Annotated in this window: 53 protein-coding genes (1 of these 53 only partly in view); 47 read left to right on the top strand and 6 right to left on the bottom strand. The window is 42.3% G+C overall.

Annotation, left to right across the window (positions count from 1 at the left end):
• From QUF73_08070 to QUF73_07905, 34 genes are all read left to right on the top strand, one after another.
• On the top strand, positions 1-418 hold the 3' end of the coding sequence (locus tag QUF73_08070; protein ID MDM5226166.1) for a polysaccharide deacetylase family protein. It extends 599 nt beyond the left edge of the window; only the last 418 of its 1,017 coding nucleotides appear in the window; its start codon lies beyond the left edge, outside the window; it ends in the stop codon at positions 416-418.
• Positions 419-460: 42 nt separating this feature from the next.
• Positions 461-1,696: a pitrilysin family protein gene (locus QUF73_08065; GenBank protein MDM5226165.1), complete on the top strand. Its 1,236-nt coding sequence runs from the start codon at positions 461-463 to the stop codon at positions 1,694-1,696.
• Between the two features lie 153 nt (positions 1,697-1,849).
• Positions 1,850-2,104, top strand: a complete 255-nt coding sequence (locus QUF73_08060; GenBank protein MDM5226164.1) for a YlmC/YmxH family sporulation protein — start codon at positions 1,850-1,852, stop codon at positions 2,102-2,104.
• Positions 2,105-2,477: 373 nt separating this feature from the next.
• Positions 2,478-3,380: a dipicolinic acid synthetase subunit A gene (gene dpaA, locus QUF73_08055; GenBank protein MDM5226163.1), complete on the top strand. Its 903-nt coding sequence runs from the start codon at positions 2,478-2,480 to the stop codon at positions 3,378-3,380.
• Positions 3,377-3,976 carry a dipicolinate synthase subunit B gene (dpaB, locus tag QUF73_08050; GenBank protein MDM5226162.1) on the top strand — a complete coding sequence of 200 codons (600 nt, stop codon included), beginning with the start codon at positions 3,377-3,379 and terminating at the stop codon, positions 3,974-3,976. Before dpaA ends, dpaB begins: the two co-directional genes overlap by 4 nt.
• Positions 3,977-4,263: 287 nt before the next feature.
• Entirely contained in the window at positions 4,264-5,313 is a 1,050-nt protein-coding gene (gene asd / locus QUF73_08045; GenBank protein ID MDM5226161.1) for an aspartate-semialdehyde dehydrogenase, read from the top strand.
• Positions 5,314-5,354: 41 nt separating this feature from the next.
• Positions 5,355-6,599, top strand: coding sequence for an aspartate kinase (dapG, locus tag QUF73_08040; GenBank protein MDM5226160.1), 1,245 nt, complete (start codon positions 5,355-5,357; stop codon positions 6,597-6,599).
• Between the two features lie 126 nt (positions 6,600-6,725).
• Positions 6,726-7,592 (top strand): 4-hydroxy-tetrahydrodipicolinate synthase, encoded by an 867-nt coding sequence (gene dapA, locus QUF73_08035; GenBank protein MDM5226159.1) that lies wholly within the window; start codon positions 6,726-6,728, stop codon positions 7,590-7,592.
• A 427-nt stretch (positions 7,593-8,019) separates the two neighbouring features.
• A complete protein-coding gene (locus QUF73_08030) occupies positions 8,020-9,687 on the top strand; it encodes a ribonuclease J (GenBank protein ID MDM5226158.1) in 1,668 nt (555 codons plus the stop codon).
• 139 nt (positions 9,688-9,826) lie between these two features.
• Positions 9,827-10,567 (top strand): ClpP family protease, encoded by a 741-nt coding sequence (locus QUF73_08025; protein MDM5226157.1) that lies wholly within the window; start codon positions 9,827-9,829, stop codon positions 10,565-10,567.
• Complete coding sequence (locus QUF73_08020) at positions 10,564-10,785, top strand: YlzJ-like family protein (GenBank protein MDM5226156.1); 222 nt, start codon at positions 10,564-10,566, stop codon at positions 10,783-10,785. The genes QUF73_08025 and QUF73_08020 overlap by 4 nt, the downstream gene beginning before the upstream one ends.
• Before the next feature lie 164 nt (positions 10,786-10,949).
• Positions 10,950-13,289 (top strand): DNA translocase FtsK, encoded by a 2,340-nt coding sequence (locus QUF73_08015; GenBank protein ID MDM5226155.1) that lies wholly within the window; start codon positions 10,950-10,952, stop codon positions 13,287-13,289.
• A 429-nt stretch (positions 13,290-13,718) separates the two neighbouring features.
• Complete coding sequence (locus QUF73_08010) at positions 13,719-14,444, top strand: GntR family transcriptional regulator (protein MDM5226154.1); 726 nt, start codon at positions 13,719-13,721, stop codon at positions 14,442-14,444.
• Positions 14,445-14,517: 73 nt separating this feature from the next.
• Complete coding sequence (locus QUF73_08005; GenBank protein MDM5226153.1) at positions 14,518-15,624, top strand: BMP family protein; 1,107 nt, start codon at positions 14,518-14,520, stop codon at positions 15,622-15,624.
• Between the two features lie 228 nt (positions 15,625-15,852).
• Positions 15,853-17,388, top strand: a complete 1,536-nt coding sequence (locus tag QUF73_08000; protein ID MDM5226152.1) for an ABC transporter ATP-binding protein — start codon at positions 15,853-15,855, stop codon at positions 17,386-17,388.
• A complete protein-coding gene (locus QUF73_07995) occupies positions 17,381-18,427 on the top strand; it encodes an ABC transporter permease (GenBank protein ID MDM5226151.1) in 1,047 nt (348 codons plus the stop codon). Before QUF73_08000 ends, QUF73_07995 begins: the two co-directional genes overlap by 8 nt.
• Positions 18,428-19,387: an ABC transporter permease gene (locus tag QUF73_07990; GenBank protein ID MDM5226150.1), complete on the top strand. Its 960-nt coding sequence runs from the start codon at positions 18,428-18,430 to the stop codon at positions 19,385-19,387. It begins immediately after the preceding gene.
• A gap of 323 nt (positions 19,388-19,710) precedes the next feature.
• Positions 19,711-20,991, top strand: a complete 1,281-nt coding sequence (locus tag QUF73_07985) for a pitrilysin family protein (protein ID MDM5226149.1) — start codon at positions 19,711-19,713, stop codon at positions 20,989-20,991.
• Positions 20,991-22,280, top strand: a complete 1,290-nt coding sequence (locus QUF73_07980) for a pitrilysin family protein (protein MDM5226148.1) — start codon at positions 20,991-20,993, stop codon at positions 22,278-22,280. Before QUF73_07985 ends, QUF73_07980 begins: the two co-directional genes overlap by 1 nt.
• 58 nt (positions 22,281-22,338) lie before the next feature.
• Positions 22,339-23,061: an SDR family oxidoreductase gene (locus tag QUF73_07975; GenBank protein MDM5226147.1), complete on the top strand. Its 723-nt coding sequence runs from the start codon at positions 22,339-22,341 to the stop codon at positions 23,059-23,061.
• 116 nt (positions 23,062-23,177) lie between these two features.
• Positions 23,178-23,435, top strand: coding sequence for a DUF3243 domain-containing protein (locus tag QUF73_07970; GenBank protein ID MDM5226146.1), 258 nt, complete (start codon positions 23,178-23,180; stop codon positions 23,433-23,435).
• A gap of 232 nt (positions 23,436-23,667) precedes the next feature.
• A complete protein-coding gene (locus QUF73_07965) occupies positions 23,668-24,459 on the top strand; it encodes a YmfK family protein (protein MDM5226145.1) in 792 nt (263 codons plus the stop codon).
• Between the two features lie 21 nt (positions 24,460-24,480).
• Complete coding sequence (locus tag QUF73_07960; GenBank protein ID MDM5226144.1) at positions 24,481-25,401, top strand: DUF4115 domain-containing protein; 921 nt, start codon at positions 24,481-24,483, stop codon at positions 25,399-25,401.
• A 120-nt stretch (positions 25,402-25,521) separates the two neighbouring features.
• Positions 25,522-26,100, top strand: coding sequence for a CDP-diacylglycerol--glycerol-3-phosphate 3-phosphatidyltransferase (pgsA, locus tag QUF73_07955; GenBank protein MDM5226143.1), 579 nt, complete (start codon positions 25,522-25,524; stop codon positions 26,098-26,100).
• 27 nt (positions 26,101-26,127) lie between these two features.
• Positions 26,128-27,378, top strand: coding sequence for a competence/damage-inducible protein A (locus tag QUF73_07950; protein MDM5226142.1), 1,251 nt, complete (start codon positions 26,128-26,130; stop codon positions 27,376-27,378).
• 268 nt (positions 27,379-27,646) lie between these two features.
• Positions 27,647-28,687: a recombinase RecA gene (gene recA, locus QUF73_07945; GenBank protein MDM5226141.1), complete on the top strand. Its 1,041-nt coding sequence runs from the start codon at positions 27,647-27,649 to the stop codon at positions 28,685-28,687.
• Between the two features lie 411 nt (positions 28,688-29,098).
• A complete protein-coding gene (gene rny / locus QUF73_07940) occupies positions 29,099-30,661 on the top strand; it encodes a ribonuclease Y (protein ID MDM5226140.1) in 1,563 nt (520 codons plus the stop codon).
• A gap of 129 nt (positions 30,662-30,790) precedes the next feature.
• Complete coding sequence (locus QUF73_07935) at positions 30,791-31,588, top strand: TIGR00282 family metallophosphoesterase (GenBank protein MDM5226139.1); 798 nt, start codon at positions 30,791-30,793, stop codon at positions 31,586-31,588.
• Between the two features lie 280 nt (positions 31,589-31,868).
• Positions 31,869-32,129 carry a stage V sporulation protein SpoVS gene (spoVS, locus tag QUF73_07930; GenBank protein MDM5226138.1) on the top strand — a complete coding sequence of 87 codons (261 nt, stop codon included), beginning with the start codon at positions 31,869-31,871 and terminating at the stop codon, positions 32,127-32,129.
• A gap of 154 nt (positions 32,130-32,283) precedes the next feature.
• Positions 32,284-33,207, top strand: a complete 924-nt coding sequence (locus QUF73_07925; protein ID MDM5226137.1) for a dipeptidase — start codon at positions 32,284-32,286, stop codon at positions 33,205-33,207.
• A gap of 300 nt (positions 33,208-33,507) precedes the next feature.
• Complete coding sequence (locus QUF73_07920; protein ID MDM5226136.1) at positions 33,508-35,244, top strand: 2-oxoacid:acceptor oxidoreductase subunit alpha; 1,737 nt, start codon at positions 33,508-33,510, stop codon at positions 35,242-35,244.
• Positions 35,245-36,111 (top strand): 2-oxoacid:ferredoxin oxidoreductase subunit beta, encoded by an 867-nt coding sequence (locus tag QUF73_07915; GenBank protein ID MDM5226135.1) that lies wholly within the window; start codon positions 35,245-35,247, stop codon positions 36,109-36,111. It begins immediately after the preceding gene.
• A 306-nt stretch (positions 36,112-36,417) separates the two neighbouring features.
• Positions 36,418-37,968 (top strand): tRNA (N6-isopentenyl adenosine(37)-C2)-methylthiotransferase MiaB, encoded by a 1,551-nt coding sequence (gene miaB / locus QUF73_07910; protein ID MDM5226134.1) that lies wholly within the window; start codon positions 36,418-36,420, stop codon positions 37,966-37,968.
• Positions 37,968-38,393, top strand: a complete 426-nt coding sequence (locus tag QUF73_07905; GenBank protein ID MDM5226133.1) for a RicAFT regulatory complex protein RicA family protein — start codon at positions 37,968-37,970, stop codon at positions 38,391-38,393. Before miaB ends, QUF73_07905 begins: the two co-directional genes overlap by 1 nt.
• A gap of 103 nt (positions 38,394-38,496) precedes the next feature.
• Here QUF73_07905 and QUF73_07900 read toward each other — a convergent pair whose 3' ends face one another.
• The 3 genes from QUF73_07900 to QUF73_07890 form a co-directional block, all read right to left on the bottom strand.
• Positions 38,497-38,847, bottom strand: a complete 351-nt coding sequence (locus QUF73_07900; GenBank protein ID MDM5226132.1) for a hypothetical protein — start codon at positions 38,845-38,847, stop codon at positions 38,497-38,499.
• A gap of 65 nt (positions 38,848-38,912) precedes the next feature.
• On the bottom strand, positions 38,913-39,209 hold the full coding sequence (locus QUF73_07895) for a hypothetical protein (GenBank protein ID MDM5226131.1): 297 nt from the start codon (positions 39,207-39,209) through the stop codon (positions 38,913-38,915).
• Positions 39,210-39,253: 44 nt separating this feature from the next.
• A complete protein-coding gene (locus QUF73_07890) occupies positions 39,254-39,628 on the bottom strand; it encodes a hypothetical protein (protein MDM5226130.1) in 375 nt (124 codons plus the stop codon).
• 316 nt (positions 39,629-39,944) lie between these two features.
• Here QUF73_07890 and QUF73_07885 point away from each other — a divergent pair, with 316 nt between their 5' ends.
• From QUF73_07885 to mutL, 5 genes are all read left to right on the top strand, one after another.
• A complete protein-coding gene (locus tag QUF73_07885; protein ID MDM5226129.1) occupies positions 39,945-40,490 on the top strand; it encodes an outer spore coat protein CotE in 546 nt (181 codons plus the stop codon).
• A gap of 810 nt (positions 40,491-41,300) precedes the next feature.
• Positions 41,301-41,690 (top strand): VOC family protein, encoded by a 390-nt coding sequence (locus tag QUF73_07880; protein MDM5226128.1) that lies wholly within the window; start codon positions 41,301-41,303, stop codon positions 41,688-41,690.
• Positions 41,691-41,807: 117 nt separating this feature from the next.
• Positions 41,808-42,425, top strand: coding sequence for a PH domain-containing protein (locus QUF73_07875; protein ID MDM5226127.1), 618 nt, complete (start codon positions 41,808-41,810; stop codon positions 42,423-42,425).
• Positions 42,426-42,587: 162 nt separating this feature from the next.
• Complete coding sequence (mutS, locus tag QUF73_07870) at positions 42,588-45,188, top strand: DNA mismatch repair protein MutS (protein MDM5226126.1); 2,601 nt, start codon at positions 42,588-42,590, stop codon at positions 45,186-45,188.
• 18 nt (positions 45,189-45,206) lie between these two features.
• Entirely contained in the window at positions 45,207-47,129 is a 1,923-nt protein-coding gene (gene mutL / locus QUF73_07865) for a DNA mismatch repair endonuclease MutL (GenBank protein ID MDM5226125.1), read from the top strand.
• A gap of 259 nt (positions 47,130-47,388) precedes the next feature.
• Here mutL and mreBH read toward each other — a convergent pair whose 3' ends face one another.
• A complete protein-coding gene (gene mreBH, locus QUF73_07860) occupies positions 47,389-48,396 on the bottom strand; it encodes a rod-share determining protein MreBH (GenBank protein ID MDM5226124.1) in 1,008 nt (335 codons plus the stop codon).
• Between the two features lie 275 nt (positions 48,397-48,671).
• Here mreBH and miaA point away from each other — a divergent pair, with 275 nt between their 5' ends.
• The 8 genes from miaA to QUF73_07820 all read left to right on the top strand — a co-directional run bounded on the left by miaA (position 48,672) and on the right by QUF73_07820 (position 55,649).
• A complete protein-coding gene (miaA, locus tag QUF73_07855) occupies positions 48,672-49,634 on the top strand; it encodes a tRNA (adenosine(37)-N6)-dimethylallyltransferase MiaA (protein ID MDM5226123.1) in 963 nt (320 codons plus the stop codon).
• A 27-nt stretch (positions 49,635-49,661) separates the two neighbouring features.
• The gene (gene hfq, locus QUF73_07850; GenBank protein ID MDM5226122.1) at positions 49,662-49,895 is read left to right on the top strand and encodes an RNA chaperone Hfq; all 234 of its coding nucleotides are present in this window, start codon (positions 49,662-49,664) and stop codon (positions 49,893-49,895) included.
• Positions 49,896-50,315: 420 nt separating this feature from the next.
• The gene (spoVK, locus tag QUF73_07845) at positions 50,316-51,266 is read left to right on the top strand and encodes a stage V sporulation protein K (GenBank protein MDM5226121.1); all 951 of its coding nucleotides are present in this window, start codon (positions 50,316-50,318) and stop codon (positions 51,264-51,266) included.
• A 70-nt stretch (positions 51,267-51,336) separates the two neighbouring features.
• Positions 51,337-51,570 carry a glutaredoxin family protein gene (locus QUF73_07840; GenBank protein MDM5226120.1) on the top strand — a complete coding sequence of 78 codons (234 nt, stop codon included), beginning with the start codon at positions 51,337-51,339 and terminating at the stop codon, positions 51,568-51,570.
• Positions 51,571-51,922: 352 nt separating this feature from the next.
• Positions 51,923-52,873: a hydroxyacid dehydrogenase gene (locus QUF73_07835; protein MDM5226119.1), complete on the top strand. Its 951-nt coding sequence runs from the start codon at positions 51,923-51,925 to the stop codon at positions 52,871-52,873.
• 111 nt (positions 52,874-52,984) lie between these two features.
• A complete protein-coding gene (locus QUF73_07830) occupies positions 52,985-53,329 on the top strand; it encodes a UxaA family hydrolase (protein MDM5226118.1) in 345 nt (114 codons plus the stop codon).
• Between the two features lie 2 nt (positions 53,330-53,331).
• Positions 53,332-54,489, top strand: coding sequence for a UxaA family hydrolase (locus QUF73_07825; protein ID MDM5226117.1), 1,158 nt, complete (start codon positions 53,332-53,334; stop codon positions 54,487-54,489).
• 74 nt (positions 54,490-54,563) lie between these two features.
• Positions 54,564-55,649 (top strand): Ldh family oxidoreductase, encoded by a 1,086-nt coding sequence (locus QUF73_07820; protein MDM5226116.1) that lies wholly within the window; start codon positions 54,564-54,566, stop codon positions 55,647-55,649.
• Positions 55,650-55,715: 66 nt separating this feature from the next.
• Here QUF73_07820 and QUF73_07815 read toward each other — a convergent pair whose 3' ends face one another.
• Positions 55,716-56,411: a FadR/GntR family transcriptional regulator gene (locus QUF73_07815; GenBank protein MDM5226115.1), complete on the bottom strand. Its 696-nt coding sequence runs from the start codon at positions 56,409-56,411 to the stop codon at positions 55,716-55,718.
• Positions 56,412-56,570: 159 nt separating this feature from the next.
• A complete protein-coding gene (locus QUF73_07810) occupies positions 56,571-57,635 on the bottom strand; it encodes a YeiH family protein (protein MDM5226114.1) in 1,065 nt (354 codons plus the stop codon).
• Between the last annotated feature and the right edge of the window lie 36 nt (positions 57,636-57,671).

Genomic DNA, 57,671 nt, shown 5'->3' with positions numbered 1-57,671 from the left:
AACAAGGGAAGAAATCCAAAAGACAAATGATGTGATTGAAGCCACGATGGATGAAAAGCTGAATAAGCCAATTACATGGTTTGCCCCTCCAAGCGGCAGCTATAGGGATGAAACAGTGAAGATTGCTGCTGAGAAGAATCTCGGCACCGTTATGTGGACTGTTGATACAGTGGATTGGAAAAAGCCACCCCCTGATGTGCTGATTAATAGGGTGTTATCAAAGGTCCATAATGGAGCACTGATTCTGATGCACCCTACTGACTCCACCGAAAAATCACTCGATAGACTTATTACGGGGCTTAAGCAGAAGAACCTGCAGATTGGAACAGTATCTGAAATGTTAAGCGAGAAGAGAATCCAGAATCGGGAAAATAATAATCAGGATTTTGGAAAAAATAACAATAATAATATAAACTAATGGAAGCGTATGTCTTTGGGTTTCAGAACAGGAGGAATTTATTTGATCAAGAAATATACATGCCAAAACGGAGTAAGAGTCGTACTGGAAAACATTCCAACCGTCCGTTCTGTTGCGATCGGAGTATGGATCGGAACAGGTTCACGAAACGAAATTCCCGAAAATAATGGAATCTCTCATTTCCTCGAGCACATGTTTTTTAAGGGAACGAAAACAAGATCAGCCCGGGAAATTGCCGAGAGCTTTGATAGCATTGGCGGCCAGGTGAACGCCTTCACTTCAAAAGAATATACATGTTACTACGCAAAAGTGCTGGATACCCATTCTGACTTTGCTCTTGAAGTGCTTTCTGATATGTTTTTTAACTCCACATTTGTGGATGAGGAACTGAATAAAGAAAAGAATGTTGTTTACGAAGAAATCAAAATGTATGAAGACACGCCTGATGATATCGTACATGACCTTTTGAGCAAAGCAATCTATGAGAACCACTCTCTTGGCTATCCGATCCTTGGCACAGAAGGAACGCTGGCCACGTTCAATGGTGAAACATTAAAACAGTATATGCATGAAACATACACACCTGAAAATGTCGTAATCTCCATTGCCGGAAATATCGAGGAGTCTTTCATAAAGGAAGTAGAAAAATACTTTGGATCCTATAAAGGCGGAAAGAGAGAACGCTCTGAGCAGAAGCCTGAATTTCATTCAAACCATCTTGCCCGTAAAAAGGATACCGAGCAGGCACATCTTTGCTTAGGATTCGAGGGGCTGCAGGTAGGGCATGAGGATATATACAATCTGATTGTTTTAAATAATATATTGGGTGGAAGCATGAGCAGCCGATTATTCCAGGATGTCAGGGAACAAAAAGGATTGGCATATTCTGTTTTCTCTTATCATTCTGCCTTCCAGGATAGCGGAATAGTGACGCTTTACGGCGGAACAGGCGCTAAACAGCTGGACGTACTGTTTGAAACGATTCAGGAAACCCTTGCCACTCTTAAAAAAGAAGGCATTACAGATAAAGAGCTGAATAACAGTAAGGAACAGCTCAAAGGAAGCTTGATGCTTAGCCTTGAAAGCACAAACAGCAGGATGAGCCGCAATGGCAAAAACGAACTGCTTCTGGGCCGCCATCGTTCTATGGATGAAATTGTAGAGGAAATCGATGCAGTTTCCATGCAGGGCGTGAATGACATGGCGAATTCCATTTTTACAGATCAATACTCTGTGGCTTTAATCAGCCCGGATGGAGAACTTCCAAAAAACCTTTAATATGTTTGCTGTGGCCCTATTGCAAAAGCAGTGAACAGCATACTAGAAACAAACAGCCTGTATTCCTGCAGGCTGTTTTCTTTTGTCTTGGACTTCTAAAACTTCTGGCTGAACGATAAAAATATAGAGAAAGAGAAAAGAGGAGGGCAGATGATGAGATTAAGTGAGCTGAGCGGAAAGGAAATCGTGGATGTGAAGCGTGCGGAACGGCTGGGGGTACTTGGGCAGACAGATCTTGAAATAAATGAAAAAAATGGACAGATCCAGGCATTGCTCATCCCTTCATTAAAGTGGTTCGGCTTCAAGCGCCAAGGAGACGAAATCCGGGTTTCATGGCAGCATATAAGGAAAATTGGCAATGACATGATCATTATTGATATTCCGGAAAATGCTGAGCAGCAGGAATAGTCCTGAAAGAAGGGCCGATTAGGCCCTTTTTTTTTGGCTGTTTTTAGGCAATCTCCTTAATATCTTCAAAAATCCCCTTCCATTGCTGCCCATTTTCTTTTTAGTGGAAAACTCACCTATTGCCCCGTTCGCACATAAGATGTTGAAGTAGTTCAATACAACAATTCCCATATGGTTATTAGATGAATTGCCGGCCAAAAATAACGCCACATTTCGTTTAAGATAGATCTGCTTGTGCAATGGCTGTCTCGTGCCGCAGCTATTGTATAGTGGCGTTGCCGGTGCGAGGATACTTTTTACCAGGAGTCATGCGGTCATTGGCTTCAAAAATAAATGCTTTCTAAAAAGAAAGAAAAAAGAAGGTGAGTGTTGCATGCTGACAGGAACCCAAATAGCAGTCATCGGCGGTGATGCACGGCAGCTCGAAATCATCCGAAAACTGACTGAGCTTGATGCAAAGCTCTCATTAATTGGATTTGAGCAGCTGGATCATGCGTTCTCTGGTGCGGTAAAAGAAAAAATAGATGAAGTGGATTTTTCCAATATAGACGGGATTATCCTGCCTGTTCCCGGCACGGGTCTGGAGGGTCAGATCGAAACGATTTTCTCCAATGAAAAAGTGACTTTTGAAGAGGAAATTCTTTCGCAGACTCCAGCACACTGTACAGTTTATTCCGGCATAACCAATTCGTATTTAACAGGAGTTACTAAATCGGCAGACCGCCGTCTTGTTCAATTATTTGAACGGGATGATGTTGCTATTTACAATTCAATTCCAACAGTAGAAGGAACCATCATGATGGCGATCCAGCATACTGATTTCACCATTCATGGATCTAATATAGCTGTAATCGGCCTTGGCAGAGTCGGAATGAGTGTAGCAAGAACTTTTCATGCACTGGGTGCAAAAGTGAAAGTAGGGGCGAGAAAAAGTGAACATATTGCCCGGATAACGGAAATGGGTCTTACCCCATTCAACCTGAAAGAGATTGAGGATGCGGTAAAAGATGTTGATATTTGCATAAATACAGCTCCCCATTTAGTTGTAACAGCGTCCGTCATTTCGAAAATGCCTACACATACGCTTATCATTGACCTGGCTTCAAAGCCCGGAGGAACTGACTTCCGCTACGCGGAAAAACGGGGAGTGAAAGCGCTGCTCGCACCAGGCCTGCCTGGTATCGTTGCTCCGAAAACAGCCGGGCAAATATTGGCGAATGTTCTTTCTCAATTGATTATGGAAGATTTGCAAAAGAGAAAGGGGAATACAATATGAGTTTGAAAGGAAAAAAAATCGGATTTGGTTTAACAGGATCACATTGCACGTACGATGCAGTGTTTCCGGAAATAGAAAGGCTTGTTCTTGCAGGGGCTGAAGTGCTTCCGGTCGTTACCTTTACGGTAAAGAGCACTGAGACTAGATTCGGGAAAGGGGAAGACTGGGTTCAAAGAATTGAAGATCTGACTGGCAATAAAGTGATCGATTCAATTGTGAAAGCGGAGCCGCTTGGACCTAAGATTCCTCTGGATTGTATGGTGATTGCCCCGCTTACTGGAAATTCCATGAGCAAATTTGCCAATGCCATGACCGATTCGCCCGTGCTGATGGCAGCAAAGGCAACCCTAAGAAACGGCAAACCAGTTGTTCTGGGTATCTCCACAAATGATGCACTGGGTTTAAATGGGGTAAACTTAATGAGACTAATGGCTACGAAAAATATTTATTTTATCCCTTATGGCCAGGATGATCCTGTGAAGAAGCCAAATTCAATGGTGGCAAGAATGACAGCATTATCTGACACAGTGCTTCAAGCCATGGAAGGCAAGCAGCTGCAGCCTGTTTTAGTGGAAAGATATAAAGACGAAAATTAGCCCCCTATTTTTTCTAGCAAAAATTTTAGTCCTTTAGTGAGCGAATATGTTAGAATAAAGATTATTACGATAACCAACCTCCAAGCTATGTTTAAAATAATATTAACCTCTTGGAGTAATGACAATATGCTGATAATATAAATGGAAGCCTGCCATCTTTAAAATCAGGCAGGAAAACGGCTGCCAATTGACTTTGGCTGCCGTTCTATTGAATTTTGGGCATATTGTTTGTCACTAAAACTAATTTTGCTAGAAAAATATAATGGTACTGGAAGGGGAAAAGAAATTTGGAACAGAAAAAAGGATTTCATGTCGCGGTAGTTGGAGCAACTGGTGCAGTTGGCCAGCAAATGATCCAAACACTTGAAAATAGAGATTTTCCAATCTCTGAATTAACACTTTTATCATCAGCCCGTTCTGCAGGCTCGAAGGTAGCGTTCAAGGGCCAGGAGTATACGGTTCAGGAAGCAAAGCCAGAGAGCTTTAAAGGCGTGGACATCGCATTATTCAGTGCCGGAGGAAGCGTATCCCAGGAACTTGCTCCTCATGCGGTTGAACATGGTGCCATTGTGGTAGACAACACAAGTGCATTCCGTATGGATCCAAATGTGCCTCTTGTCGTACCTGAAGTAAATGAAGACGACCTTCATACTCATAATGGCATTATCGCCAATCCAAACTGTTCTACGATTCAAATGGTTGTTTCCCTAAAGCCGGTTAAAGAAAAATACGGTTTGAAAAAAGTGATTGTTTCTACTTACCAGGCTGTTTCAGGTTCAGGAGCAGCTGCTGTTCAAGAGCTGAATGAGCAGACAAAAGCCATTATAAATAATGAAGAGTATGAGCCTGCAATTCTTCCTGTTAAGAGCGATAAAAAACACTATCAGATTGCTTTCAATGCGATTCCGCAAATTGATAAGTTCCAGGATAATGGCTACACTTATGAAGAAATGAAAATGATCAATGAGACAAAGAAAATCATGCATATGCCCGAGTTGCAAGTGGCTGCTACATGCGTGCGTCTCCCAGTGGCAACCGGACACTCAGAGTCCCTTTATTTTGAAGTGGAAACAGACCGCGTGACTGCAAACGAAGTAAAGAGCCTTCTTGAAAATGCACCGGGTGTTGTCCTGCAGGATGATCCGGATAACCAGATTTACCCGATGCCTGCTGATTGTGTCGGTAAAAATGATGTGTTTGTCGGCCGTATCCGTAAAGATTTGGATGAGGATAAAGGCTTCCATATGTGGGTGGTTTCTGATAATCTTCTTAAAGGGGCAGCATGGAATTCCGTGCAGATCGCCGAAAGCTTAATTAAACTTGGCATAGTGAAATAGTTAACGTATTCTCTTCATGTTGAGAGGTTAGAGGTGTTTTAATGAATATCATCGTTCAAAAATATGGAGGCACATCAGTACGCGATGAAAATAGCCGCGAACATGCGCTTAGGCACATAAAAAAAGCGCTGGCTGATGGATATAAGGTTGTTGTCGTTGTTTCGGCGATGGGCCGAAAAGGCGATCCTTATGCAACAGATACACTGCTTTCGCTTGTAGAAGGCAATAACAGCAAGATCAGCAGACGCGAAACGGATCTGCTTTTATCCTGCGGTGAAGTCATCTCAAGTATCGTTTTTTCAAACATGCTAAATGAACATGGCATCACAGCAGCAGCTCTAACAGGGGCACAGGCAGGATTTAGAACAAATAATGATCATACAAATGCAAAAATTATCGATATGAAATGCGACAGACTTTTGAAAGAGCTTGAGAATCAAGATGTTATCGTCGTCGCAGGATTTCAGGGTTCTTCTAAAACCGGTGATGTCACCACGATTGGAAGGGGCGGCAGTGATACCTCCGCAGCGGCTCTTGGCGCAGCCCTAAATGCCGAGTGGATTGATATCTTTACAGATGTGGAAGGCATCATGACTGCTGATCCGCGCATAGCTGAAAATGCACGCCCATTATCAGTTGTCACTTATACGGAAGTCTGCAATATGGCGTATCAGGGTGCTAAGGTGATTCACCCTCGTGCTGTCGAAATTGCCATGCAGGCCAAGATTCCGATCAGAATCCGCTCAACATACTCCGATAGTCTCGGAACGCTTGTCACAACTTTGAATAAGAACAGGCGCGGAACAGATATTAAAGAGCGCTCGGTAACAGGAATTGCCCACGTATCCAATGTCACACAAATAAAGGTTCTTGCGAAGAAAGATCAATATGATCTTCAGTCTGAGGTCTTTAAAGCCATGGCAAACCAGGGGATCAGCGTTGACTTTATCAATATATATCCAAATGGCGTCAACTACACGGTTACGGAAGAAATGACGGATAAAGCGATTAGTATTCTAAAGGGCCTGGGTCACGATCCGCTGGTTGAAAGAGAGTGCGCAAAGGTTTCGGTTGTCGGTGCTGGAATGCAGGGTGTACCCGGCGTGGCTTCACGAATCGTGACGGCATTGTCCGAGCAGGGAATCCGCATCTTGCAATCTGCAGACAGCCATACAACAATATGGGTTCTCGTGAAGCAGGCCGATTTGATAAAGTCTGTTAATGCATTGCACGATGCTTTTCGCCTGGAAGAGGATTTGGCAGAATATGAGAGAACAGACATTTAATCTTAAAAATATCATGTTTAAAAAAGGGGAAGAAAGCCCTTCAGCGGTTAACGACGGATTTGCATCCTATTCGGCAGGTCCGCCCGTTTCTTCCCGGTCTTTTAAACATCAGCAAGGAGTGTAAACATGGTTCTATTTGGCCGAGTATCAACAGCAATGGTAACGCCATTCGATCATAAGGGACATATTGATTTCCCTAAAACGACACAGCTTATCAATCATCTTATTGAAAACGGTACAGATTCATTGGTCATTGCCGGAACTACCGGCGAGTCGCCAACACTGACAAAAGAGGAAAAGCTGGCATTATTCAAACATGCAGTGAAAGTGGCTGACAAACGCGTGCCTGTTATTGCCGGCACTGGAAGCAATAATACGTATGAATCCATTGAATTAACGAAAAAAGCAGAGCAAATTGGTGTAGATGCCATCATGATCGTGGCACCTTATTACAATAAGCCAAATCAGGAAGGGCTTTATCAGCATTTCAAGGCAATTGCGGAAAGCACGAGCCTCCCAGTAATGGTTTATAATATTCCAGGACGCTCTTCAGTCAATATTCTGCCTGAAACGATCATCCGCCTTTCGGAAATCTCTAACATCGCGGCAGTTAAAGAAGCAAGCGGAGATCTGAATGCAATGGCAAAAATCATTGCCAATACGGATAATGACTTCATGCTTTATAGCGGTGATGACGGGCTTACTCTTCCATGCATGGCAATTGGCGGAACTGGAATCGTATCTGTGGCTTCCCATGTGATTGGCAATGAAATGCAGGAAATGATCACAGCTTATCTGAATGGTGAAAATGAAAAAGCTGCAAAAATCCATCAAAAAATTCTTCCGATCATGGAAGGCCTTTTTGCTGCCCCAAGCCCAGTGCCTGTAAAAACAGCACTGCAGCTTAAAGGGCTCGATGTCGGATCCGTCCGTCTTCCAATGGTTCCGTTGACAGAACAGGAACGCAGCGCAGTTGCTTCCCTATTTAAATAATTCCGAGCTTGCCAACCAGTGTTTCGCTGGTTGGTTTTTATTTTTGTTAACAAGTCGTCATGGAGCCCAATGAAACCAGAAATCAAAAGCCTTAAGAAGAAAAGGGTGTCATAGAGCTCGCATGAAGCCCAAAACCAATAGCCTTGAGTGAAAACAGTCGTCATAGAGCTCGCATGAAGCCGCATGAAGCCCAAAACCAAAGCCGCCGTAAGTGGAAATGGTCGTCATGGTGCTTCAAAGTAGACTAAACCAGAGCCATGTATTTTCTTCAATGAAATGAAACCCTGTAAGCATACGAGAAGCCAAAAGTATCTGGCCGACTCCTATACGCCCCATGTATAAATTTGGTTGTCATGGTTTTATCACTTCAAGTATAATATGGATAACTGATCTTGATCGGCTGAACATGCATGGGAGGATACGTACATTGAAAAAGAGACAGAATGAAAGCATCAAGCTAGCAGCACTCGGAGGAGTCGGAGAACTTGGGAAGAATATGTATTTGGCAGAGGTGGACGAAGACATATATGTTATCGATGCCGGATTAATGTTCCCTGAAAATGAAATGCTCGGAATTGACATCGTGATACCGGATATTACATATTTAGTTCAAAACAAGGAAAGAGTCAAAGGGATTTTTCTGACACATGGACATGAGGATCACATTGGCGGCCTGTCTTATGTGCTGACAAAGGTCAATGTTCCTGTTTATGGAACAAAGCTGACTCTGGCGCTGGCAAAAGCCAAAATGAAGGAACAGGAATACAAAGGCAAAGCGCAGTTTATAGAAATTAATTCAGATACCAAAGTTGAATTTGATTCGGCAGATGTAACTTTTTTCAAGACTGGCCATAGCATACCGGATAGTGTCGGGGTGTCTATCCATACATCCGAGGGTGCGATTGTGTATACAGGAGACTTTAAATTCGATCAGGCAGCGACTGCTTTATACAAACCTGAAATAGGCAAAATGGCGCGCTTAGGGGAAGAGGGGGTTCTTTGCCTTCTGTCTGACAGTACAGAAGCAGAAAAGCCAGGGTACACCAACTCAGAATCGAAAGTGGCCAGAGAGATGACAGCTGCATTCTATGCAGCTAAGGGAAGAGTCATTGCAGCTTCATTTGCGTCTGACTTAATCCGTATACAGCATATTTTTGATGCTGCTATGGAAACGGGCAGGAAAGTGGCAGTGGTCGGGAGAAGTCTGCAAAAGATCTATGATATTGCCATGCAGCTTGGATATTTGCAGGTAGGAGAAGATGTGATTATACCTGTGGCTGAAATCGGCAAATACAGTGATGACCAAATCGTTGTTCTTACCACAGGTACTCAGGGGGAGCCGATTGAGGCCCTTCAAAAAATGGCAAAGCAGTCTCACAGACAGGTGAATATAAAGAAAGGTGATACCGTTTTACTGGCGGCATCCCCTTTAAGAGGAACAGAGGTATTAATTTTTAAAACGATCGATATGCTGTTAAGAGCGGGTGCTGAAGTCATCCCTGGGAAGGGAACTTTTAATACCTCCAGCCATGGCAGCCAGGAAGAACTTAAATTTATGATTAATCTGATGAGCCCAAAATTCTTCATCCCGGTTCATGGGGAATACCGTATGCTGAAAGCGCATGCTAAAATTGCCAAGGACTGCGGATTAGCAGGCGGACAAATTTTCATCCCGGATAAAGGCGATGTAGCAGAAATTAAGGATGGTGCAATCGTTCCCGGAGGAAAAATCCCTTCAGGAAATGTTTTGATTGATGGGATCGGTGTTGGCGACGTTGGAAATATCGTATTAAGGGACAGAAAGCTGCTTTCGCAGGATGGAATCTTATTAGTGGTGGTCACTCTCAATAAAAAGGAAAAGAAAATTTCCGCTGGTCCTGAAATCATTACAAGAGGTTTTGTATATGTCAGGGAATCAGAAAAGCTTCTGGAAGAATCCGTAAAAATAGTGAAGGAAGCGGTAGAGCAGAACCTTGCGAGTGAATCCTTTGACTGGTCCGGCATTAAGCAGGATATGCGTGACAGCCTGAATCAGTATCTGTATGAAAAAACAAAACGAAGACCAATGATCCTTCCAATTCTTATGGAGGGATAACAAATAAAACACAGCCCGGCATTGAATGCCGGGCTGTGTTTTTTGCCCTCGCTCTTCAGCAATAGAACGCATGAAAAAGAATCCCGCGTTCATACTAACAATATATTGCTTGAAGGGAGAAATAAGGATGGAAAACGATATGAAAAATAACCGCAATGAGGGCGGGGAAGGGCAAGAACAGCCGAAAGAGGATAAACCATCTGCCCTTATGGAAAAGATTCAGCAGCTTGGACAGACGAATGTGCCGCAGCTGTCTCAGGATTCCAAAATCCATTGCTTGACCATTGTCGGACAAGTAGAAGGACATCTGCAGCTTCCGCCGCAAAATAAAACAACAAAATATGAACACTTAATTCCTCAAATTGTAGCGATTGAGCAAAACCCAAAAATAGAAGGTCTTCTGGTCATTTTGAATACAGTAGGCGGTGATGTGGAAGCCGGACTGGCAATATCAGAAATGCTGGCATCTTTATCAAAGCCAACCGTCTCCATAGTCCTGGGAGGAGGCCATTCCATTGGTGTGCCTATTGCTGTGTCATGCGATTATTCATTTATTGCAGAGACGGCTACGATGACCATCCACCCAATCAGACTGACTGGCTTGGTAATCGGTGTGCCGCAAACGTTTGAGTATATGGATAAAATGCAGGATCGGGTAATTAATTTTGTAACAAAGCATTCAAATATTTCCGAACAGAAATTTAAAGACCTGATGTTTGATAAAGGCAACCTGACTAGGGATATTGGGACAAACGTGGTCGGCAGGGATGCTGTTGAATATGGCCTGATTGATGAAGTAGGCGGGGTAGGGCCTGCGCTGGCAAAGCTGAATGAGCTGATTGAAATGAATAGACCTAAAGAAGAAGTGATTGTTCAATGATCTTATATACCATGATGCCGCAGGAACTCATTTATCAAAATGAGCAGGATGATTTTGGAAAACAGAAAATTGTGTCATATGAAGGAATTCCCCTCCTGGTTGAAATGAATGCAGGACAGGAATGCCGTATCTTAAGAATCATGAGCAGCGACCCTACCCATTATATGGATGAAAGATATACTCCCGGGTCCATGATCACTTTAAGTCAGTTAAGCTGAGAAATACATTTAAAAAACACCTTAATTAAGAATTGATATGATATAATAAAAGTAACTTTAGAAGCAGCCAAAAAATGGCTGCTTCTTCTTTCATAGCAGACATGATGTATTACATAATGGGATTTTGATGATGCTGTTAATAAGAACAATGATAAGGTGATAAAATGGCCAAAAGAAAGAAAAGAAAATCTAAAAAAAACGAAACATTGAAACGGACAATGAAATTTGAACTTATAGCGCTGATCATACTGGCACTTGCTGTAATATCAATCGCTAAGCTTGGAGCGGTCGGCAAAGCAACCGTGCTTTTTTTCCGTTTCTTTATGGGAGAATGGTACATGCTCAGCCTGATAGGATTAGTCATCTTTTCAGGTTACCTGATGTGGAAGAGGGCTCTTCCCTACCTATTCCACACTAAATTAATTGGTATTTATCTCATCATCAGCTCCCTGCTGCTGTTAAGCCATGTCACATTATTTCAGCTTCTCTCAAATGGAGGGAAGTTTGATGATCCAAGTGTGATAGCCAATACATGGGAATTATTCCGGATGGAAGTCCGGGGAGAAACAAGCACAACCGATTTAGGCGGCGGAATGCTGGGGGCTATTTTTTTCGCACTGTTTTATTATCTTTTTGATGAGGCAGGTTCAAAGATTGTAGCCTTTTTATTAATTATTATCGGTTTCGTTCTCATTACAGGAAAAACGTTCGGAGATGCTGCCGGAAAAATGATGGCCGCAATGCTGAATTTCTGCAAAAAACAATGGGCTGCTTTTATAGATGATATGAAAGAATGGAAACAAAAAAGCAGAGACAGACGAGAAGAAAGGCAGTCGAGAAGAGAAGAAGAACAGCAGGCTCTCCAGCACGAAGAAGAACCTGAGACTGTTATTACCATCAATAATACTGCTGAACCGGTATCTGAACCGGCGCCAGAACCTATTATTTCAAGCTTTGCCGAGAGAGCTTATCAGGAAGATCCCCGGGAAGCGGTTTCTAATCTGCCTCAGGAAGCAGCAGAGACTGAACCGGAGGATGAGAATGCGCCGCCAATTACGTTTACTGAAGTGGAAAACAAAGACTATGAGCTGCCGCCAATCAGACTTTTGAAATTGCCAAGGCAAACCGATCAAAGCGGTGAGTATGAGCTTATCCATGCGAATGCAGCTAAGCTCGAGAGAACGTTTCAGAGTTTTGGGGTAAAAGCGAGAGTGACACAGGTTCATTTAGGACCGGCTGTTACAAAATATGAGGTGCATCCCGATGTTGGGGTAAAGGTCAGCAAAATCGTTAGCCTTAATGATGATTTAGCATTGGCTCTGGCAGCTAAGGATATCCGGATAGAAGCACCAATCCCAGGTAAATCTGCCATTGGAATAGAAGTCCCTAACTCTGAAGTGGCCATGGTTTCTCTAAGGGAAGTTATTGAATCCAAGCAAAATGACAAACCGGACTCGAAGCTTCTGATCGGCCTTGGCCGTGATATAACCGGGGAGGCTGTCCTTGCAGAACTCAACAAAATGCCCCATCTTCTTGTTGCCGGTGCGACAGGAAGCGGGAAGAGTGTGTGTATTAACGGAATCATTACCAGCATTTTGATGAGGGCAAAGCCGCATGAAGTAAAATTAATGATGATCGATCCTAAAATGGTGGAATTGAATGTATATAATGGGGTGCCGCATTTGCTGGCGCCGGTTGTGACAAATCCGAAGAAAGCAGCTCAGGCGCTGCAAAAAGTCGTCAGTGAGATGGAAAGGCGCTATGAGCTTTTCTCCCATACTGGCACAAGAAATATCGAAGGCTACAATGAGTATGTAAAAAGGCATAATGCCGAGGAAGAAGCACAGCAGCCCCTTCTGCCGTACATTGTTGTCATAGTGGACGAGCTTGCAGACTTAATGATGGTAGCGTCCTCTGATGTCGAAGATGCAATCACTCGCCTTGCTCAAATGGCAAGGGCAGCAGGCATCCATTTAATCATCGCAACCCAGCGTCCTTCTGTAGATGTTATCACAGGTGTAATCAAAGCGAATATACCATCAAGGATTGCATTTGCCGTTTCATCCATGACGGATTCCAGAACCATTTTGGATATGGGCGGTGCGGAAAAACTTCTGGGAAGAGGAGATATGCTCTTCCTGCCTGTTGGTGCTTCCAAGCCAGTCCGTGTACAGGGTGCCTTCCTGTCTGATGAAGAAGTAGAAGAGATAGTGGATTTTGTCATCGGTCAGCAGAAGGCACAATATCAGGAAGAGATGATTCCAGAGGATATTCCTGAAGCGGCAGGAGAAGTGGATGATGATCTTTATGAAGAAGCTGTTGAATTGATTCTGGAAATGCAGACTGCTTCTGTATCCATGCTGCAAAGGAGATTCAGGATCGGCTATACCAGGGCTGCAAGGCTAATTGATGAAATGGAAGCAAGGGGCATTGTCGGTCCATATGAAGGCAGCAAGCCAAGAGCTGTGCTGCAGGGCAAGCCTTCGGAAGAAGCAAGCTCCTAAATTTTATAAGCATGACACATTAAAAAATGGCCAGTCTTCGTACGGTCATTTTTTAATGTTTTTGAAAGATATATGCCAAAAAAAATGACGGCAATAAAAAAAGGTATGGGAATATGCCATACTACTAAAAACGCTTACATAAAATGAAAGAGGTATGGTACTTTCAACTCATCTCAGTATAGGATTTTTTGCCATGTGCATTTTTAGCCGAAATCCTAAATGTAATCGTTTTCAAAGTAGTATTATACCAGAAAAAAGGAATTGGTACAGAGGGATTCACAAACATTTTGTTCTTTTCACCTTTTTTCGACAAATTGATAAATTTCTATTTCTTTATTGGGTAAAAAGTGTTATAGTATTTTCGATTAGTAGGAATGATTGAACATCAGAGGTCTGATGTCTTGAGAACTGAAGTTGGAGGAACCCTGCATGTCTATTAAGTCAGATAACCGGCATTTATATTTGCAAGTCATCGATCGATTAAAACAAGATATTGAAGATGGAGTTTATAAAGAAAAAGAAAAACTTCCGTCTGAATTTGATCTTGCCAAACAGCTTGGTGTTAGCAGAGCTACACTGCGGGAGGCGTTGCGGATTCTTGAAGAAGAAAACGTAATTATCCGCCGTCACGGTGTAGGCACCTTTGTCAATGCAAAGCCGCTTTTTACATCAGGCATCGAACAGCTTAATAGTGTCACAAATATGATTTTGCAGGCAGGGATGAAGCCGGGAACCGTTTTCTTAAGTTCTGTAACTATGGGACCGACTGAAGATGATATCCGCAGATTCTCATGTTCGTTAGACCAGGAGATTGCCGTGATTGAGCGGGTAAGAACTGCAAATGGTGAACCGGTCGTTTATTGTGTGGATAAAGTTCCTGAGAATATTCTTCCGGACACATTTTCCCACGAACAAGAGTCGATCCTCAACATGCTTGAAGAAGAGGCAAACCGGAAAATCACTTATGCTGTTGCCCAAATCGAGCCTATTGGCTATCACGAGAAAATTTCACCTATTCTGGAATGTGACCCGGAAACGGCATTGCTTGTATTGAAGCAGATGCATTTCGATGAAGCGGATACTCCGATTCTCTATTCGGTCAATTATTTCAGAGCTGATAAGTTCAGTTTCCATGTCCTCAGAAAGAGAATCTAGCTCTTGGGGGATACACGAAACACAAATCATTCATTCCGCTAATGCAAAAACAATTTCTTAGGGGGTACCAACCTTGAAAAAGCGTAAATTTGGATTGGCGCTATCTTTAGTTCTTGCTGCTGGAACGATTCTGGGTGCTTGCGGCAAAAGTGAAGAAAAAGGCGGAGAATCAGCTGGCGGAGACGAAAAAGAAAAAGCATTCTCTGTAGCGATGGTAACAGATGTCGGCGGTGTAGATGATAAATCATTTAACCAATCTGCCTGGGAAGGTTTAAAGGCATTTGGTGAAGAAAATGGACTTGAAAAAGGAAAAGGCGGATTTGACTATCTTCAATCACAGTCAGATGCTGACTATTCTACAAACCTTAATACATTAGCTCGTCAAGATTTTAATCTTGTTTTTGGTATCGGCTTCCTAATGGAAGGTGCGATCAATGAGATTGCTCAACAGCAAAAGGATGCGCATTTCGGTATCGTTGACGCGGTTGTAGATCAGCCAAACGTAGCAAGCATCATGTTCAAAGAGCAGGAAGCTGCATTCCTTGCAGGTGTTGCTGCAGCCACAGCAACTAAAGAAAACAAAATTGGTTTCATCGGCGGTATGGAAATTCCGGTTATCGAGCGTTTCGAATCTGGATTCCTAGCTGGTGTTCAAGCGGTAAACCCTGATATTAAAGTGGAAGTTCAATATGCTGGAGCATTTGATAAAGCTGAATTAGGTCAGACAATTGCTTCTAAAATGTACTCTTCTGGCGTAGACGTAATCTTCCACGCTGCTGGCGGAACAGGCAACGGTCTATTCAAGGAAGCTCGTGACCTTAAAAAGAAAGACCCGGCAAGAGAACTTTGGGCAATTGGTGTTGACTCAGACCAGACAGCTGAAGGTGTAGTTGAAATTGATGGCAAAGAGCACAATGTAATCCTTACATCTGCACTTAAGCGTGTAGACAATGCTGTTAAGGACCTATCTACAAAGGCAAAAGACGGCAGCTTCCCTGGCGGAGAAACGACTACTTACGGATTGGCTGAAGACGGTGTAGGCCTTGCTCCTATCAATCCGGAAGTATCTGCAAAAGCAGAAATCGAAGGTGCAGTTAAAGAATGGCAGGAAAAGATCAAGAATGGTGACCTGACTGTTCCATCTACAAAAGATGAACTGGCTTCTTTCTCAGCTGAATAATTAACTTTCAAGGAATAAGCAGGTTGCACTGTGGCCTCTTATTCCTTTTTTAAAAGTTTAATTGAAGGACAGAAAGAATTCTGTATTTCACTTAGATTTTTAATGCATTTATATTTTACTATTCTTTAAGGGGAACTTGGCGTTTTGGCCAGGTTTTTCTAAGAATTGCCAAGGTCTGACCTCTTACTACTAATGATTTCCTTATATTTTGAGCAAGGAGTGAAACAAATGGATTATGTTATTGAAATGCTCAACATCCGCAAGGAGTTTCCTGGAATCGTAGCCAATGATAATATCACGCTTCAGCTGAAATCAGGTGAAATTCATGCGCTGCTTGGCGAAAACGGTGCGGGCAAATCAACATTGATGAACGTCCTTTTTGGCTTATATCAGCCTGAAAAGGGTGATATAAAAGTTAAAGGAAAACCGGTGAGCATCACCGATCCAAATATAGCAAACGACCTGGGCATCGGGATGGTTCACCAGCACTTTATGCTAGTAGACCGTTTCACCGTCACAGAAAATATTATTCTAGGAAAAGAAACGACTAAAGGCGGAAAAATAGATATTAAAAAAGCTGAGAAGGAAGTCAGGGAAATTTCAGAGCGATATGGACTTGCTGTAGACCCACAGGCGAAAATTTCAGATATTTCTGTAGGAATGCAGCAGAGGGTGGAGATTTTAAAGACCCTGTATCGGGGAGCGGAAATCCTTATTTTTGATGAACCTACAGCTGTTCTGACTCCTCAGGAAATTAAAGAGCTTATTCAGATCATGAAAACCTTAATTCAGGAAGGCAAATCTATTATTTTAATCACCCATAAGCTGAAGGAAATTATGGAAGTTTGTGATCGTGTAACGGTTATCCGCAAAGGGGTCGGTATCGGTACGGTTAATGTCAGCGAGACGAATCCTAATGAACTTGCCAGCTTAATGGTGGGAAGGGAAGTTACATTTAAAACGGATAAAACAGACTCGAAACCGCAGGAGCAAGTGCTTGAAATTCAGGATTTACATGTAAAAGATTCCCGGGGGCTTGGCGTGGTTAATAAACTTAACCTTAATGTACGGGCCGGGGAAATTGTCGGTATTGCCGGTGTAGACGGAAATGGACAGTCTGAGTTAATAGAAGCAATCACAGGTTTGAGGAAGTCTGAAAGCGGTTCAATTAAATTGAATGGCAAGGACATTATTAATATGTCTCCACGTAAGGTAACGGAGAAGGGGGTAGGGCATATCCCTCAGGACCGTCATAAGCATGGACTTGTCCTCGATTTTCCAATTGGAGAGAATATGGTTCTGCAAACCTATTACAAAGCTCCATTCTCTAAAAAAGGTGTTCTGAACTTTAAAGAAATCTACAGCAAAGCAAAAAAGCTGATTAAAGAATTCGATGTCAGAACCCCAAGTGAATATACACTTGCAAGGGCACTTTCTGGAGGTAACCAGCAGAAAGCTATAATCGGACGTGAAATTGACCGCAATCCAGATCTCCTGATCGCTGCTCAGCCGACACGCGGATTGGATGTTGGAGCGATTGAATACATTCACAAACGTCTGATTGAACAGCGTGACCAGGGGAAAGCAGTGCTGCTTATTTCATTCGAATTGGATGAAATTATGAATGTCAGCGACCGTATTGCTGTTATTTATGAGGGTGAAATTGTAGCAGTAGTTGACCCGAAACAAACAACTGAACAAGAATTAGGTTTATTGATGGCCGGTTCTAAACGGAAGGAAGCGGGTGGCGAAAACCATGTCTAATCGCATGAAGAATATTGTCGTACCTATAGTTGCCGTTCTGCTCGGTGTATTAGTTGGTACAATCATAATGATAGCAACAGGGTATAATGCCGGATCTGCATTTATTTCCCTATGGAACGGTGCTTTCGGAGAAATTTACTACACTGGTGAAGTAGTCAGACAGGTGACTCCTTATATTCTTGCCGGTTTGGCAGTTGCATTTGCTTTCCGTACAGGCTTATTTAACATCGGAGTTGAAGGACAGCTGATCGTCGGATGGCTCGCAGCTGTTTGGGTAGGGGTTGCATTTGAACTTCCAAAGTTCATCCATCTGCCGCTCGCTGTTCTTGCAGCTGCAGCAGCGGGTGCGCTATGGGCTTTCATTCCAGGACTGCTGAAAGCCAAGTTTAAAGTCCATGAAGTTATTGTCACGATCATGATGAACTATGTGGCATTGCATGTAACGAACTATATAATCCGTACGGTTCTTTCAGAAAAAAGTGACCGTACTGAGATGATTGCAGACTCTGCATCACTGCGTTCCCCATTTCTTGAGGGATTAACTGATTATTCTCGTCTGCACTGGGGAATTTTAATTGCTTTAGCGTGTGTGTTTATTATGTGGTTCCTATTAGAAAAAACATCAAAGGGATACGAATTGCGCGCTGTAGGCTTTAACCAGCATGCATCTGAATATGCAGGCATGAGCGTCAGCAAAAACATTATTCTTTCAATGGTAATCTCAGGAGCATTTGCTGGTCTTGCAGGTGCAATGGAAGCTTTGGGTACATTCGGATACGCAGCCATCAAGGGCGGTTTTACCGGAGTAGGGTTTGACGGTATCGCAGTTGCACTTCTAGGCGGTAACGGTCCAATCGGAATTGTTTTTGCAGCATTGCTATTCGGAAGCTTGAAGGTTGGCGCCTTAAACATGCCGCTTGAAGCTGGAGTTCCAAATGAACTGGTAGATATTATCATTGCTCTTATTGTGTTCTTTGTTGCAGCAAGCTATATGATTCGCATCTTTATTGACCGTATCAGCAAAAAGGGGGTGAAGTAAGTGGGCTTAATGGAGATCCTATTAATTATTATTCCATCAACTTTGCTTTGGGCAGCCCCGCTTATTTTCACTGGATTGGGCGGAAATTTTTCAGAAAGCTCTGGTGTTGTAAATATTGGTTTAGAAGGCTTGATGGTAATTGGAGCATTCACTGCCATTGTCTTTAACCTTACGTTTGTAGATGTATTTGGCAGCATGACACCGTGGGTTGCTCTCCTTGCTGCGATGGTTGTCGGAGCACTGTTATCCATCCTCCATGCTGTTGCTTCTATTACGTTTAGAGCAGACCAGGTAGTCTCAGGTGTTGCGATTAACCTTCTGGCAATTGGAGCTGCACTGTTCCTGGTTAAATTCATTTATGGAAAAGGCCAGACGGACATTATTCAAAAAGGGTTCAGCAAGGTGGATATACCATTTTTGAGCGATATACCTGTAATAGGAAAACTGTTTTTCTCAAACACATACTATACTTCATTTGCAGCGATTGCCGTTGCATTTCTTGCCTGGTTTGTGATGTTTAAAACTCCATTCGGGCTAAGGCTGAGGGCGGTTGGTGAACATCCAATGGCTGCCGATACAATGGGTATTAATGTTACCAGAATGAGATACATTGGGGTATTAATCTCCGGTGCCCTAGCAGGAATTGGCGGCGGTGTGTATGCACAATCCATTTCTTCAGATTTCGGCCATGCAACGATCAGCGGCCAAGGCTTTATGGCATTGGCAGCATTGATTTTTGGTAAATGGCATCCGCTTGGTGTTATGGGTGCGGCTTTATTCTTTGGATTTGCGCAAAGCTTGAGTATCATCGGCTCAAGCCTTCCATTCCTTGAGAATATTCCAAATGTATATCTTCTTATTGCACCATATGTTTTAACGATTCTGGCATTAACTGGTTTCATAGGACGCGCCGATGCTCCAAAAGCATCTGGTACTCCATATATAAAAGGAAAGCGCTAAACAGCAAAGCCTCATTTCTTTTGGAAATGGGGCTTTTTATTGCTCATTGAAATCCTGCATACTTGTCTTTTGTTCCTCATTTTGAGAGATGCATTTTGTTCGCAATCATTCATCTGCAAAGCTTCCCGATTTTCTTTTATATAACCTTCCAATACAGCCAATAACTTGAAATAAAGAAATAGGGCAAGGTATAGTAAGAATATGATTTATAACAAAGGATATTATAGAAGATAGCAGCAAAGTGTTTACATATAGGGGATGTTCCTTATTCTTCATATTGACCGTACTTTGGACTCATCAATCTACCGACAGGAGGAAAAGAAATGGCTCTAATCTCTGAATCCGTAAAAGCCATGAATGGCTATAAGCTTCATGTAGTTAAAACAGAGAAATATAAAACCAATACACTGGTCTGGAAAATGAAAGCTCCGCTTGAAAAGGATACTGTTACATTAAGATCTTTATTGCCGCATGTCCTGCAAAGCAGCAGTTCGTCTTACCCTGCAACTGGAAAGCTGCGTTCTTATCTTGATGAATTATATGGTGCAACTCTTTTTGTGGATTTGGCGAAAAAGGGCGAGTATCATGTCATTACCATTTCAGTTGAAATTGCGAATGAGAAGTTTCTTTCAGACCCGACTCCTCTATTGAAAAAAGCGTTTCAATTTTTATCGGAGATCCTGACTAAGCCAAATGTGCAAGGCCGCGCTTTTGACCAGGATACGGTTGAAAAAGAAAAAAGGACGCTGAAACAGCGGATTCAATCCGTTTATGATGATAAAATGCGCTATTCCAATTTCCGGCTGGTACAGGAAATGTGCAAAGATGAGCCTTATGCACTGCATGTGAATGGCGAGAAAGAAGATGTGGACAAAATTACGCCTGAAAGCCTTTATGAATATTATCAGCAGGCAATGGCGCAGGATGAGCTTGATTTATATGTTATAGGTGATGTGGATGAGGCAGATGCCGAATCCTACGCAGGTGAACTTTTATCTTTTAAGGAAAGAACACCTCAGACAGCGCCAGCATCTGCAGGAAAAGCCAAGGAATCTGTTAATGAAGTCAGGGAAGAACAGGATGTGAAGCAGGGAAAACTAAATATCGGCTACCGGACAAATGTCGTTTACGGAGATCCTGATTATTATGCCCTTCAGGTATTCAATGGAATTTTCGGAGGTTTTTCTCACTCAAAATTGTTCTTGAATGTCCGCGAAAAAGCCAGTCTCGCATACTATGTAGCCAGCCGACTTGAAAGCCATAAAGGCTTAATGATGGTTATGTCGGGAATCGATAACAGTAATTATGACCAGGCAGTGAATATTATTAAAGAACAGCTGGAAGCCATGAAAAACGGGGACTTTACCGAACAGGAAATGGAGCAGACCAAAGCGGTCATAAGAAATCAGCTTCTGGAGACTGTTGATACAGCCCGAGGGATTGTCGAAGTCCTCTATCATAATGTTGTGTCAGGCAAAGCAATTACGCTTCAAACCTGGATGGATGAAATGGATAAGGTAACTAAAGAGGAGATTGCCGAAACAGCTAAGAAGGTCAGTTTGGATACAGTGTATTTCCTGACAGGAAAGGAGGCGGGCAAGTAATGGAAAAAATCACTTTTGACCAGCTTCAGGAAGAGCTGTATTATGAAAGCCTCGAAAATGGGCTGGATGTATATATTTTGCCGAAAAAGGGATTTAACAAGACATACGCCACGTTTACAACGAAATATGGTTCGATCGACAATCATTTCCTGCCCCCCGGAAAAGATGAATTTGTAAAAGTTCCAGATGGGATTGCCCATTTTTTGGAACACAAGCTTTTTGAAAAAGAAGACGGCGATGTATTCCAGCAATTCAGCAAGCAGGGAGCATCAGCAAATGCCTTTACTTCTTTTACAAGGACGGCTTATTTATTCTCCAGCACGTCCAATGTAGAGTTGAACCTTGAGACGCTGATTGATTTTGTGCAGGATCCTTATTTTACAGAAAAGACTGTTGAAAAAGAGAAAGGCATCATCGGTCAGGAAATCACCATGTATGATGACAATCCTGACTGGCGCTTATATTTTGGCCTGATCGAAAATATGTACAAAAACCATCCGGTTAAAATCGATATCGCAGGTACGATCGAGTCCATTTCCCATATCACGAAAGATATGCTGTATGAATGCTATGAAACCTTCTACCACCCAAGCAACATGCTTTTGTTCATCGTCGGGCCCGTTGATCCGGATCAGATTATGTCCCAGGTGAAGAATAATCAAAGCAAGAAGGATTATAAAGAGCTGCCGGAAATAAAACGCCAATTCGAAGAAGAGCCTGCTGAAGCTGCCGAAAAGAAAAAAGTTCTTGAGATGAATGTTCAGACATCAAAGTGCCTTGTTGGGATAAAGAGCAGTAATGCAAACCAGTCCGGCAAGGAAATGCTTAAAAATGAACTGAGTCTGAATGTGATGCTGGATATCTTATTCGGTAAAAGTTCTGAGCACTACAGCTCACTGTATAATGAAGGATTAATTGATGACACGTTCTCTTTTGATTACACACAGGAAGAGGGCTTTGGTTTTGCCATGGTTGGCGGGGACACAAATGACCCCGACCGCTTGGCAGAAACATTGAAAAAGATGCTGCTGGATGCAAGGGAAAAGGGAACTATTTCACAGGAAACACTTGATCGGACAAAGAAGAAGAAAATAGGCGCATTCCTGCGTGCCGTCAATTCACCTGAATATATAGCCAATCAATTTACCCGGTATGCTTTTAATGAGATGGATTTGTTTGATGTAGTGCCGACGCTTGAAAGCATCACACTTGAGGATGTGGAAAATGCGGCTGGTAATTTGATAAGCGAAGAACGGTTTACGGTTTGTCAGGTTGTGCCTAAGAAATAAAAAGCTGTTTCAGCAGAGCGCCATAAAAGGCGCTTTGCTTTTTTCGGGAGTGTATAAAATGAGAAAATTTGCGTTAATAACTGGAGCGAGCGGAGGAATCGGCCAGGAAATCAGCATCAAACTGGCGGAGGAAGGCTATTCGCTTTATTTGCATTACAATCAAAACAAACATAGTATAAACAGTCTGCTGGACCGCCTGCAGACCTTTGAGGGAGAATATATTCCGATCCAAGCAGATCTTTCTGTACAAGGCGGCTATAAAAAAATTATACCAAATATCTTTTCGCTTGATGCCATTATCCATAATAGCGGGTCAGCACAATATGGACTTCTTACGGAATTGCCGGAAAAGGAAACAGAGGCGCTGATGAATCTTCATGTGACCTCACCGCTCCTGTTGACCAAAGAGCTTCTGCCAAAACTTATCTCAAAGGGCAGCGGGAATGTCGTAGTTATTTCTTCTATATGGGGCCAGACGGGTGCGGCTTGTGAAGTTGCGTACTCAGCAGCAAAGGGTGCTCAAATTGCTTTTGCAAAAGCTTTAAGCAAGGAAGTTGCCCTCAGCGGAGTGAGGGTTAATGCTGTTGCTCCAGGTGCCGTCGAGACCGCCATGCTGAATGATTTTACTGAAGAAGAGCTCGATGCCGTAAAAAGCGGCATTCCTATGGGCAGGCTTGCATTGCCTGCTGACATTGCCAACTCTGTTTCCTTCCTTCTTTCAGAGAAGGCCTCCTATATTACCGGACAGGTTTTGGCAGTAAATGGCGGCTGGTATACCTAACTGCAAATCGTTCAAAGAAGTGTCACATATTTTTTGGTTTATGCCATTTGTGCATGCATATTTTATTCAGCCCCTAAGCACAATATAATTGTACAACATTTAAAGGAGGCAAAATTATGTCTGTACTAGATAACTGGCAGCAGTGGAAAGACTTCCTTGGAGATCGTCTTCATCAGGGGACGAATCAAGGGATGAATAAGGAAACTGTAAATGACCTTGCATTTCAAATCGGCGATTATTTAGCCAAGCAAGTGGAGCCGAAGAATGACCAGGAAAAAATCCTTGCTGATCTTTGGTCCGTAGCAAGTCCGGAAGAGCAGCATGCCATTGCAAATATGATGGTAAAGCTTGTTCAAAACGACGGTACTCACTAAGATTTTAATAGCAATTAGCGAAAAGAGAGGATTACCTCTCTTTTCGTTTTTTCCCCAAAAAGATTTCCTTCCCGGCCAAACGGGTTTTTTCTTTCATATTGGCAAAAAATCATATATTATAGAACCTAGATGAAAATTTAGGATAAGTTTAATAAAAATTTACATAACCAAAAGTTAAATATACATATAGAATGCGCAAATAGGTGCGCATCATGCAGGAGGAGGTTTTCCGGTGGAGAAAACAGAATGGTATTTGGAATATGAAATCCAAAAGAATCGTCCCGGCTTGCTTGGTGACATTTCTTCCCTGCTGGGTATGCTTTCCATTAATATTGTGACGATCAATGGTGTGGATGAAGGCCGAAGAGGCTTGCTGATCTTGGCTAAGGACCACGAACAGATTGAACGCTTAAAATCTATTCTTAATACAATGGATACGATTAAAGTGATTAAGCTCCGGGAGCCTAAACTGAGAGACCGTCTTGCTGTTCGCCATGGAAGATACATTCAAAGGGATGCCGACGACAAGAAAACGTTCAGGTTTGTCAGGGATGAGCTGGGCCTCTTAGTAGATTTCATGGCCGAATTATTTAAACAGGAAGGGCACAAGCTAATAGGGATCAGGGGAATGCCAAGGGTTGGAAAGACAGAATCCATTGTCGCTTCCAGTGTCTGTGCTAACAAACGCTGGCTATTTGTTTCATCCACTCTGCTGAAGCAGACAATACGCAACCAGCTGATCGAGGATGAATACAATGAAAACAATTTGTTCATAATAGACGGAATTGTCTCAACCAGACGTGCAAACGAACGGCACTGGCAGCTCGTTCGGGAAATTATGCGCCTTCCTGCAGTAAAGGTAGTTGAGCATCCGGATATTTTTGTGCAAAACACTGAATACTCCCTTAATGATTTTGATTATATTATTGAGCTCCGTCATGATCCTGAGGAAGAGATTACTTATGATGTAGTAGAGAAAAACAATATGTTCTCTGAATCTGATTTTGGAGGCTTTGATTTTTAGTAAGTTGGAAGGTGTTGTAAATTGACAGAACTAGGCAATCGTTTAAAAGAAGCGCGGCTGGCTAAAGATATGAGCCTTGACGATCTGCAAAAGGTCACAAAAATACAAAAGCGCTATTTGATGGGAATTGAAGAGGGCGATTATAGCATGATGCCCGGAAAGTTTTATGTCAGGGCATTTATAAAGCAATATGCTGAAGCGGTTGGAATTGAGCCGGAAGAAATTTTCGAGCAGTATAAAAATGACATTCCGGCACAGGTGGATGATGATATTCCGGAAAAGCTATCCCGTGTTCAATCCAGAAAAGATCTTTCGGGCAGGACTTCAAAAGTATTCGATATTCTTCCAAAGGTACTCATAGGTGTCTTTATAATTGGTCTTATCGCGGTCCTTTATAATTTCCTGGGGGCCAAAGATCAGGCGGATAATGATGAAAAGCCATCAGATCGGACAGATGGACAGACGGTAATAGAAGAGTCTGAAAACCTTGCAGATAGTAAAAAAGAAGAAAATGATAAAGATGAATCAGCAGGTAAGAAAGAAGAATCTGCTGACAAAGAGTCTGCTGAGGATAATGCCGAGGATCAAGAAGCCGAGGAAACGCCAAAGCAGGAGGTTGCTGTGGTGCAATCCAGCGGAAATGGAACGGTTTATGAATTGAAAAATGCGGACAAGTTTGAACTTGAAGTTGTGTCTACAGGAGAAACTTGGGTGAATATCAAAAACGGCAAAGGAAATTCCTTCTACCAGGGAATGCTGACAGCTGATGGCACGAAAAGCCAGAAGGTAGACTTTTCAAAGGAAACGGAAGCTTCCATTGTAGTCGGAAATTCGACTCAAACTGAAATCTATGTAAACGGCGAAAAAATTGAGTATAAGGTGCCGCCTTCACAATCCGTTAAGCAGGATATAACCATTAAGTACGCGCCGAAGACCGAGTAGTCATCTTCTTTAGATGACTATTTTCGCTTTTTATGTAAAAATTATCAGTAAAAGGTTTACAGCGAATGTTTGAGACCTTTTTCTGCAAGAAGCTTCATTTACTATACTTGGAGGTAAAACATGAATCTGCCAAATAAAATTACAGTGTCACGTATCATGATGATACCAATATTTCTGCTCGTAATGCTTGTTCCTTTTTCCTGGGGACGTGTAGAGTTCCTTGGAGCGGAAATGCCGGTAACCCATCTGATTGGAGCTCTTATCTTTATCATTGCTTCAGTTACGGATTGGGTCGACGGCTACTTTGCCCGCAAATACAATCTGGTTACAAATCTGGGCAAGTTTCTTGATCCGCTTGCAGACAAGCTCCTGGTCTCTGCGGCATTGATTGTCCTGGTTGATCTTGAGCTGGCTCCATCCTGGATTGTGATTATTATCATCAGCCGTGAATTTGCCGTAACAGGTTTAAGGCTCGTTCTGGCGGGGGAAGGAGAAGTAGTCGCAGCAAATCAGCTTGGCAAAATCAAAACATGGGCTCAAATTGTGGCCATTTCTGCACTGCTTTTACATAATATTATTTTTGAAATGGTTTCAATTCCGTTTGATCTGATTGCCCTATGGGTTGCGATGTTCTTTACCATCTGGTCCGGCTGGGACTATTTTGCAAAAAACAAGCAGGCCTTCATTAACTCAAAGTAATTTTTTTAGCCAGAAAGGGGCTTTTGAATGAATGCAGAAATTATAGCTGTCGGGTCTGAGCTTTTACTTGGACAAATCGTTAATACAAATGCCCGCTTTCTTTCCCGGCAGCTTGCTGAACTGGGCATTAATGTTTTTTACCATACAGTGGTTGGCGATAACCCTGAACGCCTGAAGTCTGTGATCAAAATTGCTGAAGATCGATCAGATTTGATCGTTTTCACTGGCGGGCTGGGGCCGACAAAGGATGATTTGACGAAAGAAACGATTGCCCGCCATCTTGGCAAAGAGCTTGTCATGGATGAACAGGCGCTTGAATCCATACAGCTGTATTTTAAACGGACTGACAGAGAGATGACTGAAAATAATAAAAAACAGGCTCTTGTACTTGAGGATGCACAAGTGCTTCCTAACGAGCATGGAATGGCTCCTGGAATGATTTCCGATAATGGCGGGCATGTTTTTATGCTACTTCCGGGACCGCCAAATGAAATGGAGCCTATGTTCCTGAAACATGCTTTTCCAGCCATGCAATCCAAGCTGGGCACTGATGATGTGATTGTTTCCCGGGTATTGCACTTTTTCGGGATTGGAGAAGCCATGCTTGAAACTGAGATTGAAGATATTATCGATGCGCAGAGTAATCCAACGATTGCCCCGCTTGCCTCTAATGGGGAAGTCACGCTAAGGCTTACGGCAAAGCATAGCCAGCCTAACACCGCTATGGTGCTGATGGATGAAACTGAAGCCAAAATCCTCGATCGTGTCGGCGAATTCTTCTATGGCTACGATGAAACTTCCTTGATGTATGAGCTTACCAAGCTGATCAAGGAAAACAATATGACTATTTCCGCTGCTGAGAGTTTAACAGGCGGCATGTTCCAGCAGGAGTTTACATCTATTCCGGGAGCAGGCAGTCTTCTAAAAGGCGGAGTGGTTTGCTATACAAACGAAGTTAAGGCTGAAGTTTTAAAAGTCCGCAAAGAAACGATTGATAACGAGGGGGTCGTCAGTACTCAGTGCGCTGCAGAGCTTGCTGAGAATATCGCCAGTCTGACTAACTCAGATATCGGGATCAGCTTCACAGGTGTTGCAGGTCCTGACGAACTGGAAGGCAATCCGGTGGGAACCGTATATATAGGCATCTGGATAAAAGGAAAGCCTGTCCAGACTGAAAAGCTGAACCTTGGGGGAACCAGGGCAGCAAACCGGGTCCGTACGGTAAAATACGGCTGCCATTTTCTTATAAAAGCATTAAAAGAAAGTCAGAGCGCCTAAGCGTTCTGATTTTTTAATAGCCTGAAAAATAGACAGAATACTTATCGAAATGCCATTTCTCCTATTGATTCACACCTGAAAATTCCATTTTCCTCCCCATGAATTGATATTTTCGGGCAAAATGTCCCGGTGAAAAAAATCGAATGGATGTTCGACTTTTTGCTCGACAAATGCATTGAAAAGGTTTATAGTAGAGTTAGGTTTTGAGATGAGACAACACGAATCTAATCAAAAGATAGATTCGTCTATATAAAAGGAGGAACTATTAGTGAGTGATCGTCAAGCAGCTCTTGAAATGGCGTTAAAACAAATAGAAAAGCAATTTGGTAAAGGTTCTATCATGAAGCTTGGTGAACAGACTGACCGCAAAATTTCCACTGCACCAAGCGGATCCCTTGCCCTTGATGCAGCTCTTGGGGTAGGCGGCTACCCAAGAGGACGTATTATTGAAATTTATGGACCTGAGAGCTCAGGTAAAACAACAGTAGCCCTGCATGCAATTGCAGAGGTTCAGGCAAGCGGCGGACAAGCAGCTTTTATCGATGCTGAACATGCTCTAGACCCTGTTTATGCACAAAAGCTTGGTGTAAATATTGACGAGCTTCTTCTTTCCCAGCCGGATACAGGTGAGCAGGCGCTTGAAATTGCAGAAGCTCTTGTTCGAAGCGGCGCTGTTGATATCCTGGTAATTGACTCTGTTGCAGCCCTTGTGCCAAAGGCTGAAATTGAAGGGGAAATGGGTGACTCCCATGTTGGTTTGCAGGCCCGCCTTATGTCCCAGGCGCTTCGTAAACTATCAGGTGCAATCAACAAATCTAAAACCATTGCGATTTTCATTAACCAGATCCGTGAAAAAGTCGGAGTTATGTTCGGAAACCCTGAAACCACTCCTGGCGGACGCGCATTGAAATTCTACTCTTCTGTCCGTCTTGAAGTACGCCGTGCAGAAACCCTTAAGCAGGGCAATGAAATGGTTGGTAATAAGACAAAGATCAAAGTTGTCAAAAACAAAGTCGCTCCTCCATTCAGAGTAGCGGAAGTAGATATCATGTACGGTGAAGGAATTTCGAAGGAAGGGGAAATCATCGATCTTGGCTCTGAACTGGATATTGTTCAAAAGAGCGGTTCATGGTACTCATTTAACGAAGAGCGCTTAGGCCAAGGCCGTGAAAACGCCAAAGTATTCCTAAAAGAAAATCCGGAAATCCGCCTCACTATCCAAAAACAAATCCGTGAACACTACGGACTTGACGAAGATAAAGTAATCAGCGGAGACGAAGAGCAGGAAGAATTCGAGCTGATCGATTAATACAAAGAAAAAGCAAAGCCCGGGCGGCTTTGCTTTTCTTATGGATAATTAGTGCATTTTTTAATATAGCCAAAACTTGCTCAAAATTATTAAGAGTTCAAACCAATCGAAATATTAAGAAAAGCCATTAGGACAAACCCTTGACAATAAAATTCCACAGCTTTACAATTAAAAATGTATATTTTACATTTTATATGTAAAGAAATTCTTATTGAGTTAGACATTGTCTGGCTCCAGGCTCCATTGGCTATTCATACGTTAATATTATGCCAGCCCAAAATGGATGCCCAATGCTTTTTTAAGATTGAAACGTTTAAAAGCCTTAGTGCTGTATGTTGAATTGGACAATGTACATGCCGACACTTTAAAAAACGTAACACAAACAAGTTCATAGCAAGAGGAGGTGAAATGATGGATCTAGTAACAGCAATCATCTCCATTTTGCTTGGCCTAATCGTCGGTGCTATTGTTGGCTATTTTGTTCGCAAATCTATTGCCGAAGCAAAAATTGCAGGAGCTAAAGATGCTGCTGAGCAGATTTTGGAAGACGCAAAGCGAGAAGCTGAGGCTACTAAGAAAGAAGCCCTGCTTGAAGCGAAAGATGAAATTCACAAGCTTCGCACAGATGCGGAAAGTGAAATTCGTGATCGAAGAAATGAACTGCAAAAACAAGAAAATCGCTTAATGCAAAGAGAAGAGAACCTTGATCGCAAAGATGAAACGTTAGATAAACGTGAAGTGCTTTTAGAAAAGAGGGACGATTCTCTTAGCAAAAGACAACAGCATATTGAAGAGATGGAAAGCAAAGTGGACGAGATGATTAAAGAGCAGCAAGCTGAGCTGGAACGTATCTCAGGCTTGACTCGTGAAGAGGCAAAGTCCATCATTTTAGAGCGCACTGAGCAGGAAGTGGCTCACGATGTCGCTATTATGGTAAAAGAGAGCGAGACTAGAGCGAAAGAGGACTCAGATAAGAAAGCGAAGGAAATCTTGTCACTGGCTATCCAAAGATGTGCAGCGGATCATGTAGCAGAAACTACTGTATCAGTTGTCAACCTGCCAAATGATGAGATGAAAGGGCGCATTATTGGCCGTGAAGGCCGTAATATCCGTACTCTGGAAACTCTGACTGGAATTGATCTCATAATCGATGATACGCCGGAAGCGGTTATTTTATCCGGTTTTGATCCAATTCGGCGTGAGACTGCACGCTTAGCTTTAGACAAACTGGTTCAAGACGGACGCATCCATCCAGCCCGGATTGAGGAAATGGTTGATAAGGCCCGCCGTGAAGTGGATGAACACATCCGTGAAATTGGTGAACAAACCACTTTCGAGGTTGGTGTTCACGGTCTGCATCCAGATTTAATCAAAATTCTTGGCCGTTTAAAATTCCGTACAAGCTACGGTCAGAATGTGTTAAAGCATTCAATGGAAGTGGCTCAGCTTTCAGGTTTGCTGGCTGCCGAATTGGGACAGGACGAAACATTGGCACGCCGTGCAGGATTGCTTCATGATATCGGTAAAGCAATCGACCATGAAGTGGAAGGAAGCCATGTTGAAATTGGTGTGGAACTTGCCACTAAGTATAAGGAGCATCCTGTTGTCATCAACAGTATCGCTTCACACCATGGAGACACAGAGCCTACATCGATCATTGCGGTACTTGTCGCTGCAGCTGATGCTTTATCAGCAGCAAGACCTGGAGCAAGAAGAGAGACGCTTGAGAACTATATTCGCCGTTTGGAAAAGCTTGAAGAGATTTCAGAATCCTATGATGGCGTTGAAAAATCATTTGCCATTCAGGCAGGACGCGAAATTCGCATTATGGTTAAGCCTGAACAAATTGATGACCTTGAAGCTCATCGTTTGGCAAGGGATATCCGTAAGAAAATTGAAGAGGAACTTGATTATCCAGGACACATCAAGGTCACGGTTATCCGTGAAACGAGGGCCGTTGAATATGCAAAATAAAGCGATGCACATGCATCGCTTTATTTCTATTTCGGGGTGTGCTTTATATTGATGCAGAAAACTGTGTTAAACTAATAAAAATGACTGGAAAAGCATACATATATCTTTAAAAACAGAAAGGGATATGACATGAATATATTGTTTGTCGGAGATGTAGTAGGATCCCAGGGGCGGGATATGATCACTGAATATGTACCGAAGCTAAAAGAAAAATACCGCCCTCATATCACGATTATTAATGGGGAAAATGCAGCGGGTGGAAAGGGAATTACGGAAAAGATTTACCGCGGCTTTCTGGAGGCTGGTGCTCAGGCGGTAACTCTCGGAAATCATACTTGGGATAACCGGGAAATTTTTGAATTCATTGACCGCGCTAAATATATGGTTCGTCCGGCCAATTTTCCTTCAAATAATCCTGGCAAAGGCATGGTGTTTTTAAAATTTAATACAGAGGAAGTAGCGGTTATCAGCCTTCAGGGCAGGACTTTTATGAATACAAGTGATTGTCCTTTCCAAAAGGCGGATGAACTGATAAAAGAAGCCCGTGAAAGGACTCCGTTCATTTTTGTTGATTTTCATGCGGAAGCAACAAGTGAAAAACAGGCAATGGGCTGGTATTTGGATGGAAAAGTATCAGCAGTCGTTGGTACGCATACACATGTGCAGACAGCCGATAACCGTATTTTGCCTGGCGGGACAGCCTTTATGTCTGATGTGGGAATGACAGGCCCTTATGACGGTATCCTTGGTGTTGAAAAAGAAGCTGTAATCAAAAGGTTTTTGACTGGACTGCCGGTTCGATTTGAGGTTCCGAAAGAAGGCAGGACCCAATTAAGTGCAGCATTCATTGAGCTGAGTCCAAAAACGGGTCTGGCAAAAAAAATTGACCGGATCTTGATTAACGATGACCATCCTTTTTACTCATAAACTGATAAAACCTGCATTCGGATGTCCGAGTGCAGTTTTTTAGTTTTTGCAGAAAATTCAGCTTAAAACCATGCTTTTTTTGTCCAAGCCGGAATATGTGAATTCTAAGCTGAATATAGTAGCAATGGAATGATATATAGACCTGGTGCTAAATTCCATCAAAGCGGGATGTGCATGAACGGAAAGTAATTGCTTATCTGAAGGCATTCTGCCTTTGCAGAAGGCGAATCAGCGCTTTGAGCAATGCATACAGGAGGGGTAAAACGAGGAGGAGCTAGGAATGGAAATATTAAAAGTTTCAGCAAAATCTAATCCTAATTCTGTAGCTGGTGCGCTTGCCGGAGTTCTTCGCGAAAGAGGAAGTGCGGAAATCCAGGCAATTGGTGCGGGTGCATTGAACCAGGCTGTTAAGGCAGTAGCGATCGCAAGAGGATTCGTAGCGCCTAGCGGAGTGGATTTAATTTGTATCCCTGCATTCACGGATATCCTGATTGACGGCGAAGAGCGGACTGCCATTAAGCTGATTGTGGAGCCGCGTTAGGCAAAAGCTTCAGAATGGGAAATCATCCTTTGTTATATGCATAAGTCAGCAAAATATAAATTCGTGCAAAAATATTAAAACCTGTTTGCATCTTAGGCAAACAGGTTCTTTTTTTAATAAGATAAAGCTATGCAGATAATGGGAGGAAAACAGCGTGAAAATATTTGATGCACATTGTGATGTCCTATATAAAATGTTTATGGACAGAAAGGTTGACTTTAAAAATTCAGGCAGTCTTCAGGTGAACCTGGAAGGGCTGCAGGCTTCCCGTTTAAAGGTTCAATGCTTTGCTATATATGTTCCTGAATCTGTCCATCCGGAAATGAAGTTCAACGCAGCCCTATATATGACCGATCTGTTTTACGATAAAGTGCTTAAACCCAACCCGCAATTAAAGCTCATTAGAAGCAGCCGGGACATCGACCTGCTGCAGAATGATGAAGTAGGGGCAGTGCTGACACTGGAGGGATGTGAGGCAGTTGGCTGCGATCTGCTTAAATTGAAGACGCTTCTCAGGCTGGGAGTGTCTTCAGTGGGATTGACCTGGAATTATGCAAACTGTGCGGCTGATGGAGTGCTTGAAGAAAGGGGGGCAGGGCTTTCTTTATTTGGCAAACAAGTGGTATATGAATTAAATGCCAGCAAAGCATGGTGCGATGTATCCCATCTTTCTGAACGCGGGTTCTGGGATGTGATGGAATGGGCGGACTATCCTTTTGCCTCTCACTCGAACTGCTATTCGCTGTGCCCGAATCCCCGCAATTTATCAAACGAACAGATCGAAGCTCTGATTGACCGGGACAGTGTGATGGGCATTACATTTGTGACGGAGTTTTTATCAGGAAAACAAACAGCCACGATTACTGATATCCTAAGACATCTTGAACATGTATGTTCACTTGGAGGAGAAAATCATGTAGGCTTTGGTTCGGATTTTGACGGTACGGATGGAAGAGTTACAGGTTTGGAGGATGCAAGAAAATACGATAGCCTGATAAATGAATTAACAAAATATTATTCTGATATACAAGCTGAAAAATTTTCATTTCGGAATTTCTATAACAGATTTCCAAGGTGAAAATGGTGAAAAAACTGAATATCAAGGGATGTGGGAGACCTATTTAATCCAAAAAGAAATAATCTTTTTAGTATTTTTCAAAAAATAAAAAAATATTCATCTTTTAGCCAATAAATATTCAGAAAGGGTTGCTTTTTTATACACATAGGTCTAGAATTGAAAGCGTTTAGTACCCATCCATCTTCCAGAATATAGCCTTTAAGGTATGGTGAAATAACAGGATTGACTGGACAAGTACTACACTTATATTAAATAAACGTTTTTACATAATTTCTTAACGTATCTAAAGGGGTGTAAGACATGATCAATCAACTTTCATGGAAAGTTGGAGGACAGCAAGGGGAAGGTATCGAAAGTACCGGGGAGATTTTCTCCATTGCGTTAAATCGTTTGGGCTACTACCTGTACGGTTACCGCCACTTTTCATCACGTATTAAGGGCGGGCACACGAACAACAAGATTCGCGTCAGCACGTCACAAATTCGTTCTATTTCGGACGATTTAGATATTCTGGTAGCTTTTGACCAGGAAACAATCGATTTAAACTACAAAGAACTTCACGATAAAGGGATCATGATTGCAGATGCGAAATTTGATCCAAAACAGCCAGAAGATACGAATGCAGCTTTGTTTGCAGTGCCTTTTACAGAGATTGCTACAGAGCTTGGAACATCCCTGATGAAAAACATGGTTGCTGTTGGTGCGACATGTGCAGTTCTAAATTTAAATATTAAAGTATTTGAAGAAGTAGTTCAAGAGATTTTTGGGCGAAAAGGACAGCAGGTTGTCGATAAGAACATGGAAGCCATTCAGGCTGGATTTGATTTCATGAAAGAAAAGCTTAGCGATGATGTGGAATTAATGGAGCTTGAAAAAGCTGACGGGCTGAAGCGTTTATTCATGATCGGAAACGATGCAATCGCTCTTGGTGCGCTTGCAGGCGGATGCCGCTTCATGGCCGCTTACCCAATCACACCTGCATCCGAAATCATGGAATATCTGATTAAGAAACTTCCGGCGCTTGGTGGATCTGTCATCCAGACAGAAGATGAAATTGCCGCAGTTACAATGGCAATCGGTGCAAACTACGCCGGTGTCCGCTCAATTACAGCATCTGCTGGTCCTGGACTTTCCCTTAAGATGGAAGCAATCGGCCTTTCAGGGATTACTGAAACACCGCTTGTTATCGTTGATACACAGCGTGGCGGCCCTTCTACAGGACTACCGACAAAGCAGGAGCAATCTGATTTAATGGCAATGATTTACGGAACTCATGGCGAGATTCCAAAAATCGTGCTCGCTCCTAGTACTGTACAGGAAGCATTCTATGATACAGCTGAAGCTTTCAACCTTGCAGAAGAATACCAGTGCCCGGTTATTGTCCTCTCAGACTTGCAGCTTTCTCTTGGAAAGCAGACAGTGGAGCCGCTTGATTTCAGCAAAGTTGAAATCCGCCGAGGAAAGCTTGTTACAGAAGAACTTCCTGAAATTGAAAACAAAGGCTACTTCAAGCGCTTTGAGGTTACAGAAGATGGAGTTTCACCTCGAGTGATACCTGGCATGAAGAACGGAATCCACCATGTGACGGGTGTGGAGCATGATGAAACTGGAAAACCTTCAGAATCAGCTGCTAACCGCAATGCGCAAATGGATAAGCGTTTCCGCAAGATTGAAAATATTAAATTCAATACACCTGTTCACAAAAATGCTCCTCATGAAGAATCAGATTTGCTGATCGTCGGCTTCAATTCAACACGCGGTGCAATTGAGGAAGCAATGAGCAGACTTGAACAGGACGGTATTAAAGTGAACCATGCACAAGTTCGCCTGATCCATCCTTTCCCAACTGATGAGTTATTGCCGCTTGTGAAATCAGCTAAGAAAATCGCTGTAGTAGAAAACAACGCTACAGGACAATTAGCGAACATCATGAAGATGAACGTCGGACATGCTGAGAAAGTACATAAGCTATTGAAGTACGACGGAAATCCATTCTTGCCGCATGAAATTCACACAAAATGCAAGGAGTTGTTCTAAATGGCCACATTTAAAGATTTTCGAAATAATGTAAAACCAAACTGGTGCCCAGGCTGTGGAGACTTCTCCGTGCAGGCTGCGATTCAGCGTGCGGCAGCAAATGTTGGTTTAGAGCCTGAGAACTTAGCTGTAGTATCAGGCATTGGATGCTCCGGACGTATTTCCGGCTATATCAATTCATACGGTTTCCACGGCATTCATGGGCGTTCACTGCCGATCGCCCAGGGTGTGAAAATGGCTAACCGCGATTTAACAGTTATCGCATCCGGCGGTGACGGAGACGGATTCGCGATCGGTATGGGCCATACGATCCATGCGATCCGCCGTAATGTGAACATCACTTATATCGTAATGGATAACCAAATCTATGGTTTAACAAAAGGGCAGACTTCACCGCGTTCTGCGGCTGGTTTCAAAACGAAGTCTACTCCGCAAGGTTCTATTGAGCAGGCGATCTCTCCAATGGAAATGGCATTAACTGCTGGTGCGACTTTCGTGGCACAAAGCTTCTCTACTGACCTTAAAGATCTGACTGCGTTAATCGAAGCAGGCATCAAGCATGATGGCTTCTCTTTAATTAACGTGTTCAGCCCATGTGTTACATACAATAAAGTAAACACATATGACTGGTTTAAAGAAAACCTGACAAAGCTTAGCGATGTGGAAGGCTATGATCATTCAAGCCGTGAAATGGCTATGCAGACTCTTATGAAGCACAGCGGCCTTGTAACTGGCTTAATCTATCAGGACACAGAGCGCAAGTCTTATCAGGAATTGCTTTCAGGTTACTCTGAAACTCCTTTATCACAAGCGGATCTTGATCTTGATCAAGCTCACTTTGATAAACTTGCAGCTGAATTTATGTAATCATAAGAAGTCCGGGAATCCCGGGCTTCTTTTTTCATGTGTTGAATAAGATTAAATGTGACATCTATCACACACAAAACATTAAATTTAGTCTAGTATTAGTGAATGTGCAGGATTAAAATTATCCCTGATCGTACATACAAGTAATAGCTTCTGATAAGAGGCTGAGTGCTGTTTTCTATTGTTTTAACCATCAGAAAGCCTTATACTATAATAATGTGCACATATATAAATTGCACCACATGATTATAGCTGAAAATTGAGTTTAAATGATAGATGCTGCTCAGGAATAGAGAAAGGGGATACATGATGAACGAAAAACAACGTCTAGAAAGCCAGCAAGTGCAAACAGCAAATCCTTCGGACAAAAAATCCGTAAAGGATTACAGCAAATACTTTGAAACTGTTTATACTGCACCTTCCTTAAAGGAAGCGAAAAAACGCGGTAAAGAAGAAGTGAAATATCATAAAGATTTTAAAATTCCTGAAGAATTTCATGGCATGGGGAATGGCCGCAAATTCTATATCCGCACTTACGGCTGCCAGATGAATGAGCATGATACCGAAGTTATGGCTGGTATTTTCCTTGGTCTTGGCTATGAGCATACAGAATCAGTGGAAGATGCAAATGTCATTTTACTTAATACATGTGCCATCCGTGAAAATGCCGAGAATAAAGTGTTCGGAGAACTTGGCCATCTAAAACATTTAAAAAAGGAAAATCCCGATCTCCTAATTGGTGTCTGCGGATGTATGTCACAGGAAGAATCTGTTGTTAACAAGATTCTTAAAACATATAACCAGGTAGATATGATATTTGGAACACACAACATTCACCGTCTTCCTAACATTCTTCAAGAAGCGTATATGTCGAAGGAAATGGTTATTGAAGTATGGTCTAAAGAAGGGGATGTAATTGAGAACCTTCCTAAAGTACGCCGCGGGAATATTAAAGCATGGGTCAACATTATGTACGGCTGTGATAAATTCTGCACGTACTGCATCGTTCCTTATACACGCGGAAAAGAGCGGAGCAGACGTCCTGAGGATATCATTCAGGAAGTGCGCCAGTTAGCGGCACAGGGCTACCAGGAAATTACCCTGCTTGGGCAAAACGTAAACGCGTATGGAAAAGATTTTGAGGATATGAATTACGGTCTTGGCGATTTAATGGATGAAATGCGCAAAATCGACATTCCGCGAGTACGCTTTACAACCAGCCATCCGCGCGACTTTGACGATCATCTGATTGAAGTGCTTGCCAAAGGCGGCAATCTGGTAGAGCATATTCACCTTCCAGTTCAATCTGGTTCTACAGATGTCCTGAAAATCATGGCCCGTAAATATACAAGGGAACAATATTTGGAGCTGGTTCGCAAGATTAAAGCTGCTATTCCAGAGGCTACTTTTACAACTGATATCATCGTCGGCTATCCTAATGAGACAGAAGAGCAATTTGAAGAAACAATATCTCTGTATAGGGAAGTAGGCTTTGATGCTGCTTATACGTTCATTTACTCACCTCGTGAAGGCACACCAGCGGCCAAAATGGTGGATAACGTGCCAATGGAAGTGAAGAAAGAACGTCTTCAGCGCCTGAACGCAGTTGTTAATGAATTATCGGCAGAAGCAATGAAAAAATATAAAGGCCAGACTGTCGAAGTTCTTGTGGAAGGGGAAAGCAAGAACAATCCTGAAATTCTTGCAGGATACACAAGAAAGAACAAGCTGGTAAACTTTAAGGGACCGAAAACAGCGATCGGCAAAATTGTGAATGTAAAAGTAACCGATGCGAAGACTTGGTCCCTAAACGGAGAAATGGTAGAAGAACTAGACGCGGTTGAGGTGAAGCAGTAATGGCTAAATACACAAAAGATGAGATTGTAGAACGTGCGAAGGAATTGGCACGCATGATTGCAGAGACAGAAGAAGTGGATTTCTTCAAGCGTGCAGAAGCACAGATTAATGAAAACGAAAAGGTTAGTGCTACCATTACAACAATCAAAGGCTTGCAAAAGCAGGCTGTCAATCTTCAGCACTATGGTAAAGCTGAAGCATTAAAGAAAACGGAAGAAAAAATTGCCCAGTTGGAACAGCAGCTGGATGAAATCCCGGTTGTCCAGGAATTCAAGCAATCCCAGGTGGATGTTAATGAATTGCTGCAGATTGTGGCTAATACGATTTCCAACACTGTAACAGACGAAGTCATTACTTCTACAGGCGGAAATCTTCTGAGCGGTGAAACGGGATCAAAAATCAGCAACAGCAGCTGTACACATTAATAAACAGATAGCGAAACACCCTGCATCAATTAGTGCAGGGTGTTTTTTACGTTCTATATTTAAGGGAGGAGTTGGTATTGGCCATGGGTTGTGGGGGGGCCTTTTATTGGTTTCGTAATAGTTCTACTGCCTTTAGAAATTCTTTTCTGTACTCCTGCTGTTCGATGATCGCAGCATTTAACGTTGACAGCAGGGATTGATTCAGCATTTTAGTCCCTGCATCATCAGATTTTTTGTCCAAAAAGTTGAGGAGAAAAGTATATACAAGGAGCAATGTCGAATAGTTATCCACATATGTGAGATTGATAGCCCGTCCGCCTTTACCGCCAGCAGCATGGTTATTGATCGACGGTATTCCGGCTTCTGCAGCCATATCAATAAACTCCTTTGGAATACCCAGCTGCTTGAGGACTTCCGGATCCAGATCCAGCTTTTGCATATTTTGACTTAGCATGGTACTCCCTCCCTTCTTTTTGGACATTTTAAGATTCTGCATAGAAAGAATTGCTTTATCTTTAATTACGCTTTGTTGCTTTGCTGCTGAGTTGTAGTGTTCACAGAAATGGCTGTGGAGTCTCCTCCATTTGCAATATTGTATTGAACAGAAAGAATTGGAATGTTGATCAGTGCAGCGTTAATAGCAAAGCCTCCACCAGAAATCGGCAATTGGCCGTTTAGGTTTGTTTGAGGAAGGTTTGCTTGTGCAGCGAAAGTAAAAGCTTCCGCTTCATTCCCGCTGTCTGCTCCATTTACTGCTCCGCCGCTAGGCAATATGCCATTATCGTTTTCGTAATCGTCATAGCATCTTGATAGCATATTTTTTCACCTCCTTCAATTGATTGAAGTGGCTGTTTTCTAGATTATGAGTCTTTCTTCATCATGTCTGAAAGATCCAGATCCAGAAGTTTTTTTCCATTTACAGATAGTTTCACCTGTTTATAATCCTCGGATGTTTCCACAACAGGCAGCAGATTTTTTAATACAGGAATCATATTACCGATCCTGGAGGAATTTTTTGTGAAGAGCCCTTCTAGGTTTTTCAATGGTTTAAGAGATTCCATTAGATTTCCTTTTAACTCTTCAGACTGAATTTTTTCAAATCCTTTTGTATAGTATCCGCCCAATGTTTCAGTAAACTTGGTTACCATTTGTTCAGTATATTGTTTTGCTTCTTCCCCTGTCAGCTCTTTGCCATTGATTGAAACTTTATAGTTGGAGTTCTCCTTGTCTGCCATTCCTGTTCACCTCCTTATCGATAGTTTATTATATTGATTCTTGAGCCAAGCTGTCTCCGCAGATGCAGCAGGACAAACGTGCATTTTTCAATCACATACCCATCAGTGAGTTTTAAGGCCTTACCATAGGTATACACATTCCTTATATATATAGAAATTCTCCTGCTGGATTTGTTCAGACCGGAACATTCGCCCGCTCCTGGCATACTATAAATCATGCCAATACTTTTGCCTAACATTCATCAAAAATTATCGCACACTAGTCTAATATCCCGCATAGGATGAATTGAAAATGAATGAGGAGGGTTCGCTCGCAATGGGAGATTACAGAGAGATTATAACGAAAGCGGTCGTTGCGAAAGGACGTAAATTCACACAGTCCAATCATACGATCTGCCCGTCACACCATCCGTCAAGCATACTTGGCTGCTGGATCATAAACCATACGTACGAGGCGAAAAAAGCTGGAAAAACAGTGGAAATCAGCGGCCATTATGACATTAACGTTTGGTACTCCTTCAACAACAATACAAAAACCGAAGTTGTTACCGAACGGGTTGAGTATAAAGATGTCATTAAATTGAAGTACCGTGATCCGGACTGTTTGGATGATCATGATGTCATCGCCCGTGTTCTGCAGCAGCCGAGCTGCTGTGAAGCAGTCATTTCTCCAAACGGCAACAAAATCATCGTCACTGTGGAAAGAGAATTCATGGTCGAGGTGATCGGCGAAACAAAAGTTTGTGTAGCTGTTTACCCAGACAAGTGCGAATGTGATGATGACGATTGGGGACTTGATGTGGACGATGAAGAATTCGAGGATTTAAATCCGGATTTCTTGGTGGGAACTGAAGAAGAATAATGACAAACTAGGAGGTTTTGCTTCCTAGTTTTTCTTTTTATATTTCATATTCCAGCGAATTAACGACAGTATCTTCCGCCTTTAGTCTGAATTCATCTGCAGAGTCTTTCCTTAAAATGGAGGTATAAGATGTAAAGGGGAGAGACAAGGATGAAAATATTTCAATTGAATTTGAAGTGCAATGATTTAGACAGGATGAAAGAATTTTATGTAAATGTGCTGGAGATGGAGCTGCTGACGGAGACTGAGAGTTATTTTACGATCATGGCCGGCTCAACAAAGATTCATTTTGAGAAAGATGCAACGATTCCTTTTTATCATGTATGCTTCAGGACTAATACTGAGTACTTTGATCATATGTATCAGAAATTAGGGGCTGAAAGTGTGCTGCTGCCAAATGAGTGCGGCGAGTACAGTATGTTTTGGAAAGGAAAGCAGGCCTATTTTATCGATCCGGACGGAAATATTATGGAGATGCTGGAGCGGCCTTTGGATGGTGTAAAAAAGGAGGGTGTCCGCTGGCATGATGTTGGGGAAGTTGGCTTGCCTGTCAAAGATGTATCTGCAATGGAGCAGGAATTTGATCAGTATCTGCACAATGAACAGATGGATTCCAGCGGGACGTTTGCTTTTTACGGAGACAGGAAAGGGGTTTTTGTGCTTGTGAAGGAAGGGCGGAACTGGTATCCAACAGGAAGAGCTGCCGTTATTTCTCCTATTAAAATATTTGCTTCGGGACCAAGGGATGCCATGTTTCAGCATCAGGAATATCCTTATGAAGTGATCGTGAGAAAGGAATGGGAAGGGAGCATCCCAGCTGTGCAATTTCGCATAGCACGTCCGACAAACCAGCTTGATAAACTCATTTCCTTTTATGAAAAAGGACTGGGTCTGAAGAGAGTCGGCGAGTTTCGGAATCATGAAGGCTATGATGGCATTATGATTGGTCTGCCTGATAGCCAGTACCATCTTGAATTTACACAATCCAAGGAAAAAATGGAGCTTCCGCAGCCTACAAAGGAACATCTATTAGTCTTTTATGTTGGAGACCGCCTGGAGCGGGATAACATTGCCGAAAGGCTTGCTGCTTTTGGGTATTTGGAAACAGAACCGGAAAATCCATATTGGGGCAGAGGCGGATTGACGATAGAAGATCCTGATGGATGGCCGATTGTATTGATGAATACGCCAGGAATATGATGCTTCCGGTTTGCCGGGAGCTTTTCAAATGATAATTTTACAATGAATAAGCCATCGTTTTCCTAAATATGTTAAAATAGCAAAGTAGTAAAATGAATGCAGAAAGGTTGAGGGTTTATGTTTAAAAAGGTTGCCTCTGATGTGCTGGGATTAAGCGATGTGGGAAGCGTCATCCAGCCGGCTGATTATGACAAAGTTGATGCTGACGATTATGTCCTGCACGAAGATAATGAGAAAATTTATTTCCTGATCAAGTCCAAGTCGGATGAATACTGCTTTACGAATAAGGCGCTTATTCATCTGGATGGTACAAGTGCAGTCAGTAAAAAACGAACTCTAAAGCGCTACAGCTACCGCGAATACAGCATTTCAAATGTTATGCTGGAAACAGCTGGTACGGTAGATTTGGATGTAGAAATAAAATTCGTGATCGGATCTCAGTCTTTCTCTATTGACGTACATAAAAAGCATATCGAAGAATTGAAAGATTTATATAAAGCTCTGATCCGTATTTCCGAAATCTGCCGAGAAAATGAAGTGTCCATGGAGTATGCTGAAAAAAGCCTGAATTTGGCATCAAGCACTCTTGGACGTTCAGTGTCCAATCAGGACGCCAACGTAGTGGACAATTTCCGTGTATTGAATGAAACAGCCTTCAATTGGCTGATGAACAGCCGCAAGAAATATAATGTGAAAGACTTCGGATATGTGTTTGAAAAATACATCAATAACTAAGAAATACTGGCAGCTCTCCACTGGGGAGCTGCTGTTTTTTATCGCCAAATATTGCACGTCTGAGTCAGCCGATAATCTATGATATAATGAAAAAGACGTTTTTAGAGGAAATCTCTAAAACAGGATTATAAAATAATAGATTATGGATCGTTGGAGGATTTTATGGCAGCAGCATACACGCCTATGATACAGCAATATTTACGGGTAAAGGCAGAATATCAGGATGCCTTTTTATTTTTTCGGCTTGGCGACTTTTACGAAATGTTTTTTGATGATGCACTTAAAGCATCACAGGAGCTTGAAATCACATTAACAAGCCGCGAAGGAGGCACGGAAGAACGGATTCCCATGTGCGGAGTGCCGTATCATTCAGCACCTGTATATATTGAACAATTGATTGAAAAAGGCTACAAAGTCGCAATCTGCGAGCAAACAGAAGATCCGAAACAGGCAAAAGGTGTTGTGAAGCGGGAAGTCGTACAGCTTATCACGCCTGGAACAATGATGGAAGGCAAAGGCCTTCAGGAAAAAGAAAACAATTACATTGCATCGATTTCGGTTTTTGAAGATGAAACTTTTGGATTTGCCACAAATGATTTATCAACAGGTGAGACGAAAGTAACAATGTTAAGCAGCGGGTTTGATGAAGTTTTGAACGAGCTGTCCATGTCAGGAGCAAAGGAAGTGGTCATCTCTTCCGATTTTGATGGAGAATGGCAGCGGAAAATGAAAGAACGATCCGTTATGGCGATTTCATTCGAGGATGATTGCGGAGTCCGAGAATCTTTCCAGGGGCTTTTGGCTGATTTAAATCAGGACAAGCTTAGGACAACTTCTTCCAGACTGATTAATTACCTGTACCGTACGCAGAAGAGAAGCTTGGATCATCTTCAAAAAGTGGCTACTTATCAGATTAATCAATACATGAAAATCGATTATTTTTCGAAAAAGAATCTTGAGCTGACAGAAACCATCCGCAGCAAAGGCAAGAAGGGCTCGCTGTTATGGCTATTGGATGAAACGAAGACAGCCATGGGCGGACGCCTGTTAAAGCAATGGATCGACAGGCCGCTTATTGATGAACAGGAAATCAAGCGCCGTCATTCGCTGGTTAAAACGTTAATGGACTCTTTCTTTGAACGGGAAGAAATCAGGGAAAAGCTGAAGGAAGTCTATGATCTGGAACGCCTTGCAGGAAGAGTGGCTTTTGGTAATGTGAATGCACGTGACCTTGTGCAGCTTAAGAAGTCTCTTCAGCAGATACCTATTTTAAAAGAAATGGTCTCAAATCTGCCGAATGAAGAAGCAATGAGGCTTGCTGAGCGCCTGGATGCCTGTGAAGAAGTCACGGATACTTTGGAAAGCGCGATTATGGAAAATCCGCCGCTGTCTTTGAAGGATGGAAACATCATTCAGGATGGCTATCATGAAGAGCTGGATAAATACCGTGATGCCAGCCGCAATGGGAAGACCTGGATTGCCCAGCTTGAGAAGCAGGAACGTGAAAAAACAGGCATAAAATCATTAAAAATCGGTTTTAACCGTGTGTTTGGCTATTATATTGAAGTAACCCGCGCCAATCTGCATCTATTACAGGAAGGGCAATATGAGCGCAAGCAGACCCTGACCAATGCGGAGCGATTTATTACGCCTGAATTAAAGGAAAAAGAGGCACTCATACTGGAAGCGCAGGAAAAGTGTGTGGAGCTCGAGTATGAATTATTTACGAATGTCCGCGAATATGTAAAAGAGTATATTCCGAGATTGCAAAAGCTGGCGAAAATGGTAAGTGAGCTGGATGTTCTTCAGTGCTTCGCTGCTGTCAGCGAGCAGAGGCATTATATAAAGCCAAGCTTTTCAAATGAAAGACGGGTTTATATCAAAGACGGCCGCCATCCAGTCGTTGAAAAAGTGCTGAACGCACAGGAATATGTGCCGAATGACTGTTATATGGATGCCGACCGGGAAATGATGCTGATTACTGGGCCGAATATGTCCGGTAAAAGTACGTATATGAGGCAAATCGCACTTACAGCCATTTTAGCGCAAATCGGCTGCTATGTGCCTGCTTCTGAAGCCGTGCTGCCGATTTTCGACCAGGTATTTACGAGAATCGGGGCCGCCGATGACCTTATTTCCGGCCAGAGTACGTTCATGGTCGAGATGCTTGAAGCGAGAAATGCAATTGTGAATGCTACGCAAAATAGCTTGATTTTATTTGATGAAATCGGCCGCGGAACATCAACCTATGATGGGATGGCTTTGGCGCAGGCAATCATTGAATATATTCACAACCGGATTGGTGCGAAGACATTATTTTCCACTCACTATCATGAATTGACCGTGCTTGAAGAAGAACTGCAAAAAGTGAAAAACATCCATGTCAGCGCAGTCGAGCAAAATGGACGGGTTGTGTTCCTTCACAAAATTAAGGAAGGAGCGGCAGATAAAAGTTACGGAATACATGTTGCCCAGCTTGCAGAGCTCCCGAATGAACTGATTGTAAGGGCAAATGAAATATTAACTGGGCTGGAATCGAACGATCCCGGTCATGTGAAAAAAGAGATTCCTGCTGCAGAAAAAATGGCAGAGCCTGCTGCCCAATTATCTTTCTTTGAGGAGCCGGAAGACGTGAAGAAACCTTCAATAGGCTCTAAGGAAAAGAAGATAATTGATAAAGTCAAAGCGCTCGATATCCTTGATATGACGCCAATGCAGGCATTAAATACATTATATGAACTGCACAGGAAATTGAAGAATTAGTAAACAGGGGGTGACGAGATGGGGAAAATCATTCAGCTGGATGATGCGCTTTCTAATAAAATCGCTGCCGGCGAGGTGGTGGAGCGGCCTGCATCAGTGGTAAAAGAATTGATGGAGAATTCGATTGATGCAGGAAGCACGATTATTGAAATCGAAGTGGAAGAAGCCGGCCTGGCCAAAATCCGCATCATCGATAATGGCGATGGCATTGAGGAAGATGATGTCCTGAATGCCTTTCATCGTCATGCTACCAGTAAAATTAAAGACGAAAATGACCTTTTCCGCATCCGCACGCTCGGATTCCGCGGCGAGGCATTGCCAAGTATTGCGTCGGTTTCCAGGATTGAGATGAAAACCTCAACCGGGGATGCCGGCACACGTGTTGTCATCGAAGGCGGAAAAGTGGAAGTGATAGAAAAGGCGCCCGGCAGAAAAGGGACTGACCTGACCGTAACGGATTTATTTTTCAACACGCCGGCACGGCTTAAATATATGAAAACGATTCACACAGAGCTTGGCAATATTACGGATGTGGTTAACAGGCTGTCGCTTGCCCATCCGGAGGTCGCCATCCGCCTGGTCCATAATGAGCGAAAGCTCCTGCAGACGAACGGAAACGGGGATGTCAGGCAGGTGCTCGCTGCAATTTATGGGCTAACTATTGTGAAAAAGATGGTTCCAATTGAGGCAAGTTCTCTTGATTTCAAAATCAGCGGCTATGCAGCTCTGCCAGAGATTACAAGGGCATCAAGAAATTACATTTCTACGATGATCAACGGCCGCTTTATCAAGAATTACTCATTGGCCAAAGCCATTCAGGAGGGGTATCATACCCTGCTGCCAATCGGCCGCTACCCGATTGTGCTCCTGAACATTGAAATGGATCCGCTCCTTGTTGATGTGAACGTCCATCCGTCGAAAATGGAGGTACGCTTAAGCAAGGAACATGAATTGAATGAACTTGTATCAGGTGCTTTGAAGGCTGCATTTAAAAAAGAGGAACTGATTCCTTCGGGATTTACACAGCCGAAGAGCATGAAGCCTAAATCGGAACAGACTGCACTTGATCTGGATCATTTGCCGGAGCATCGGGAGCATGTGCCTGCTTATGTGCGTGAAACGAGGGAGGAAGCTGTCCGGCAGTATCCGAATGAGGGAGTTCTGCAAAGTCCGCAAAGTCCTCCAGCTGAACCGCCAGCAGCAGAATCACCCGAAGTGCAGGATAGTCCTTTCATGGATTTTAGCCCTTCTGCTGAAGAAAAGCCTGAAGTGAATCAGTATTTATTCCAGCCTGAAGAGCCGAGAGCTGCAGGACGGGAACAATTTTTCGCAGAGTCCGCCACAGTGGAGGAGCCATCCCGGGTGCCGCCGCTCTATCCGATCGGGCAAATGCATGGGACTTATATTTTTGCCCAGAATGACCGTGGTCTTTATATCATTGATCAGCACGCCGCGCAGGAGCGGATCAAGTACGAGTATTTCAGGGAGAAAGTCGGCCAGGTTGAAAGCGAATTGCAGGAAATGCTCATACCGCTGACCTTTGAATACTCAACGGATGATTATATCAAAATTGATGAATACAAAGGCGAGCTTGAAAAAGTGGGGGTATTTCTGGAGCAGTTCGGACATAACAGCTTTATCGTCCGTTCCCACCCGCAATGGCTGCCAAAAGGCGAGGAACAGGAAATCATTGAGGATATGATTGAACAGCTCTTAGCCATGAAGAGAGTCGATATTATAAAGCTGCGGGAAGAAGCTGCAATCATGATGAGCTGCAAAGCTTCCATTAAAGCGAACCACCACCTGCGCAATGATGAAATCCAGGCGCTGCTTGATGAATTGCGGAGGTCCTCCGATCCGTTTACATGCCCGCATGGAAGACCGATTATTATTCATTATTCGACTTATGAAATGGAGAAAATGTTTAAAAGGGTAATGTAGAGCGAAAGACGCTGAACCTGGTGGGTTTGGCGTCTTTTTTTATTGTGACAATAATAATATTATGTAAACTAATTGGAGGTTTGCTCATAAAAATCAGATTTCGCTCATATAATCAGAAATTCGCTTATAAATTCTGATTTTCGCCCATAAAAACAAAATTTCGCTCATAACCCTTTTTTTCCCATCCCATCAGCGCCGTAATTCTACTGTATAAACAAAAAAGCACCCATTTTGCAAAAATGGATGCTCTTCTTATAAATTATCTAACCAATGTATGAAGTTTATCAATATATTTTAATGCAACCCCTGTTCCAACCGCTACAGATTCAAGTGGATTTGGAGCCAGGTGCACAGGCACGACAATTTCTTGGGATAACCAATCCTGCATGCCGTTAAGGAGGGCGCCGCCGCCGGATAAAATAACTCCGCGGTCAACGATGTCACCGCTCAGTTCGGCAGGGCTGTCTTCTAAAGTGGCACGGATGGCCTCTAGGATATGCAGGAGGGCTTCTCGCATTGCATCACGAATCTCAAATGAAGACAATGTAATCGTTTTTGGCAAACCAGTTACCAGGTCCCTTCCTCGGACTTCCATTGTCAATTCTTCATGGTCGATTAATGCATAGCCGATTTCCATTTTAATTTTTTCAGCTGTTCTTTCTCCAATAAGGACATTATACTCTTTGCGGACATGCTGAATAATGTCATCATCGAGTCTGTCGCCGCCGATGCGGATGGAGTGGCAGGCTACCACGCCGCCAAACGAGATGATGGCCACTTCCGTTGAACCGCCGCCAATATCTACAACAACATTTGCAACAGGCTCATCAACAGGCATGCCTGCACCGATTGCAGCTGCTACCGGTTCTTCAATAAGATGTACTTTTTTTGCTCCGGCATTTCGTACTGCATCCTGAATAGCTCTTCTTTCTACAGAGGTAGAACCTGAAGGAGTACATACTACCACATTAGGTTTTCGAATCGCAAATCCAACTTTCTTCGATGCTTTTCTCATAACCTGGCGAAGCATTTCAGTCGTTGTATCATAATCAGCAATAACCCCATCTTTAAGAGGGCGAATCGCAATAATACGGCCAGGTGTCTTACCAATCATTTCCTTCGCTTCTTTACCAACAGCTAACACTTTTTTCGTTTCTGTATCAATTGCTACTACAGAAGGTTCATTTAAAATAATTCCCTTTGTTTTACTGTATACAAGGATATTAGCAGTCCCTAAGTCAATTCCAATTTCAGATGTATTTATCATGAATTATTCACCCAGTTTCAATTTTATATTGTCACCATATAACCTTCTAATAAAGTAACATGATTTTGGGGGTTAGCCTTTGTTTGTTATGGAATCGTTAATAAATTGTAATTTTATAAGAAAATTTTAGAAAAATTGTCGAATAGAATGGGCAAAACTTGTTCATAATGCATAAATGTTCTGTTTTTGTAAAAAGAATGGTAAGATGATACCTGAAAAATTTTCCTGCTTTATGTTAGGATAATAAATAGAATAGCAGTAAAGGCAGTGAACAGATGATAGAAAAAGAAAAGCTTGCAGTGCTGATTGGCCCTACAGCTGTTGGAAAAACAAAATTAAGCATTCTGCTGGCGAAAAGATTTAATGCCGAGATTATCAGCGGAGATTCTATGCAAATATATAAAAGCATGGATATCGGCACGGCAAAAATTAAAGAGGAAGAGATGGAAGGGATACCGCATCATCTAATTGACATTAAAAATCCTGAAGATCCCTTTTCGGCAGCTGAATTTCAGGAACTGGTCCGAAGCAAAATCACAGAGATAACTTCAAGAGGCAAACTTCCAATGATCGTGGGAGGCACGGGATTGTATATTCAATCCGTTATTTATGATTACCAATTCTCTGATGCCCCTTCAGATGAAGAATTCAGAAAAACATTGGAGGAACGCGCCGAAAGGGAAGGGGCCGATGCCCTTTTTAAGGAGCTTTTGGCAATAGACCCTGAAAGTGCAGAAAAAATTCACCCCAATAACATTAGAAGAGTGGTCAGGGCATTGGAAATTTACCATTGCACAGGGAAAACGATGTCTCAGTATCAGGAGAATCAGGATCCAGAACTTCTTTATGATACGGCACTGATTGGGTTGACCATGGATCGGGATACCTTATATGAACGCATCAATCTCCGAGTTGACATCATGATGAAGGAAGGCTTGCTTGAAGAGGTTAGATCCCTTTATGATCAGGGATTAAAGGATTGCCAGTCCATACAGGCCATCGGGTATAAAGAGCTGTATGAATACTTTAATGGACGTGTTTCTCTGGAGGATGCCGCAGGAAATCTGAAGCAAAATTCAAGAAGGTATGCAAAAAGGCAGCTAACATGGTTTCGAAACAAGATGAATGTGGAATGGTTTGATATGTCCGATACAGCCGACCCTCATGAGTTTGAAAAAAAATTCGCTGAAATTTCTGCTCATATTGAAGGAAAGCTGAAAATAAAATCGAATACATAATGTTAGAGATAAAAGAGGAGGATTATAATGAAATCAGCAATCAATATTCAGGATCAGGTTCTTAACCAGCTACGCAAGGATAATACGAATTGTACCGTGTTCTTATTAAACGGATTCCAAATTAGAGGCTGTATTAAAGGCTTTGATAATTTTACTGTACTATTTGAATCAGAAGGAAAGCAGCAGCTTGTCTACAAGCATGCGATTTCAACATTCGTTCCCCAGCGCAATGTTCAGTTGGATTTAGAAAACCAGCAATAAAATATAACTCAGTCAGGAAGAAAAGCCCGCTTTGAATGAAGCGGGCTATTTTCTTATGCGGGGACCGATAAGAAAGACAAAAATATTTAATGAAATGGACGCTATCTGAATACATATAGGTATGGGAATTTATTGTTTCTATGAGAGCAAGCTGATTGCGGGCTCGTTTCCCTTGTCCATCATGAACGGCTTAATTACTCTGTGCCATGCTGAAACGGAGTATAGCCATAGCTGATGGAAGTTTCACCTTATTTCTCGGGAAACCGCATGAACCGACACTCCTGCATCATTGATTGCTGAAATGGACGGGAATTTGTCGTATTTTAGCCTAAGAACCGTAATCTCGCGGATGCATATAGGCTTTTGTCACAACGATTACTTCTATGCGTATACTGTGCTAAGAATGTGAGGTGATAGCTTTTGGACCAGCCGATTCGCCTGAAGAATAACGGACAGATCAGCATCGTGCTCAATTCACAAAAGCGAAAAACATACACAAAAGAGCTTCCCGAATCCCAAGTTGCTCCAAAAGCCATTCCGCCTGAGCATACAGCCCTGAAAGAAATTGAAGAAGAACTTGGCGCTCTTGTGGGAATGGAAGAGATGAAGAAAATGATCAAGGAGATCTATGCCTGGATTTATGTGAATAAAAAGCGGGAAGAAGCCGGTCTCAAAGCTGGAAAGCAAGCATTGCATATGATGTTCAAAGGCAATCCCGGCACCGGTAAAACAACGGTTGCCCGATTAATAGGCAAGCTTTTTCAAAAAATGAATGTGCTGTCAAAAGGCCATCTGATTGAAGCAGAGCGGGCCGATCTTGTCGGTGAATACATTGGCCATACCGCCCAAAAGACAAGGGATTTGGTGAAAAAAGCAATAGGCGGGATCCTGTTCATCGACGAAGCATACTCTTTAGGCAGAGGCGGCGAAAAAGACTTCGGCAAGGAAGCCATTGACACCCTCGTCAAGCATATGGAAGATCGCCAGCATGAATTTATCCTGATACTGGCGGGTTACTCAAGAGAAATGAATCATTTCCTGACTTTGAATCCAGGTCTTCATTCCCGATTCCCCCTGGTTGTTGACTTTCCTGACTACTCGATTGAGCAGCTGATGGAAATCGGGGAGCGGATGCTGAAGGAACGGGAGTATACTTTAAGTCACGAATCCGAAAAGAAGCTGAGGGAGCACTTACACTATGTAAAAAATAATCTCAGCCCGAACAGCTTTTCGAACGGGCGCTACATCCGGAATATCATTGAAAAATCAATCCGGGCTCAGGCCATGCGCCTGTTAATGCAAAACAGCTATGACAAACATGATCTGATGACCATCAGAAGCAATGATTTGGTGTTTGATGAAGCCGATTAAGGGGATATTGTAATAAAAAGATAATGTCAAAGAACATTGGCATTGTTTTTTATTGAAGGAGGAATATAAAATGAACACTATTACGGTTTATACAACGAATACTTGCCCTTACTGTACAATGGTGAAGAATTTTCTGGATGAGAAAGGGCTGGAGTATAAAGAGGTTAATGTGCAGAATGACCAGCGAGAGGCACAAAAACTGGTTGCAACCACCGGACAAATGGGAGTGCCGCAGATCAATGTGAATGGCAAATGGGTCATTGGCTTTGATCCAAATACGATTATGGCGAATGTGAAGCAATAATATTGAGGGGACCTGCTCGTGGATTGAGCAGGTCATTTTTTATGGAATTGTGAACTCTGCAAATAAAATGGGATACTTGCACAAAAAATACCTGTATTCGCAAACAAATAGGAAAATTAGCAAAGAAAATGTCTAAACTGGCAAACAAACAGCTTAATCCGGCAAATAAACATCTGAACCGTGATTCTGTTTGTCTTTTTAAGTATAATCTCGAAAGAACATCAGGATAATCTGATGTTTTTTATTTTAAAGAAAGAATTTTCAAAAAACATTGACCGATATTCACGGGGGTGTTTTAATAATTATAAGTGGTTGGGTCACCTAACCATTTTATTCGGAAGGAGCTTGAGAAATGAAAATACTAATTACTGAATTAATCTGGAAAGAAGGAATTGAAGAGTTAATAAACAATGGCTTTCAAGTGGATTATGAAGAGAATCTATGGAGTAACCGTGAAGAATTATTAAGTAAGATCAACATTTACGATGGTTTAATTGTGAGAAATCAAACAAATGTAGATCTGGAATTAATGGCAGCTGGTACTCAATTAAAGGTTATAGGCAGGCTTGGAGTTGGACTTGATAATATAGACACAACATCAGCTAAGAAAATGGGAATCCCAGTTGTTTATGCTAAAAATGCCAATGCTACTTCGGTGGCCGAGTATGTAATGATGGCCATGCTAAGTGTTTCCAGGCCTCTTCATCTTGCTGATTATGATGTCAGGAAAGGCAATTGGGATAGAAAAACATATACCGGAATAGAAATTGCGGGTAAAACGCTGGGCCTTATAGGATTAGGTGAAATCTCACATCGCGTTGCTAAAAGAGCAATATCGTTTGGAATGAAAGTGATTGGTTATGATCCCTTTATTGCGGATTATGATCACATCGTTTCTGAAACTGGGGTTCAAATAAAAGAATCATTAGCAGATCTGCTTGCTGAATCTGATTTCATTTCCTTGCATGTTCCGCTTACACCTTCAACCAAGTATTTAATCTCCGAGTCAGAACTTCAATCAATGAAGGTTACTTCCTATATTATTAATACCTCCCGAGGCGGTATTATAAATGAACGTGATCTTGCAGCTGCTTTGACCAATGGTGCGATTGCAGGAGCGTTTCTGGATGTGCTTGAGACAGAACCAATCCTCCCGTCGAACAAATTATTGTCCTGCTCGAATGCTGTTATTACTCCGCATATTGCTGGTTTAACTGAAGAATCACAAATTAGAACGTCCTTATTGGTGGCAAAGGAAGTGGCGAAGGTTATGAAGAATCAGCCATCATTATGTGTAATATAAAAAGTTTCCGAAAATTTAAATAAATCAATTGACTTTACCGTTTAAGAGTGGTTTAATTAACCTATAAACAGTGGTTGGGTCACCCAACCAAAATAAAGAGGAGGCAATTGAATGAGTAATAACAGTCAATCTACAACTCTTGCAGAATCGCATTCTCCTGAGTCTAAAGAGGTTAGCACACATAAGTTTTTAATTCATCATAAGGGAGATCATGTAGGGGTAGCGACTAGTCCAATAAAAGAAGGAGAACAGGTTATCGGAATTTTTATGGATGATAATTCTGAGGTGTCTGTAAAGTCTCGCGGGGATATTCCTTTAGGGCATAAAATTTCATTAGTGGACTTAAATAGTAATCAGCCAGTCTTAAAATACGGAATTCAAATTGGGTTAACTACAACAGAATGGGCTGTAGGAGACTATGTCCATACTCATAATATTAAAACGGCGAGGTGGTAAAAATGAATAATACACTAATGGGTTACCGCAGAGAAAATGGAAAAGTTGGAATACGCAATCACGTCATCATTTTGCCTGTTGATGATATCTCAAATGCTGCCTGTGAGGCTGTTGCAAGACAAGTTCAAGGAACGATGGCCCTGCCTCACGCATATGGAAGACTTCAGTATGGACCAGACCTTGATCTTCATTTCAGAACAATGATAGGAACCGGTTCAAATCCAAATGTGGCAGCGGTTATTGTCATCGGCATTGAAGAAAACTGGTCCAAGAAAATCGCGGAAGGTATTGCAGAAACTGGGAAACCAGTATCCTATTTTTCTATCGAGGGAAATGGTGACTTTGAAACAATCCGCCAAGCATCATGGAAAGCTAAAGAGTATGTTCAATGGGCATCTGAACTGCAGAGAGAACCGATCGAACTAAAAGATTTAACGATCAGCATCAAGTGTGGGGAATCGGATACAACTACAGGACTGGGTTCATGCCCAACAGTATCTCAGGCAGTTGACCGCCTGGTTGATGCCGGTGCGACCGTATTTTTTGGGGAAACATCTGAATTGACTGGTGGGGAACATCTAATCGCACAAAGAATGGCAACTCCTGAACTTCATGAAAAGTTTATGGCTATTTATAAAGATTATGTTGGCGAAATCGAATCCAAAGGAGTAGATTTGCTTGGTTCACAGCCAACACAGGGAAATATTGCAGGAGGCCTATCAACTATAGAAGAAAAGGCTCTTGGTAATATCGCCAAAACGGGCACTAAGGATGTAATTGGGGTACTTGATCCAGCGGAAAAGCCTGAGAATGGCAATGGCTTGTATTTTATGGATACTTCTTCAGCAGCTGCAGAGTGCATTACGTTAATGGCAGCTGGCGGAGCAGTACTCCACCTTTTCCCAACAGGGCAGGGTAATATTATCGGAAATCCAATTGAGCCTGTTGTGAAAATTACCGCAAATCCCATAACAGCAGGAACAATGAGCGAGCATATTGATGTAGATGTACAGGGATTATTGTCCCGTCAGATTTCCCTGGAAGAAGCAGGCGACAAATTAATGGAAGTTATTTGCCGTACGGTAAATGGCCGATTGACCAGTGCTGAGGCTTTAGGACATCGTGAATTTGTCATGACAAAACTATACCGAAGCGCCTGATTTAATTTCTCCCTGCACATTTATGAGCAGGGAGAATCCTTTTTTAAAGAGAGTAGAAAAAAAGGAGTTTAGACATGAACAAATATAATGAATCGGATCTAAAGGAATTCTGTGAAAAAGTTCTTGAAAAAATGGGAATGCGCAAAGATTATTCGGAAGTTGTCGCGGATTCACTGGTAAAAGCAAACTTAGAAGGCACGGATAGCCACGGAATCAGCAGACTTCCCATTTATGCCAAACGATTCATGGATAAAAGAATAAATGTGAATCCGGATATTAAAGTCACTAAAAAAGCTCCATCCGTGCTGCAGGTTGATGGCGATAATGGACTGGGCCATATAGTAAGCTGGAAGGCAATTAAAGAAGGCATTGAAACGGCAAAAGAAAATGGCACTGCAGCAATCGCGATTCGTAATAGCAATCATTTTGGGACTGCTTCATATTTTTGCCAGATGGCATGCGAGCAGAATTTCGCATGCATAGGATTTACTAATTCCCCGCCAGGCATTGCACCCTGGGGAGGGAAGGAAGCTTTCTTTGGCACCAACCCAATCGCTTTTGGCTTTCCAACTGGCAACGATCAGCCTGTAATCATTGATTTATCAACCAGTATAGTGGCTAGAGGGAAAATCATATTGGCCGCTAAACAGGGGAATGAAATACCGGATGACTGGGCAATAGATGAAAATGGATATCCCACCAAAGATCCTGCAGCTGCTTTAAATGGGTCTGTATTACCGCTTGGAGGTGCAAAAGGAGCTGCACTTGCACTTGCGGTTGAAATATTAACTGGTGTGCTTTCAGGAGCGGCATTTGGCCCTCATGTGAAAAACCTATATGATGATAGTGAAACAGAGAATGCTAATGTTGGACATTTCTTTTTGCTATTAGATATTGAAAAATTTATGGATTTAACACTGTTCTTTACTTCCATTCAAAAACTGCTTCAGGAAATGAAGGAAGTGCCTAAGAAACCAGATGTAAGCGAAATACGCTATCCTGGAGAAAGAAGAAAAAGAGAAAGTGAGGGCAGGTTATTAACAGGAATTGAATTATCAGGCAATGTGGAACAGGAATTAAAAGAATTGGGTGAGAAATTCAATATCCATTTTCCTGAGGCGATGTCACTTGATCATTCCAGGAAAAGTCTTTCTCTATAAAAAAAGCTGTATGGTGATTATTGCCCCATCCAATTGGATGAGGTATATAACACCATGACAGCTTTTTTAGTTGGATAATGTATTTTGTGAAATCGAACATTCTACACTTTCAATATGGTCTATCATACGTTCCTGGGCTAACTCAATGTTGTGCTGTTTTATTGCCTCAAGAATCCTTTCGTGCTCTTGAACAGATTTTAACGCACGGCCCGGAATGTTAATTGACTTTGTACGTGACTCGGACAGCAGATCGATTAAAAAGTGCATAATCCTTACTAGCACAACATTATTTGAATGATCTGCAAGAGTCATATGAAATTTATGATCTAATTCAGCCAGACGGTCAAAATTCTGGTCACCACTTACAATTTCGTTTGCTTCCTTAAGGATTTGATCTAATTGCTTAATAAGATCCGGGCTTGAATTCTCAATGGACCATTTTACTGTCCATTCCTCAAGAATTTTTCTGACGGAGAAGAAATCTTTAAATTGATCTGAGGATACAAAGAACGCTTCAGTCATTTTTTGTATCTGCTGCTCTGGAGAAGCTACAAAGACCCCTGTTCCGTGTTTAGCGGTTAAATACCCATATGCTTCGAGTATCTTATAAGCTTCCCTTACTGTATTTCTGCTGACAGAAAGCTCCATTCCCATTTCTCTTTCGCCAGGGATTTTTTCACCTGCTCTGTATACGCCATTTTGGATTTTTTTCTTTATACTATCGGCTACCTGCTCCGAAATTCCTTTTCTATTAATGTCCAAATTTACCCCTCCAACCAATGTTTACTGATGGGCATTCTTTTATAGGCAAAATGGTTCAATGGCCCAACCTATTTTATTAAATCATTAACAGGTCAAGTAATCAACACCGCTATCTTAATTTTCTCAAAAAGGAAAATATAGCTGCCTTTAATGGCAGCTTTAAATAAAATGAACGATTAAAAATCCTAATGCTGCTAAGGCAGCAGCTCCGATAACTCCCGTGAAAATCACCTTGCCGTTTAACTTTTTAAATTCACTATAATTAACTCCTAAACCTAAACCTGCCATGGCCATAGATAATAAGAAAATACTTAGTGCAATCAGCATTTGAGTGATTTTATCAGACAGTATACCTGCAGTATTAACCAGGCACATAAACAGAAAGCCGAAGATGAACCAGGGGACCGGCAAATCTCTGAGTCTTGTTTTCTGTTTCTTTAAGCTGTTCTTATTAAATATCATTCCAAGTATAATCGCTGCGGGAATTAATAATGCTACACGTCCCAGTTTTACTAGAATTGCAGTATCACTGCTGACATCTCCTCCTGGAGCTGAAGCTGCAATCACATGAGCAAGCTCATGCAAAGTTGCTCCAGTTAATACACCATAATCACGGGGGCTTAAATCCAGCACAGGAAACATAAAGGTATAAATAATTGTCACCATGGTACCCATAATGGCAATAAAAGCTACGGAGATAGCAGTCAATTCATTTTTAGCCCTGATTAGGGGGGCGACAGCAACTATGGCAGCAGCGCCGCATATTGCAGTTCCAACTGCAATCAGTGTGGATAAATGGCGGTCGATCGAGAGAAGTTTTCCGATATACATCATAAGGACAAGTGTGAAAACGATTACAATAATATCGGCAATAATAATAGAAAAACCAGCGGCAAATATTTGTTCAACATTGAGTCTTAATCCCATCAGAATAATCCCTGCACGAAGAAGAGTCTTGCTGCTGAATGTAATCCCGGCAGATGCATCGCCTGGCACATCCATTATGCCTTTCCAGCTCATGCCAAGCAGTATGGAAACAATCATAATTCCCATTACAGAAAAAATGGGTAATTTCGCTATTGAACCAGCTAATACAGCAAGTATTAAAGTAAGCAGGACTCCTTTTAACCAGCCCTTTTGAAGCTTTAAGGTTTTTATTTTTTTTCTTGTGTGAAGGGGAACTGTTTTTGCTTTATGCAGTTTTGTTGCTCCAGCATTGCTCAATCTTCTGCCTCCTTTTTAGTGAAATTGGTCTGGTGG

It is taken from the genome of Cytobacillus sp. NJ13 (genome assembly GCA_030348385.1).
Classification (GTDB): Bacteria; Bacillota; Bacilli; order Bacillales; family Cytobacillaceae; genus Cytobacillus.
This window is presented reverse-complemented; position numbering and strand designations above follow the sequence as displayed.

Excerpts from the sequence above, each read along its gene's own strand:
- QUF73_08060 (MDM5226164.1), top strand. The coding sequence starts at position 1,850 with ATGAGATTAAGTGAGCTGAGCGGAAAGGAAATCGTGGATGTGAAGCGT.
- dpaA (MDM5226163.1), top strand. The coding sequence starts at position 2,478 with ATGCTGACAGGAACCCAAATAGCAGTCATCGGCGGTGATGCACGGCAG.
- dpaB (MDM5226162.1), top strand. The coding sequence starts at position 3,377 with ATGAGTTTGAAAGGAAAAAAAATCGGATTTGGTTTAACAGGATCACAT.
- dapG (MDM5226160.1), top strand. The coding sequence starts at position 5,355 with ATGAATATCATCGTTCAAAAATATGGAGGCACATCAGTACGCGATGAA.
- dapA (MDM5226159.1), top strand. The coding sequence starts at position 6,726 with ATGGTTCTATTTGGCCGAGTATCAACAGCAATGGTAACGCCATTCGAT.
- QUF73_08025 (MDM5226157.1), top strand. The coding sequence starts at position 9,827 with ATGAAAAATAACCGCAATGAGGGCGGGGAAGGGCAAGAACAGCCGAAA.
- QUF73_08020 (MDM5226156.1), top strand. The coding sequence starts at position 10,564 with ATGATCTTATATACCATGATGCCGCAGGAACTCATTTATCAAAATGAG.
- QUF73_08015 (MDM5226155.1), top strand. The coding sequence starts at position 10,950 with ATGGCCAAAAGAAAGAAAAGAAAATCTAAAAAAAACGAAACATTGAAA.
- QUF73_08010 (MDM5226154.1), top strand. The coding sequence starts at position 13,719 with ATGTCTATTAAGTCAGATAACCGGCATTTATATTTGCAAGTCATCGAT.
- QUF73_08000 (MDM5226152.1), top strand. The coding sequence starts at position 15,853 with ATGGATTATGTTATTGAAATGCTCAACATCCGCAAGGAGTTTCCTGGA.
- QUF73_07995 (MDM5226151.1), top strand. The coding sequence starts at position 17,381 with ATGTCTAATCGCATGAAGAATATTGTCGTACCTATAGTTGCCGTTCTG.
- QUF73_07985 (MDM5226149.1), top strand. The coding sequence starts at position 19,711 with ATGGCTCTAATCTCTGAATCCGTAAAAGCCATGAATGGCTATAAGCTT.
- QUF73_07980 (MDM5226148.1), top strand. The coding sequence starts at position 20,991 with ATGGAAAAAATCACTTTTGACCAGCTTCAGGAAGAGCTGTATTATGAA.
- QUF73_07975 (MDM5226147.1), top strand. The coding sequence starts at position 22,339 with ATGAGAAAATTTGCGTTAATAACTGGAGCGAGCGGAGGAATCGGCCAG.
- QUF73_07970 (MDM5226146.1), top strand. The coding sequence starts at position 23,178 with ATGTCTGTACTAGATAACTGGCAGCAGTGGAAAGACTTCCTTGGAGAT.
- pgsA (MDM5226143.1), top strand. The coding sequence starts at position 25,522 with ATGAATCTGCCAAATAAAATTACAGTGTCACGTATCATGATGATACCA.
- QUF73_07950 (MDM5226142.1), top strand. The coding sequence starts at position 26,128 with ATGAATGCAGAAATTATAGCTGTCGGGTCTGAGCTTTTACTTGGACAA.
- rny (MDM5226140.1), top strand. The coding sequence starts at position 29,099 with ATGGATCTAGTAACAGCAATCATCTCCATTTTGCTTGGCCTAATCGTC.
- QUF73_07935 (MDM5226139.1), top strand. The coding sequence starts at position 30,791 with ATGAATATATTGTTTGTCGGAGATGTAGTAGGATCCCAGGGGCGGGAT.
- spoVS (MDM5226138.1), top strand. The coding sequence starts at position 31,869 with ATGGAAATATTAAAAGTTTCAGCAAAATCTAATCCTAATTCTGTAGCT.
- QUF73_07920 (MDM5226136.1), top strand. The coding sequence starts at position 33,508 with ATGATCAATCAACTTTCATGGAAAGTTGGAGGACAGCAAGGGGAAGGT.
- QUF73_07915 (MDM5226135.1), top strand. The coding sequence starts at position 35,245 with ATGGCCACATTTAAAGATTTTCGAAATAATGTAAAACCAAACTGGTGC.
- miaB (MDM5226134.1), top strand. The coding sequence starts at position 36,418 with ATGATGAACGAAAAACAACGTCTAGAAAGCCAGCAAGTGCAAACAGCA.
- QUF73_07905 (MDM5226133.1), top strand. The coding sequence starts at position 37,968 with ATGGCTAAATACACAAAAGATGAGATTGTAGAACGTGCGAAGGAATTG.
- QUF73_07900 (MDM5226132.1), bottom strand. The coding sequence starts at position 38,847 with ATGCTAAGTCAAAATATGCAAAAGCTGGATCTGGATCCGGAAGTCCTC.
- QUF73_07895 (MDM5226131.1), bottom strand. The coding sequence starts at position 39,209 with ATGCTATCAAGATGCTATGACGATTACGAAAACGATAATGGCATATTG.
- QUF73_07890 (MDM5226130.1), bottom strand. The coding sequence starts at position 39,628 with ATGGCAGACAAGGAGAACTCCAACTATAAAGTTTCAATCAATGGCAAA.
- QUF73_07885 (MDM5226129.1), top strand. The coding sequence starts at position 39,945 with ATGGGAGATTACAGAGAGATTATAACGAAAGCGGTCGTTGCGAAAGGA.
- QUF73_07875 (MDM5226127.1), top strand. The coding sequence starts at position 41,808 with ATGTTTAAAAAGGTTGCCTCTGATGTGCTGGGATTAAGCGATGTGGGA.
- mutS (MDM5226126.1), top strand. The coding sequence starts at position 42,588 with ATGGCAGCAGCATACACGCCTATGATACAGCAATATTTACGGGTAAAG.
- mutL (MDM5226125.1), top strand. The coding sequence starts at position 45,207 with ATGGGGAAAATCATTCAGCTGGATGATGCGCTTTCTAATAAAATCGCT.
- mreBH (MDM5226124.1), bottom strand. The coding sequence starts at position 48,396 with ATGATAAATACATCTGAAATTGGAATTGACTTAGGGACTGCTAATATC.
- miaA (MDM5226123.1), top strand. The coding sequence starts at position 48,672 with ATGATAGAAAAAGAAAAGCTTGCAGTGCTGATTGGCCCTACAGCTGTT.
- hfq (MDM5226122.1), top strand. The coding sequence starts at position 49,662 with ATGAAATCAGCAATCAATATTCAGGATCAGGTTCTTAACCAGCTACGC.
- QUF73_07840 (MDM5226120.1), top strand. The coding sequence starts at position 51,337 with ATGAACACTATTACGGTTTATACAACGAATACTTGCCCTTACTGTACA.
- QUF73_07835 (MDM5226119.1), top strand. The coding sequence starts at position 51,923 with ATGAAAATACTAATTACTGAATTAATCTGGAAAGAAGGAATTGAAGAG.
- QUF73_07830 (MDM5226118.1), top strand. The coding sequence starts at position 52,985 with ATGAGTAATAACAGTCAATCTACAACTCTTGCAGAATCGCATTCTCCT.
- QUF73_07825 (MDM5226117.1), top strand. The coding sequence starts at position 53,332 with ATGAATAATACACTAATGGGTTACCGCAGAGAAAATGGAAAAGTTGGA.
- QUF73_07820 (MDM5226116.1), top strand. The coding sequence starts at position 54,564 with ATGAACAAATATAATGAATCGGATCTAAAGGAATTCTGTGAAAAAGTT.